The organism is Streptomyces caeruleatus (assembly GCF_001514235.1).
GTDB lineage: Bacteria > Actinomycetota > Actinomycetes > Streptomycetales > Streptomycetaceae > Streptomyces > Streptomyces caeruleatus.
In genome coordinates, this window is sequence record NZ_KQ948933.1 from 350,674 (window position 1) to 407,043 (window position 56,370).

The window sequence follows — 56,370 nt, forward strand, 5'->3', positions numbered from 1 at the left end:
ACGACATCATCCACGCCGCCCCGGAGGCGGCCTGGGCCCGCGATCTGGCCCCGCTGGTCAACGAGCTCCAGGACGTCGGCGCCGAGAAGGGCCGGGTGGAGGTCGTGCCCGCCCGTTCCCACCGCGAGGCCGCCGCCCTCGCCCCGTACGTCAATCTGGCCCGTGGCTGGAACCGCCAGGCCGATATGAAGCGCAACGAGCTCTTCTACGACGACACTCTCAACTCCGCGAACTATCGCGAGTGGCTCAAGCGCTGGGCCGTGCACTTCGTGGTCCTGCCCAAGGACGAGCCGGATCCCTCGGCGGCGGAGCGGGAGCGGGAGCTGGTGCAGCGCGGCCTGCCGTATCTGAAGCAGGTGTGGGGCGACGCCAACTGGCAGCTGTTCCAGGTGACCGCCCCGACGCCGCTCGCCGAGCCGAACGCGGTCGTCGAGCGGGCCGAGCAGGGCGAGATGACGATGAGGGTGAGCAAGCCGGGGCGCGTCCTCATCCGTATCCCGTACTCGCCCTGGCTGGGCCTCGTCGACGCCGACGGCAAGAAGCTCGACCCGCCGCAGGAGACGGAGGCGTCCGAGAGCCGCACCGACGGCCTGCCGAAGTCGTACGCCAACGTCCACGGCTGTCTGATGGAGACGAAGGAGGACGCGGAGGGCGACAAGTGGACGACGCTGGTCGCTCCGCGGGCGGGCGAGTACCGGCTGGCGGCGCCGTACAACTTCTCGCGGGGGACCCCCTGCCCAGAGGAGTGGCGCTGACAGATCCCGTCAGCGCAGCTGGTCCACGTACCTGTCCGTCCCCGGGATCGTGGGGACGAATGGTGCCACCAGTTCCACTCGCCCCAGGCCCGCCTCCTCCACCGCCGCGTCCAGGCCCGTGAAGTGGCCCTCCCAGCACTCCCTCGGATCGCTCTCCAGGAACCACAGCAGCGTCAGCCGGGTGTCCACGCCCTCGACCTGCTTGACGTACGACATGCGGTCGAGCGGGAGGGGGGTGGGCCGGAAGATCGTCACCATCGCCGTCGGGGAGCCCGCGAGGCGCTTCGGGAGGTGGCGGGTGCGCAGCCATTCCAGCAGGTCGGCGCGGTGTTCGGGGGAGTGTGCGTCGATGACCTGGACCACCAGGCCCGCGTAGGGGTGGTCCAGGGCGTGGAAGTCGCGGGGGCCTGCCGCGCCGTCGCGGTACACGGTGGCCTCGTGGTTTTGGAACGCCGTGAAGACATGGGTGCGGTCCTGGTAGACGCGGGCGTCGCGGTTGAGGCGGCGGTTGATGGCGACCGTCCAGCGCATGTGGTCGGCGTAGCGGCCGGCGGTGATCCAGTACGTCGAGATGTAGCAGCCGGCGGTGACGGGCTGGGCTATCGCCGACTTCTCCGGGTAGCGCAGGAGCTGGAGGTCACGGGGGGCCACCCAGCGCCTCCCGGCGTACATCCAGGGCATGGCCATCGCGCCGGCGTAGTAGTGGTCGTCCTCGTACCAGCGGTTGTAGGCGTACTCGTGGCCCGGGTGCGGTTCGACCATGGTGATCAGGGCGTGGCCCGGGTGGACCCCGTACGGGCCGACGGCGGCCAGTTCGGCGTACGTCTCGCTGCGGGTGTCCTCGCTCATGCGGTTCCCCTTTCCTGCGGTCACCCATACTCTGACGGGCCGTCAGATAGTGCGTCCAGAGTCGGGAGGCAGCGGAATGGCACTGCTCGCGGGCAAGACCGTCGTCGTGTCGGGGGTGGGCGCCGGGCTGGGTCACCAGGTCGCCGCCGCGGTGGTGCGCGACGGGGGGAACGCGGTCCTCGGGGCGCGCACGGAGGCCAACCTCGCCAAGTGCGCGGCCGAGATCGATCCGGACGGGGCGCACACGGCGTACCGGGCGACGGACATCACCGAAGAGACGCGGTGCGAGGCGCTGGCGGCGCTCGCGCGGGAGCGGTTCGGGGGGATCGACGGGGTGGTCCATGTGGCGGCCTGGGACTCCTGCTTCGGCGGTCTTGAGGACGCGGACTTCACGACCTGGCAGTCGGTGATCGACGTGAACCTGCTGGGATCGCTGCGGATGACGCGGGCCTGTCTGCCGGCCCTGAAGGAGCGCGGCGGCTCGGTCGTGTTCATCGGGACGCAGTCCTCGGTGGCCGCGCCCTCACAGGTACGGCAGGCCGCGTACGCGGCGTCGAAGGGGGCGCTGACGAGCGCGATGTACTCGCTGGCACGGGAGCTGGGCCCGCACCGGATCCGGGTGAACACCGTGCTGCCGGGCTGGATGTGGGGGCCTCCGGTGCGGGCGTTCGTCCAGTTCACGGCGCAGACGGAGGGGGTGCCCGAGGCCGACGTGCGGAAGCGGCTGACGGAACGGATGGCACTGCCCGATCTCGCCACGGACGGGGACGTTGCGGACGCGGTGGTGTTCCTGGCGTCGGACAGGGCACGTTCTCTCACGGGACAGTCGTTGCTGGTCAACGCCGGGGAGCTGATGCGATGAGTTCACATAGGTGAACCCAGGCCCTCATCTCGAACATTTTTACCTTCCCTTGACCTTACGCTCGCTTGTCGTGTTCACGCGACAGCGCCCAGGATGAGCGCCGGGCTGAACCCTGGGAGGGCGCACATGAACGGTCTCGACTGGGCCGTGCTCATCGGCTACTTCGGCGTGATGGTGGCGATCGGCGTCTGGTCGCACAAACGGGTGGACAACGTCAGCGACTTCTTCACCGCGGGCGGCAAGATGCCGTGGTGGCTGTCCGGCATCTCGCATCACATGTCCGGATACAGCGCGGTGATGTTCACGGGCTACGCGGGCATCGCCTACACCTACGGCGTCACGTCGTTCGTGACGTGGTCCTTCCCCATCGCGCTCGGCATCGCCATCGGGTCGAAGCTGTTCGCGCCGCGCATCAACCGGCTGCGCTCACGCCTGCACGTCGCCTCCCCGCTGGAGTACCTGAAGAGCCGCTACGACCTGAAGACCCAGCAGGCGCTGGCCTGGTCCGGCATGCTGCTGAAGATCGTGGACGTGGGCGCCAAGTGGGCGGCCATCGCCACGCTGCTGTCCGTGTTCACCGGGGTCTCCCTCAACCAGGGCATCCTCATCACCGGTGGCATCACCGCCGTCTACTGCACCATCGGCGGACTGTGGGCCGACGCGCTGACCGAACTCGGCCAGTTCGTCATCCAGTTGCTGGCCGGCGTGGCGATGTTCATCGCGGTCATCATGAAGCTGAACGACAAGGGCATCGGCTTCCTCGACGCCTGGGACCGGCCCGAGCTCCAGGGCCACGGTGAACCGCTGGTCGGCCCGTACGGGACGGTCTTCCTCCTCGCCTTCCTCTTCATCAAGCTCTTCGAGTACAACGGCGGCATGCTCAACCAGGCCCAGCGGTACATGGCCACGGCCACCCCGTACGAGGCCGAGCGCTCGGCGCGGCTGTCGGCGATCCTGTGGCTGGTCTGGCCGGTGGTCCTCTTCTTCCCCATGTGGATGTCGCCGCTGCTGGTCGAGTCACAGAAGACGGACGGCTCGGACTCGTACGGCCTGATGACCGAACAGCTGCTGCCGCACGGCCTGTTGGGCCTCGTCATCGTCGGCTTCTTCTCGCACACCATGGCCATGTGCTCCTCCGACGCCAACGCCATCGCCGCCGTCTTCACCCGGGACTGCGCGCCGGTGATCTGGCGCCGGGCGCGGACCTGGACCGAGGGACAGGGGCTGCGGGTCGCGCGGATCACGACGGTCGTCTTCCTCGGCCTGTCCATGGCGGCGGCGACCCAGGTCAACTCCCCCACCTTCAAGGACATCATCACCGTGGTGATCAAGTGGGTCGCCGGTCTGATGGGCCCGATGGCGATCCCGATGATGCTCGGCCTGCTCCGGCCGTTCCGCCGCTCCGGCCCGACCGCCGCGCTCACCAGCTGGTCGATGGGCCTGCTCGCCTTCTGGCTGGTCAACTACCCGATCAGCTGGCAGATCGAGGGCGGGGTGCCGCTCCAGTACCAGGTCTCCATCCCGCTGGCGGTCTCACTGGTCCTGTACATCCTCATCGGCTTCGTGAAGCCGGAGGACACCCCGGAGCGGCTCGCGATCGTCGAGAAGATCAACACCGACGGGGACGGGGCCGCGGCGGCCGCGGTGCCGGCGCCGGCGGGGCCGGTGGAGGACGCGGTGGGGACGCGCGGGAAGGACTGAGCCCACGGCCGCCTTTCGGCAACGGGCGGTCCCCGGCTGTCAGTCGACGGCGGCCTGCGGGGTCAGCTTCTCCTTCCAGAGCTCCTTGTCGTCCTTGTCGTAGGCCGTCACCTCCAGGTCCCGGAACCGGAAACTGCTGTCGGGAAAACGCACCAGGTATCCGGTTCCGGACCTCGTCGCCACGGTGGGCCTGCCGTACGAAGCGCCGGTCTTCTTCGCCATGAAGTAGTAGACCTTCCCGGCCTTCGTACGGCAGAAGGCGTACCGGTCCTTCACGTTGCCCCTGCTGTAGGCCGCGACGAGTCGGGCGCCCGGTGCCGTGCCCTTCGGCAGCAGCGCGGCCAGCTCCTTCGGGCAGGGGCCGCTCGCGGAGACCGTCGGGGACGGGGCCGAGGAGTCCTTCGAGGAGCCGGCGCCCGTCAGGAACGACGTCACGGCCGACCAGTTGAGGATCAGCAGGACGACGAGGGTGACGACGGTGGCCGCGATGAACAGGATGCAGCCGCAGCCCGCCGCGATCTCGCCGCGGGTCGGTTTTCTGGGCGTCGGCCTCGCGAAGTCCGGCGTGGCCGACGGGCGCGGGGTGGTACCGGTCAGCGGCCTCCCGCGTACCGTCGTCGTCGCCTCGGGTGTCCAGCCCATGCAGCAGATGTCGCAGGTGAGGTGACCGACGACCCGGTGACCACAGGTGGGGCACACCCATCCCAGCCCCGCGATGGGGGAGCGCGCTCCGACCAGGTCGATACCGGTGCGGGGCGGCGGCTTCCTGGCGGGGGGCGTCTTCTTGGCCGGGGCGGTCTTCTTGGCCGGGGCGGTCTTCTTCGCCGGGGCGGTCTTCTTCGCCGTGGGCGTCGTCTTGGCGGGCGCCTTCTTGGCATGGGGCGTCCTCGCGGGCGACCGCTTCGGGGGCGTCTTCCTGGGCGGCGGCGTCTTCTTGGGCGGTGTCTTCCTCGGTTCGCCGCTCGTCGGCCCGGAGGCTGCCTTGGGGGCCGTCGCCGCGCGCCGGGGTGTCTCACAGACGTCGCACACCCGCACCGTGGCGTCGTTGAAGGTGTCGCAGTCCGAGCACTGCCACGTCGGCCCGGTCATGATGACTCCCTCGGGTCACGTGTCCGCGGCGGTCAGGCGGGCCATGACCGAGCGGAGCAGTACGCGGGTCGCCGGTGAGACGGGGGCGGTGAGCCAGTCCCGGTCGGCCTCCTCCCGCTCGGCGGTGGACGGTTCGAGGTCCCACCAGGAGGCGGAGAGGTCCTGGACGCCGTACTCACGGCAGGTCTCCAGCCGGATACGCCGGCCCGCCGCGCTGCCGCTGCCCTCGCGCGGCCGCTTCGGTTCGAGGAACCGCTTGAGGAAGTACTCCCTGCCGTCCTTCTCGGCGAAGGCCCACACGCATTTCCCGCCGTCGGCGTTGGTCGGGTCGCTGACGACCCGGTACCCGCCGATCACATCGCCCCGCTTCACTCCCGTACCCCCGGCATGAGCTGCTCGTATGTGTGTCGGTAGGACTCCCACGTCCGGTCCTGCCAGTCGCGCACCGCGTCGGGCCCGTCGGCCGTCGGAACGTCCCGGTACCCGCCGCGTACGACGCTGTCGTGGCGCCCGGCGAAGGCGCCGCGCAGGTGCGCGAAGTCGTCGAAGCCCAGCGCGACCAGGGAGAGCGACGCGTCGTCCGCCGTGACCGGCTGGATCGCCCGGCGCATCAGCTCGGCCCACTGGCCCGCGCTCCGGGCCCGGCCGAGCGTGTCGAGGAGGAGGCACTCGAACTGGGCCGGGGTGTGGACATAGCCGAAGAACCCGTCGGTCGCCGAAAGCAGCACGCACGGTTCGCTGAACTCGCCCTGCTGGACGGAGAGTTCGAAGTCGCGGTCGGCGCAGATCACGTTCGTCATCGGCGGGTCCTGGCGCAGCTGGACGAGCGTGTCGTCCTCGTGGGTGTCGTCCCGGGTGAGGGCGTGCAGACCGCTGTCGGGAAGCAGGGCGTACGACCGCGAGTCACCGGCCCAGAGGGCCTGCCAGCGGACGCGTTCATCGCCGGCCCGGTAGCGGAGCGCGGCCAGGGTGGTGGGCAGCAGCCGGCGCATCGACCCGGTGACCTTGCTCCGGACCCCGTGGGGCGCGGCGTCCAGCACGGTCCGCAGGCAGTACTTCAACTGCTCGGGGCTGTCCGGCACTTCGCCGTCGACGACTCCCTGGAACCAGCACTCCGCCGCCAACCGCGCGCTCCGCGCCCCGACCCAGGCGCCGGTGTGCGTCGCCCCGTCGGGCGCGTGCCATGCGGGGGCGGCGCCGGACCCGCCCGCGCCGTCGAACACGGCCAACAGGCCGTTCCCGGTGGGCCGGTGATGGACCGCGAGCGGCTCGGCGTCCTCTCCGTGGCCGGGGCGGCGTTCCGTCCAGACGGTGAGGGCCTGGAGGCGGGTGTGGGTGGCGGACCAGGTGAGGTGGTCGGGGTGAGGGGGTGGAGAAGCGGACTGGGAGGGGCGGGAGTCCGGGGTGCGGGTGGGCTTCGGGGGGATGGTCATGGGCCGGTCACCGGTCCTTCGCCGCTACGGCGCTCCTCCCCCGTTCGCGTCTCTGCCGTCGTCGTCCCCCGCACCCTGCTGGCGCGGCGCGTCGGGGCGGGGGACGGAGGCGGCAGTGGCTCCTCCTTGCGGGCCAGCACCTCGCCTCGCAGTACCTCGGCCCCGCCCGGCGTCGACCGCGGCCCCGTCACCACCCGAGGCACCCCGCGCACACGGCTGGGACCAGAGGCTTCCAACAGGCCCGGTAGCGCGCGCAGTTCGGCACAGGCGCCGTACAGCCGGACGGCCGGGGCGCCCGTGACCCGCCGCAGCGCGGCGTTCAGCGCCTCCTCCGCTTCCCGGAGCTGTTCGCTGCCGTAGCGGCGGGACAGGTCGCGCAGTCGGGCGTGGAGCGGGTCGTACCAGGCGGCGCTCATGTCCCGGATGCCCCGGGCCACGATCTCGGCGGGGTCGGTGACCCGGCACATCAGCCGCAGGTGGCAGTGGAACGCGTCGGGCGCGTCCCGGCCGGGCAGCCGTAGGCCGAGTGCCAGTCGGTGCTCGGTGGTGTCCACCAGATACATCCCCCCGGGCGCCAGTACCAGCGCCCTTCCCGGTGGCGGCGTCCGCGGCGGGCGGACCCGTGGCAGGGGCTGGGCGTCGACCACGGGGTCGTACGTCAGCGAGTGCGTCACCCGTCATGGGTACCAGCGGGCGCTCGGGACCCCTCCCGAGCGCTCACCGGCGTCGTCAGCGGCTCCTCTCGGCGAGCAGTTCGAGCAGGGCGTGCGCGGTGTTGGCGTCGGAGTCCAGGTCGGGGATCTCGGCGGCGTCGGACGCCCACCTCGCGCCCCCGAACGGCGGGGGCGCCACGCAAGAAGGCCCCGGTGTCGGGCTCACCCCCGCGGGTACCGAGCCAGCCATGCCGGTGAGGCGCCCGCCGGGCCGTGCAGGGCCGGGCCCTGGGTCATCTCCATGGCGAAGTCGTCGGCGAGTTCGAGGATGGTGGGGCGGCCTTCCAGTTCGGCCAGCCAAGCCGGGGGCAGGGCGGTCTCGCCGTGCAGGGCGCCGAGGAGGCCGCCGGTGAGGGAGGCCGCGGCGGCGGAGGGGCCGTCGTGGTTCACGGCGAGGCACAGCCCGTGCCGGACGTCCTCGCCGACCAGGGCGCAGTACACGGCGGCCGCGAGCAGCCCGTCCGCCGAGCCGTCGGCCGCGAGCTCCTCGACCCGCGCCGGTGTCGGCATGCCCTGCCGTACAGCACCCAGGGCGTGCTGCAACGCGTCCGACACGGGTTCGTGCCCGGGCCGCAGGGCGAGCAGCGCGAGCGCCCGCTGGACGGCCCCGTCGAGGCTCTCCCCGCAGGCAAGACCATGCACGACGACGGCGTACGCGCCCGCCGACAGGTAGGCGATCGGGTGGCCGTGGGTCTGCGTCGCACACTCCACGGCGAGCTGCATGACGAGCTGCGGCTCCCAGCCGACGAGCAGTCCGAAGGGCGCGGAACGGGCGACGGCCTCCGGCCCGAGCTCGGCCGCGTTCTTGGGGGACTCCAGCGTGCCCATGGTCTCGTCGCCGAGGCCGATGAGAAGGGCGCGGGTCGGGTCGCGGCGGGCGTACAGCCACTCCTCGCGCGCCAGCCACCCGTCGTCCTTACGGCGCTCGTCGGGTCCCCAGTCCCGCTGGGTGGCGGCCCACCGCAGATAGGCCCGGTGCAGGTCGGTCGGCGGATGCCAGGCCCCCGTATCCCGTCTGACCTGGGCTCTTATCAATCCGTCGACGGAGAACAGGCTCAGCTGCGTGAGATGGGTCACGGCACCGCGCCGCCCGTACCCGAACCCCAGGTCGACGAGGCCCTCCGCGCCGTACTGCTCCTGGATCTCCTCAAGGCCGAGCCCGTCGACCGGCGCCCCGAGGGCGTCCCCGACGGCCACGCCGAGCAGGGTGCCCCGCACCCGGCTGCGGAAGTCCTGCTGCTCGGTACGGCCCCAGACGGCGCCGAGTGTCGCACCCACCAAGACCTCCCCGTGACAGCGTCCTCGCACGACCGTTCGTCACTGTAATCGACCGGAGACGGTCAGTTCAGGGGGTGGATCGGTATGCGAGGTGTGACCGAAGTGGGCGCGAGTGGTCAGATTTCACCGGTACCGGTCCGACGTAGCCCGGCCTCCGCCTCCGCGACCTCCCTGATCGCCAGGATCTCGGTGATGGCCTCCCGCGGGTCCTGCTCCCCCGCGTCCACGATCCGCTCAAGCTCCCACAGCCGGGCGGCCCGGCCCGGGTGCCGTTCGACCGCCACGAACATGGCCCAGGTGTGCACGAAGGCCCGGAGCGGGGCCGGGCTCCGCGTCTGCCGGGCGTTGCTCTTGGCATCGAGGAGGTGTTGAGTCAGGGCCGGGATCCGGCTGGCGCGATGCGCGCCACGGCCGCCCGCAAGGCTTCCGGGGTGAGCTCGGGCATGGGGATCAACACGCTCACGCCTCGGCGCGTACCAGCAGTGTGCCGATGTGGCCGGCTGTGGGGGCATCGATCACCTCTGCCTCAGCTGTGCGAAAGCCCGCGTTCAGGAGCAGGCTCTTCCACCGTCGCGGCGTGTAGCTGTAGCGGTACGTGTACATCGGCTTCCCGGCGAAGCCACCCTTGTACATGCCCTGCGGACCGTACGCGCCGGGAATGGCCGGCGGTTGCGAGAAGGCGAACACACCCCCGGGGCTCAGCCGTTCACGGACCAGAGGCAGGAGCTGAAGCGGGTCGGCGAACCAAGCCGCACCGAAGATCGAGTAGATGGCGTCGTACGTCTCGTCGGTGGCCCGCAGATAGGAGATCGCCTCGCCCTGGTGGAAGACGGCGCCGGTTGAGGCCCACTTCTCGCTGATCTTCCGCACCATGACCGGCGACAGGTCGAGGCCATGGGCCCTGATGCCGCGCCCCGCGAGATGGGCGACCGCGCGCCCGGTGCCGCAGCCGATCTCGAACACCTTGGCGGGGGTTTCGCCGAGCACCTCGGGGCCGGGGCCGTGCCCGGCGTACTGGGTCCAGCAGAACACGGGCTCGGCGTCGTCCTTGAAGGCGGACTCGGCGTAGGCGTTCCAGACATCGGTCTCGATGCCGAGATCGTGGCGTACGGACAAGACGTATTCCTCTGCGTACACGAACGGGAACCCCGTCCCCCGGACAGCCGCCGGAGGGGGACGGGGCGACTTTAACGGTCGGTCAGTGGCTGTCAGGGACCTTCTCGTCACACGGGCCGCAGTCGGACGCGTCGACCTCCCACAGCTCCCTGTCGATCTCGAAGCCGTTGCTGCGGATGATCTCGGCGGTCCGCATGACGATGCCATCGCGACGGCGCTTCACGAGCGGAGCGTGGTGTTTGTAGCGGCCGCCGTTGTACATGTCGCAGAGCGCGAAGTAGACGGGCGTGTCGAGGATGATCTGGTGGATGCCGATGTCGACGGTGTATCCGGGTCCCATGTCGACGCCGGGGTTCTCCATAGCGGTGATCAGGTACGCGATGCCCTGGTCGAGGATGCGCTCCGCGAGGCTGCGGACGGCGACACTGTCGCGCAGCAGGAGCCGCACCTCTCGCTCCCAGATGTCCATGCCCTTGTCCGGGACCAGGAGCGGGTCGCGCTCCTGAAGCGCGTTGAGGATGGCCCTCGTGTCGCGGATCCTGACCGACGCCTCTACAGCGGTTGCCATCTTGGCCTTCCCTTCGAGGAGTTGAAGGTGAGCGGTGGGTGGACCATGAACGGGACGTTAGGAGCACCGAGTTCGCAGGCGCCATGCCGATTTCCCGGCTTTTCTCGTAGGCTCCCTCAGATTGCTGCTGTTTTCTTCCGAACCCTGCCTCGCTCCCTGGAACGGGACCAGGAATCTGGCCATGCTGATGAGATCAACGACCCCGGAAAGGACGCCACCCATGGCTCGCCAGCTGCGCTTCACCGGCACGGACAGCAAGGTCGACGGCTGCCCCGCCCTGCACATGGACGTCAGGACGGGCGAGGTCATCGTCCAGGGCACGCCTCTGACCGATCCCGAGGACATCGCACAGTTACGGCACTTCGGTGAGGCCGAGGCCGCAGTCGTCGTACCTCGCGAACTGCTGGTGAACTGGGGACCGAAGGAGATGGACCGAGTGCCGGACCTGATCGGCCGAGACGCCTTCCGGCGACTCTTCGAGACCTTCGAGCACACCGCTTGGCGCCTGGAGACACGACGCGGATACGCATCCGACCGTCAGGACCCCGACTACAAGGCGTTCCTGGCCACCGGGTCCTCGACCTGGGACCCCGAGGAGCCGTGGTTCACGAACATCCGCCGCCAGACCGCCGAAGGAAAGAAGGTCGGGCGCGTCCGCGTCGCCGACGATCCGCCCACCACGGAGCAGTTGTTCCTGCTCGACTACGCCCGGCACAACGCGTCCGTCGGAGAGGACATCCGCTACCTGCGGCGGGAGGAAGCGGTCCGGGCCGGTCTTCCCGCGGAGGACTTCTGGATCTTCGACTCCCGCCTCGTCGCCCTGCTGCGCTTCGACGACGACGACAACCTGCTCAGCATCGAACTGATCACGGAGCCCGCGCAGGTCGTGCGTTACGCCATCGCGCGTGACGCGGCCATGCACCACGCCGTTCCGTACGGGCAGTTCGCCGCGCGGGTTACCGCGACCGAGTAGCGTGCGTGACCGGTGAGCACTGACTATCAGCAGGCGCGGGAAGCTCTCGGGGCGCGGCTTCGCGAGCTGCGCTTCTCATGTCCTGATGGTCGGCTCACCGGTCAGCAGCTGGCGCAGCGGCTGGGGTGGCCGAGTTCCAAGGTCAGCAAGCTGGAGCACGGAAAGCAGACCGCCACCCCCGAGGATCTCCGTGCCTGGGCCGACGCCACCGGCCGGCCGGACGTCTATCCCGAACTGGCCTCCCGTCTCGCGGGATTCGAGTCCCACATCAGGTCGTGGCGACGAGCCCTGGCGAACGGTTTCAAGGCCGTCCACGAGAGCCTGAGCAAGGAGATCGAGCACTCCTCGGAGATCTGGGTGTGGGAGGAGGCCGTGGTCGCCGGTCTGTTGCAGACGCCTGAGTACGCACGTCACGTCATCACGCGGTACTCGGAACTCCTGGGAGCGACCGGCGATGTCGAGGACGCCGTACGCGCCAGGGTGCAACGCCAGGAATGGCTGTACCGGCCCGGACGCAAGGTCCACGTCCTCATGTGGGAGGCCGCGCTGCGTTCCCGGATCTGCCCTCCCTCAGCGCTCGCCGCCCAACTCGACCGGCTGACCGGCATGATCGGTATGGACACGGTCGAGCTCGGCATCATCCCGTTCACCGCCGCGGTGAAGATCGTGCCCGCCAACGGCTTCTGGATCCTCGATGACCGCCTTGTCGTGGCCGAGGACTGGCACGCCGAGCTGTGGCTGGACGACGCGGACAACCTCGCCCTCTACACGAAGGTCTGGCGGACCCTCCGGGAGTCCGCCGTGTTCGGCGCGGATGCCCACGCCGTGCTGAATGACGCCCGGCGTGGGCTGAGGTAACGCCGGGGGTCATGCGGTGCCGAACTCCTCCTGCCGGACGGCGGTGACGAACGACGACCACGCCGACGGTACGAAGGTGAGCGCCGGGCCGTCCGAGACCTTGCTGTCGCGGACGGGGACGACGCCTGTGGGGGCGTGAGACGGGGCCCACTCGACGCAGCCGCCGCCCTCACCGTTGCTGTAGCTCGACTTGACCCACCCCGCGCGGGAGAGGTTGGGAGTGGTGCTCATGTCGGTAGTTCCTCCATGACGGATCGGATGAACGCCGCCGAGTCACGCGGCGACAGGGCAGACGCCCTGAGCAGATCGTAGGCCCGCCGACGGTGCCGGACGGTCTCCGGATCCTCCAGCAATGTCCCGTCCGAGAAACCCTCATCCCAGGCGACCTGGGTCCCGTCTTCGAGGGTGAACAGTGCCAGTGAACCCCCGGCCAGGGCATGTCCCCCGTGCTCGAATGGGAGAACCTGCAAGGTGCTCGTGGGAGTCAGCGTCAGGTCGAGGAGATGGGCCAGTTGGTCCCGCATGACAGCCGGTCCGCCGTAAGACCGCCGCAGCACCGCCTCATCAAGGATCACCGAGAGATCCGGCGCAGGATCCGCCCGCAACAGGGCCTGCCGACTCAGACGGGCCTGCCACAGCTCCTCGTTCTTCTCCGGGCGCCGCCTCGGATCGTAGGTCTGGAACAGCGCATGGGCATAGTCCTTGGTCTGCATCAGCCCTGTCACGAGCTGGCAGGAAAACTCGTCGATGATCCGGGCCCGCGCCTCAAGCTCCATCCGGCGCCGGAACTGGTCAGGATGGCTCTCCCTACTCGCGAGCTTGTACAGCTCCTCAAAGATCCCGTCCGTCCCGAACGCCGCGTCCAGCGTGCCCGGAAGCGACGGCGGCGGCATCACCTCGGCCGTCTCGATGCGGGACAGGTGGCTTCGGCTGATGTTCACGACGTCTGAGAGCCCCTCAAGGCTCATCCCCGCCCGTTCCCTGAACGCGCGCATCTTCGCGCCGAACAGGTGGCGGGCGCTTCGGTCAGGGGTCAGTTCGCGGGGGCGTGCGGCCATGGGACAACTCCCGTCTCCCCAGACGCGGCTGGGGACATCAATGACTGTTGGTCACCGTCATGCAGGGCGATGCTTTGAACACCCAAAGTAATCGCCCCTGGTGTGGGGTTACCGGCGAACGGAGAAGAACGCATGTCCACGGAGAAGGTCAGGGCCGCCGAGCGGGCACGCGACGAGTTGCGCGACGCGCTCGGCGCGGCCGGGGTGCAACTGCCCTCCCTGGGGCTCGATGCCGCTTCGTGCGCCGGCGCCGAGCCCGCCCCGCTGATCAACCTGGGGCGCTGCAACGTCGAGACGGCCCGCGCGCTCGCCACCGCGCTTCGACAGGCCTGAACGACAGGACCCCGGCGAGTCGGCCAGGACTCCCGGGGCGCGGCCACCACTGAAAGCCAAGGAACAGCAAGGAAACAGCGATGACGTTAGCCATTATCCCTGTCCGTACCCGTGTCCACGCCTTTCTGCGACGAGTGCTGGGCATGCTGAAGCCCGGTACCGGCAGGCGCCGGGCCTGTGAGCGACCCACCGCACCGGCCCCGGGGCAAGGGCCCGAGGAGCCCGGCACGTCCGCCTGCGGGCTGCCCCCGCACCGATCGCCGTACGGTCTGCACGAGTGGCTCGCCGGCGAGGACTCGGCGCTGGTCCGGCCGTACCTGATCATGTACGAGCGAGAGCGGGCGCCGCGGAGTCGGCGGCACGTCATGGGCACGGAAGAGGTGCCGGTATGAGGGAGCCGGCGTTGCCTCCCGCGTATCTGTCGGCCGAGTGCGCGCTCGCGCAGCGGCAGGAGTACCGGGACATGCACGCTGCGTGTCGCCGAACCAGGGATGTGCCTCTGCCTCACCACAACGGCCTGTTCCTGGCGCGCCGTTGCCCGTGCTCCTGCCACCGGCCGGTCACCGGAGGTGAACGGTGTAGGCCGGAACCCCGCCCGAGCCGGGCACCTCCCGTATGACCATCGAGACCTATCGGATCCGCGCGGACGGCACACGCGTCGGCACGGCCCTGCGGCGCACCGTCCAAGCCGTCCCGGACCCGGAACGGGTCGTCGACTCCCTCAGCTGGCCCCCGTGCCGCTGCCCGCGCTGTCGGACCGGGTAGAGGCCGCGTCACTCACCGGCCTGGGCAAGTTCCTCGTCCGAAGTGGCCCCGGCGTCGTCGCCGAGGTGCCGGCGGACGGCCGCCCGCTGGCGGAGCGCCCAGGTGTACGACGGCCTCCGCTCCAGGACTTGGTCCAGTTCGGCGAGGGCCTCCTCATGCCGGCCGAGGTTGGCCAGCGAGGCGCCCCGGCTCGCGCGGGCGGAGTCGTAGCCGGGCTCCAGGACGAGCGCGTGGTCGTAGTCGGCGAGGGCCTCGGTGTCACGGCCGACGCCGCGCAGGGCGTCACCGCGCTCACAGCGGACCCAGGCCCAGTCGGGGTCGGCGGCCACGGCCCGGTCGAGGTCGGCCAGTTGGCGGTCGGGGTCGCCGAGGCCACGGTGTACGCGGGCCCGGCGGACCAGCGCCCAGGGGTAGTCCGGCTTGAGCTCCACCGCCCGGTCGAGGTCGGCGAGCGCCTCGTCGAGCTGCTGGCGGCTGAGGCGGGTGGCGCCTCGGGATGCCGCGGCGAAGGCGTCGGCCGGGTTCAGGGCGAGCGCCCGGTCCAGGTCGCGGATCGCCTCGTCGTGGCGTTCCAGGACGCGGTGGTACTCCCCGCGCAGGGCGAGACCGCGGGCGTCGTCCGGGGTCAGTTCGAGGGCCCGGTCCAGGTCGGCGACGGCGGCGTTCTGGTCACCCGCGAGGTCGTGGGCCAGGGCGCGGGTGCGGTAGGCGCGGGCCGCGACGGCGGGGTCCAGGGTGACGCTCCAGCCGGGGTCGGCAGGCGTGGCCTGGCGCGCGTCCCCCTGTACCGGCGCCCCCGGCCTCACGGCGGCCGTCCACGACGGCGGCGGCACGGGGGTCGGATACGGCGTCGGCGTCGGATACGGCTCCGTCGCCGTCGGTGTCGGTGTCGGCTCCGGTGCCGGTGCCGGAGCCGGTGCCGACCGAGCCCTCTCCCTTGACCGATCGCCGGATGTCCTCAGCCACTCGAATCGCACCCGGGCGAGGTCCCCGTTGACGACCGGCCCGTTGTAGACCGGCCCGGCGTACACCGCGAACCCCGCGCGCCGCAACAGCAGTTCCAGGATGGCGGACGTCCCGCCGGTAGCGAGCGCCTCCGCCAGCTGCCGTCCCCAGTCGGCCGCCGTCCGCGTCTCCGCGTCCCGTCCCGCCTCGACCAGGACCCGCACCCACCGGCCCGCGACGGACTCCCCCTGTTCGCAGGCGTCGACGACATCGCTCAGCACGCTCGACAGCGCCGAGGAATCCCCCGCGCACAGCAGGTGGTACAGCTCCGCCAGCCGGAGTTCCCGCCACCCCTCGTCCGCCCACAGCTCCGTGCCGCCCCGGCCCGTCTCCGCCTCGGTGCGCCACCGACCGAACACCGCGGCCAGCGCCTTCTGCCGGGCGGCCCAGCTCCTGGGCGCCTCGCTGCGCTGCAACCGCAGCATGGGCGCCCGTACGACATCGTGGTACCGCAGCCGGCCGCCGCGCTCGGCGACGAACGGCAGGCTCCGCAACCACGCGTACAGCGCGTCGAGTTCGCCCGGTCCGGCGTCCGGACGGTCCGCGACCGCCCGGAACACGTCCGCGTCCAGCCCTCGTGGCAGCGCACACGCCAGCGCGACCGACCGCCGTACCGGATCCGCCTCCCACTTCAGGAACCGGTCCACGGCCGTGGCGCTGGGGTCACCCACGTCGGCGGGGTCCGCGGGGCGGCTCTCCGCGAGCGTCGACACGAGCACCGGCAGCCCGGCGGTGAGGCGCAGCACTTCCCGGACCACCGGCTCGGCCACCACTCCCCGGCCCGCGAGCAGGTCCCGCGCCTCCGGCTCGGTGAACGGCCCCAGCGGCAGGTCCGTCATGAAGTCGCCGAAGCCGCCCCAGCGGGCGGTGTCGAAGGGGAGCTGCCCCGCCGTCACCACGACGGTCGTGGCGGGCACCGCCCCGTACCGGTCCGTGGTCATCACGCTGTGCAGCCAGCCGTCGAGGAAGCGGCCGGTCATCTCGTACGTGTCGAAGAACAGGACGATCCACGGTGCGGCGGACGCGGCCTGGGCGAGTTCGTCGAGCAGCACCGGGGTGAGCACGCTCTCGGGGGCGAGGACCAGCCGTGCGTCCTCGTGGCTGCGGAACCGTGCGCCGAGGTCGGCCCGCAAACGGTCGGTGACCTGCGCGAGCCGGCCGCTGTCCAGGGCTCCCGCGAAGGCTCCGACGCCCGGCACCAGCCCCAGGGCCACCAGCCCGGCCCGCACCGCCACCGTACTGCTCGCCGAGGGCCCGTCGGGCTCGGCGGGCTGCTCGGCGGCCACGGCCAGCTCCGCCTCGTGCCGCCGCTCCCGGTAGGTGGCCAGCAGCCGGTCCAGGTCCTTGAAGCGCCTGCCCTGCGTGGCGAACTGCCGGCTGATCACCTCCATCGCCTCCGGCAAGCTCCCCGCGCTGTCGTCGACATACGCAATCAACGCCCCGTGTTCCCGGGCTACTTGGCCCAGCTCCCGCAGCAGGAAGCTCTTGCCGACGCCCGCGTTGCCGTGCACGTGGAAGAGGAAGCGGTGCCGTTCGTCCTCGGGTGGAGTGTCGAAGTTGGCGCGGAACGCGGCCCGTTCGGCGCCCCGGCCGATGAATCCGGCTCGTTGCCGCTGGGCGATGAGCTGTTGCATCGACGGCCGCGTCTGCGCCACGCGTGGGTCCTCTCGGTCGGCTCCTGCACCGTCATTCTGGCTCAATGCCTATGGAACGGACCCGAACCCCGGGGAAGATGACCATCATGTCAACCACACCCCCACGCAGCGCACTCCGTCTCGCCGCCACCCTCCTCACCGCGACGGCCGCCCTTTACGTCGCCCTCGTCGCCTTCGGAAACATCACCGACTTCGGTACCAACCAGCAGTTCGTACGGCACGTCCTGGCCATGGACACCACGTTCAAGGACGAGGACCTGATGTGGAGAGCCATCACCAGCAAGGGGCTTCAGGACGCGGCGTACGTCGCGATCATCGTCTGGGAGGCCGTCGCCGCACTCGTGCTGATATACGGCACGTGGCTGTGGGCCCGGCGCGACGACGTCCGTGCGCGCCGCTTCTCCACCTACGGCCTGCTGATGCTGATGCTGCTCTTCGGCGCCGGGTTCATCGCCATCGGCGGTGAGTGGTTCTCCATGTGGCAGTCCGGGGACTGGAACGGACTGGACGCCGCGACCCGGGTGTTCCTGTTCAGCGGCGTCGTGCTGATCGTCAACCACCTGCCGACGAAGGAGAGCTGACACCGCTTCAGTGGCGCAGGGCCCACTTCTGGATCGACTCCAGGGGCCCTGCCGAGAAGCGCCGCAGCCAGAGGGTGGAGCCCGCCATCAGGATCGCGCAGACCGTGACCCACAGCCCGACCACCCACCAGGGACCCGTGTCACCGAGCCGCTCCGCCAGGCCCAGCCCGATGCCGTACGAGACGAGCACGCACAGCGCGTTCTGCAGGACGTAGCCGGACAGGGCCGTACGGCCCACCGACGTCAGGCCCGTCATGAGCGGGCCCGGCCGCCGTACCCGGTCCACCAGGGCACCGATCAGGCCGATGTACCCGACGGCCAGCAGCGGGGCGGCACCGTAGCGGGCCAGCAGGAAGAAGTCCGGGCCGGCCAGGGTCGCCGCCGCGTTGAGGGGCAGGCCGAGGCCCAGGCCCCACGCCAGCAGGCGGGAGCGCAGCCGGCGGCCCGTCTCGTCCGCGCCGAACGCGCCCGCCCGGAACAGCCGTACGCCCAGCAGGAAGAGGAAGAGCAGAAGGCAGAAGGTCAGGACCGGTTCCATGCGGAGCGCAATCGCGTTCTCCAGGCGGAAGGCGATCTGGTCCAGGTAGCTGCCGTGCGCGTACAGGTCGACGACCTCCCCGGAGACACCGCCGCCGTCACCGCCGCCGTCATCGCCGCCGGCCGTCGCCAGGGCCGCGGTCAGCAGGGCCATGAACGTGAGATGGATGCCCGCCGCCCACCACATCACCCGCCGCTGGGCGCGTTCCGAGCGGGTCAGGAGCCAGGCCACGAGGAGCGCGGTGACGGCGTATCCCATCAGTACGTCCCAGGCGAAGACCAGCACGAAGTGCACCGTGCCCTCGGCGAACAGGAACAGCGCCCGCCACCGGTAGCGCCCCGGCCACGGCTGCCCCCGTCGCGCCGCCGAGGCGTACTGGATGGCGAGACCGACGCCGAACAGGATCGTCAGCAGCGACAGGAACTTGCCGTTCGCCAGCACGCTGAAGACGGCTTCGACGGCTCCCGTGTCCGTACCGGCCTCCAGGGCGCCCCACTCCGCGCCCGGCCCGGTGAAGATCCATACGTTCGTCATGAGCGTGCCCAGGATGGCCGCACCGCGCAGTACGTCGAGGAGGGGGAGCCGTCGTCCGGTGGGCGGGGTCTCCTGGGTGGTCCGCGGGGCTCGCTCGTCCGTGTGCTGCGTCATGTACTCATCGTCACGGCGGCCACGGCCCGAATCGTCATGAGCGAAGTCGATCCTGGGGTACATCGAAAGATGCAGCGCGGACCTACTTGACCACGACCACCGCCGTGCCCGTCTCCCCGAACGTCCACAGCGCCTCGCCGTCGGCCGCGCGGGTGCGGACCCCGCCGGTCTGCTTGCCCTCGGCGGGCGGGGGCGAGGAGCCGTCGACGGCGTTGGAGAAGGCGATGGAGACACCGGACTTCGCGGCGAAGTAGATGATGTTCTCGATCTGCACGCCGTCCGAGCCCGTCGTGGCCATGGCGCGCGACGACACCGCGTAGGTGCCGGGGTCCGGGCTCACCGTGCCCGGCCAGACGGTGAAGGTACGGCGGGCCGCGTCGCTCGCGTCGACCAGCCACACCCGCTTCTGGCCGAGGGAGTACACGACCCGGCGCCCCGTGCCCGAGCCGTCCGGCACGGCGGTGGACTCGGCGGACTTCGAGGGGGCGGGGCTCGCGCCCGGCGACGCCGACGCGCTCGGGCGGGCCGCCGCCGTGGCCGTCGGATGCGGCCCCTTGTCGGCCTGTACGGCGAGGACGGTGACGGCGGCTATCGCTCCCACCGTCAGACCGGTCACCCAGACCTTGGGAGCAGGCACGGCACGCATCTCCTCAGCTGCACAAGCTACGGGAACCCCTCCAGCGGGGGTCGGATCATCGTACCGACCCCCGCGGGGCGGACTTTCTCAGTCCAGCACCGGCAGCAGCTCCGGCAGATGCCCGTCCGAGGCCGCCGCCGCCCGCTGCCGTTCCTCCGGGACCTCGCCGTACAGGGTCGTGCGGGGCTTCGCGGGACGCCCGGCCGCCTCGGCGACGGCCACCAGGTCGCGTACCGACTTGTAGGAGCCGTACGACGAACCCGCCATCCGCGAGATCGTCTCCTCCATCAGCGTGCCGCCCAGATCGTTGGCGCCGGAGCGGAGCATCTCCGCCGCGCCCTCGGTGCCCAGTTTGACCCAGCTGGTCTGGATGTTGGGGATGTACGGGTGCAGGAGGAGGCGGGCCATGGCCGTCACCGCACGGTTGTCGCGAGTCGTGGGGCCGGGGCGGGCGATGCCGGCCAGGTAGACCGGGGCGTTGGTGTGGATGAAGGGGAGGGTGACGAACTCCGTGAAACCGCCGGTGCGTTGCTGGATGCCGGCGAGCGTGCGCAGATGGCCGAGCCAGTGGCGGGGCTGGTCGACATGGCCGTACATCATCGTCGAGGACGAGCGGATGCCGAGCTCGTGGGCGGTCGTCACCACCTCGATCCACGTCGCCGTCGGCAGTTTGCCCTTGGTCAGGACCCAGCGGACCTCGTCGTCGAGGATCTCGGCGGCGGTGCCGGGGATGGAGTCCAGGCCGGCCTCCTTCGCGGCGCTCAGCCACTCCCTGATCGACATGCCGGTGCGGGTGGCGCCGTTGACGACCTCCATCGGGGAGAACGCGTGCACGTGCATGCCGGGCACGCGCTCCTTCACCGCCTTCGCGATGTCGAAGTACGCCGTCCCGGGCAGGTCCGGGTGGATGCCGCCCTGCATGCAGACCTCCACCGCGCCCACCTCCCAGGCCTGTTGGGCGCGGTCGGCGACCTGGTCCAGGGAGAGGGTGTAGGCGTCGGCGTCGGTGCGGCGCTGAGCGAAGGCGCAGAAGCGGCAGCCGGTGTAGCAGACGTTGGTGAAGTTGACGTTCCGCGTGACGATGTACGTGACGTCGTCACCCACCACCGACTTGCGCACGTCGTCGGCGATGCGCGTGAGCGCGTCCAGCGCCGGGCCGTCCGCGTGCAGCAGGGCCAGCGCCTCGGCGTCGGTCAGCCGGGTCGGGTCGTCGGCCGCGACCCGCAGCGCCTGGCGGACGTCGGTGTCGATGCGCTCCGGCGCCATCCCGGGCGCCGCGGCCTCGCGCAGGGCGCCCCAGTCGCCGTACACCACGTCGAAGTCGTCGCGCCGGTCGGACGTACGGCCCTCGGTGTCGATGGTGGTGTGCAGATCCGTACGGCCGGACGCGACGAAGGCCTCCTCCGGCTCCTGCCACGGGTGCCCCTCGACGACCGCGTCCGGACGCGCGAGGCCCGTCTCCGGGTCGGCGAGCGCCCGTACGTGCGGAAGCAGCCGGGGGTCCAGCCAGGGTTCGCCGCGCTGCACGAACTCCGGGTACACGCACAGCCGTTCACGCAGCTCGAAACCGGCCGCCGCCGAGCGCTCGGCGAGCTCCTCGATCTGCGGCCAGGGGCGTTCGGGGTTGACGTGGTCGATGGTCAGCGGGGAGACGCCGCCCCAGTCGTCTATGCCGGCCCGGATCAGCCGCTCGTACTCGGAGTCCACGAGGTTGGGCGGCGCCTGGAGACAGGCGCTCGGGCCCATGATGTGCCGGGCGACGGCCACCGTGGCGACCAGCTCGTCGAGTTCCGCGTCCGGCATGCCGCGCATCGCGGTGTCCGGCTTGGCGCGGAAGTTCTGGATGATCAGTTCCTGGATACCGTGGTAGGCCCGGGAGACCTTGCGGAGCGCGAAGAGGGACTCGGCCCGCTCCTCGTACGTCTCGCCGATGCCGATGAGGATCCCGGAGGTGAAGGGCACGGAGGAACGGCCCGCGTCCTCCAGCACCCGCAGCCGTACGGCGGGTTCCTTGTCCGGGGAGCCGTGGTGGGGGCCGCCGGGCTCGGACCACAGGCGGGTCGCGGTCGTCTCCAGCATCATGCCCATGGACGGCGCGACCGGCTTCAGCCGCTGGAAGTCGGTCCAGGTCATGACCCCGGGGTTGAGGTGGGGCAGCAGGCCCGTCTCCTCCAGGATGCGGATGGAGATGGCGCGGACGTAGGCGATGGTGTCGTCGTATCCGTGCGCGTCGAGCCACTCCCGTGCCTCGGGCCAGCGGTCCTCGGGCTTGTCGCCGAGGGTGATGAGGGCTTCCTTGCAGCCGAGGGCCGCGCCCTTGCGGGCGATGTCGAGGACCTCGTCCGGCGACATGAACATCCCGTGGCCGGCGCGGCGCAGCTTTCCGGGGACGGTGACGAAGGTGCAGTAGTGGCACTTGTCACGGCACAGCCGGGTGAGGGGGATGAAGACGCTCTTCGAGTACGTGATGACGCCGGGACGCTCCGCTTGTTCGAGGCCGGCGTCCCGTACGCGGCCGGCGGACGCGACGAGGTCGTCCAGGGCCTCGCCGCGGGCCTGGAGCAGTACGGCGGCCTCGGAGACGTCGAGGGCGACGCCGTCCCGGGCGCGTTTGAGGGCGCGACGCATGGAGTTCTCGGTTGGGCCGGTTCCGGGAGTCGCAGCAGTGGTCATTCCCTGAGCATACGTTCGAGGTTTGCGAGGTCGGGGGTGGTTCGGGGTGGTGCTGTGCATTGCCGGCTGCGGGTGCGTTGTGGCTGGTCGCGCAGTTCCCCGCGCCCCTGAGGGTTGGCTGGACCTGGCCTCGGTCTACAAGTACTCGGCGTAGTCGTCCAGGACTCGCAGCACCTCCGTCTCCTCCGCCGGCGGCAACTGCACCACGACCTCCTCGATGCCCAACTCGGCGTAGTGCGCGAGCTTGCCGGCGCTCGGGTACACGGCGTACGGGACCACCTGCTGGGACCCCGGATCGCGGCCGGCGTCCGCCCAAGCGGCCCTCAGCACAGGCAGGGTTTCGGACAATCCGCGGCCGCCGATCGGCATCCACCCGTCCGCGTACTCGCTGATGTGCGCGAAGAGCTTGGGACCGGCTGCCCCGCCGATGAGCGTGCGGGGGCCGTTGACCTTCGGGCCGCGCGGCTTCTGCACCGGCTTGGGGAAGGCGTAGCTGGCCCGGACCGCCCCGAACTCCCCCTCGTACCCGACGGGTTCGTCGGCCCACAGTGCCCGCATCAGGCCCATCCGGTCCCGGACCAGCTCCCGCCGGGTCCGCCAGTCCACCCCGTGGTCGGCGGCCTCCTCCACGTTCCAGCCGAAGCCGAGGCCGAGGGTGAAGCGGCCGCCGGAGAGGTGGTCGAGGGTGGCGATCTGCTTGGCCAGGTCGATCGGGTCGTGCTGGGCGACGAGCGTGATGCCCGTGCCGAGTCCGAGCCGCTCGGTCACCGCCGCCGCCTGGCCGAGGGTGACGAAGGGGTCGAGGGTGCGGCCGTACTCGGGTGGCAGGTCGCCGCCGACCGGGTACGGGGTGGTCCGCTCGACGGGGATGTGGGTGTGCTCGGGCAGGTACAGCCCGGCGAACCCGCGCTGCTCCAGCTCACGGGCGAGCCGGATCGGGGTGATGGTCTCGTCGGTGAGGAAGATCGTGACGGAGATGCGCATGACTGCATCTGTACCGCGCGACTGCACGGATGTCCATACCGACCGGTCGGCACAGTTTTCACCTCTACCGATCGGAAGTTTTCACCTCTACCGGTCGGAACAGATCCACCTCTGTCGGTCGGAACAGATCCGCCTCATCCACCTCTGTCGGTCGGCTGCCGATTGTCTGCTGATTCCCTTCCCTTGCACGGCAGTTCACGGCTGAATACGAGAGTTGCACGCACCACCACTGCACCACCCACGCCCTGTCACTCACGACGACCTGGGGAGCAGCAGCATGTGCGAGGACAATCACGCGGGCCCCGTGGGCCCCGCGGACCACACGGGCGGCCACGCCGGGCTGGGAAGACGCGCGCTGTTCGTGACGGGCGCGGCCGCCGCGCTTACGTTGGGAAGCGTGACCTTCGCCAGCGGCGCCGACGACACCCAGGACGCGGAGACCCGCACGGTGCGGGGCACCCTGCCGCCCGGGTCCCCCGACTTCGTGTACCTGCCGGTCGAAGTACCGGCCGGCGTACGGGAGATCAAGGTCTCCTACACCTACGAGAAGCCGTCCGTCCCGGCCGGCACCCCGGGCAACGCCCTCGACATCGGCATCTTCGACTGGCGCGGCACCGACCTCGGCGGCCGTGGCTTCCGGGGCTGGTCGGGCGGGGCGCGCACGGAGTTCTTCATCCGGGCGGACGAGGCGACGCCGGGGTACGTTCCGGGCCCGGTCCGCGAGGGCACGTGGCACATCGCGCTGGGCCCCTACACGGTGGCGCCGCAGGGGCTGCCGTACGAGGTCACCGTCACGCTGACGTACGGCGAGCCCGGCGGGGTCGTCGAGCCGGCGTACCCGCCGGACCGGGCGAAGGGCCGGGGCCGGGCCTGGTACCGGGGCGACTGCCATCTGCACTCCTGGTTCTCCGACGGCCGCCGTACGCCGGCCGAGATCGCGGCGCTGGCGCGGGCGGCGGGGCTGGACTTCATCAACAGCTCGGAGCACAACACGCACTCGGCGCACGCGCACTGGGCGGACCTGGCCGGCGACGACCTCCTGATCATGCTGGGCGAGGAGGTCACGACACGGAACGGTCATGTGGTGGCACTCGGCACCGACCCCGGCACCTTCGTCGACTGGCGCTACCGGGCCCGGGACAACCGCTTCGGCCGGTTCGCCCGGCAGATCCGCAAGGCCGGCGGTCTCGTCGTGCCCGCCCACCCGCACGCCACCTGCGTCGGCTGCAACTGGAAGTTCGGCTTCGGCGAGGCGGACGCGGTCGAGGTGTGGAACGGGCCGTACACCCCGGACGACGAGGTGACCCTGGCCGACTGGGACAGCATGCTGGTGGCCTCGGTGCGGGAGGGCCGTGACTGGATCCCCGCCATGGGCAACAGCGACGCCCACCGCGACCCGGACCCGGTCGGCAGCCCCCAGACGGTGGTCCTGGCCGACGACCTGACGCGCGAGGCGATCCAGGAGGGCATCAAGGCGGGCCGGTCGTACGTCGCCGAGTCGAAGAACGTCTCCCTGACCTTCGGCGTGTCCGGCGCGAAGGGCCAGCACGCCGGCATCGGCGAACGCCTGAGGGTCGACCGGAACACCCCGGTGACGGTCCGCCTGGAGGCCTCGGGCGCCCCCCGCTGCACGGTCCGCTTCGTCACCGACCAGGGCGTCCTGTTCACCAGCCCGCCGCTGCCCGTGGCCGGCTCGGGTGTCGTGGAGTGGCGTACGACACCCTCGTACGCGGCCTACGTCCGGGCGGAGCTGCGGCACGAGGCGGCGGTGGGGCCACTGCCGGGGGCGTTGGCGGCGTTCACGAACCCGATCTTCCTGGGGCGTCAGACCGACCGGCCCTAGGCCCCCGGCGACTGCAGATCCGCCACCACCGCCGCGTGGTCCGACGGCCATACCCCGTCGACCGGGCCGTCCCCGGCGCGCCGTACCGCTCGGACGGTGCCGATGCCGTCGGGGCCGGCCGGGGCGCCCACGTGGATGTAGTCGATGCGGGTGGCGGGGCCGGGGCCGGGGTGAACGTACGGGTTGGCGTGGTCCCAGGTGGCGGACGGGGCGGACGGGTCGGCGTACTCCCACGCGTCGAGGAAGACCTGGCCGGGTACGGCGGGCGCGGTGCGGGTGCCGCTGAAGGCACGGATCTCGTCCGAGTCGGGCCGGGCGTTGAAGTCGCCGGTGACGACGGGCGGGAAGTCGGTGCCGGTGCGGTGGGCGGCGACGAACTCGGCGAGGGCGGTGACCTGTCGGCACCGTACCGTCGAGGCATGGGTCGCGGACGTCAAGTGGGCGGTGAAGAACGGAACTTGACCGCCCGGCGCGTCCAGGCGGGCGTAGAGGGCGAGCCGGCCGTCGTCGAGGTCCTCGGGGGCCGGCAGCCGCAGCACGTCCCGCTCCAGGACCGGCCAGCGGCTGAGCACGGCGTTGCCGATGTCGGCCCCGGGGTCCCCGATCCGCCGCCGCCAGCGCTCGGGGGCGGGCGAGGGCGCCCAGGTCCAGTGCAGGCCGAGTTCGTCGGCCAGCCACGCGGCGAGGTTCTCGCCGCCCGCGGCCCACACCTCCTGGAGGCCGACGACATCGGGACGCAGGTCCCGCAGGACGGCGAGGACGGCCTTCTGCCGCTCGGCCCAGGGGCCGAACCGCCACCACAGGTTCCAGGTCACCACGCGCATGGGCACCGTCTCTCGCAGAGGGAACCGTTCGGGGTTCCGCCATCGTTCGATCCCCCGTGAGAGACATTGAAGAGCATCACCGCCACCACAAGACGGGAGACCCGACAAACCATGCCCCGCAGCCCCGAGACCAAGTACTGCGTCGTCACCGCGTTCCAGCGCCGCCTCAACGCCGTCATGCGTCGCCTGCCGGCCCACACCCTGCTGGAGACGACGGGCCGCGTCTCCGGCCTGCCCCGCCGCACCCCGGTCGGCGGACGCCGGGTCGGTGACTCGTTCTGGCTGGTCTCCGAGTTCGGCGAACGCTCCCAGTACGTCCGCAACATCATGGCGGACCCGCGGGTGCGGGTCCGGCTGCGGGGCCGCTGGCACACCGGCACCGCCCATCTCCTGCCCGACGACGACACCACGGCCCGACTGCGCGCCCTGCCCCGGCTCAACAGCGCCGCGGTCCGGGTGGTCGGGGTGGGGCAGCTGACGGTGCGGGTGGATCTGGACGGGTGAGCAGTGTCGGGCGGGGGGGGCGGGCTGGGCTCAATTTCGTGCGGCGTGCGGCTTCTTGACATGGCATCACCTCTTTACTGCAATGAACACCCGACACCGCCGCACCACACACGGGGGCCGCATGTCCGTACGGATCGACGATGATCCGGCTGCCTGACCCGGAACGCTCCCGCGCCCTCCTCTTCGGTACCGCCACCTACGCGTCCGACGAGCTGCCCGACCTGCCGGCCGTGGTCGACAACCTGGAGGACCTGCGGGGCGCCCTGACCTCACCGCTGGGCTCCTTCGCCGCCGAGCACTGTCACGTGCTCCTCGATCCGCCCGGCCTGATCCCGCTCTTCGACGCGTTGGACCACCAGGCCGCCGAGGCCAGGGACACCCTGCTGATCTACTTCGCGGGGCACGCCCTGCGCAAGACGCTCGGCGGCGGCCTGCACCTCGCCCTTCCGCACACGCGGTCGGCCAACCAGGCGGTCAGCGGCTTCGACTACGACCGGCTGCGCGAGATCGTCACCTCGTCCCCGGCGACGAACAAGATCGTGATCGTGGACGGCTGCTTCAGCGGGCGCGCCGACCAGGGCGTGAGCGGCATCGCGCAGGAGCTGGCCATCGAGGGCTGCTGCCTGCTGACCTCGGCCGATGCAGGCCGGCAGGCCCTGGGCCCGTCAGGCACGCGGAACACGACGTTCACCGGCGCCCTCCTGGGCCTGCTGCGGCACGGCGTACCGGCGGCCGGACCGCTGCTCTCCGTCGGTGCCCTCGGCGACGAACTGCGCCGCGGCGCCCGGCGTCAGGGCACACCGCTGCCGGGTCAGCAGTTCCACGGCACGGCCATGCACATCGCGCTCGCCCGCAACCCCGCCGCGCCCGCCACCGGCGTCGCCCCTCCCCCGCCTGCACCGCCCACGCCCCCGCTCCCGCCCCCGCCCCCGCCCCCGCTGATGGCCGAGCACGCGTACGTGTCCCGGGCGCTCGTCCTCGCGGGCACCGCGCACGTCACCAGGCAGGACCTCGCGCAGACGATCCGCGGGAACTGGCAGACCGCCGCCGACCTGTTCTTCCGGGACATGGGCACCACCTCGCACCCCAGCGAGGGCTGGACCGAACTCCGCTCCTGGCTACGGCAGTTCAACGACCCCCGGACCGATGACGTCGAAGGCCGGATCATCCTCGTCGACCGCCGGCTGAACGATCCCGCCCTCCCCCACGACCACAAACTGCTGCACCTGCTGCGCTGGCTCGACCCGGACGGCCCGGTCGTCTACCGCGGCCGTCCGGTCACCTACCGCGCGCTGGCCCGCGTCTGCCTGCGCCCGTACGTCGGCGGCGACAGCGGCGACAGCGATGACGAGGAGCTCCTGGAGGAACTGTCCGGGCCGCACCAGCTGCTCGACGCCCTGTCCGGGTTCGCCACGCTCAACCGGCTGGAGGGCGTGCGGCGCGCGTGGGAGCAGGCGCTGGCGGCCTGGCGGGCGACCGAGACCGCTTCCTGGCCGGCCGAGGTGCGGAACTGGGCCGCCGAGGTGGGGCCCGGGGCGCTGCTGGCCGCTCTGCTGCCACCGGAGGATCTGGCCGAGGTACGGCCCCCGCTGCCGACCGAGGGCCCGCCGGTTCCGTCGACCGGCTGGTACGACCGGCTTCTCGTGGCCGCCGGCGGACGGGAGACCCTGCTCGGCCGGCTGGCGGAGGTCGAGTGGTCCGACCGGGCCCGGCAGGAGGGACGCGCCTGGGCCGGGCGGGAGGAGCAGCGGCTCCGGGCCGAGGAGGAGCAACGCGCGCGGCGGGAGGAAGCGGCCCGCAGGGAGCAGGAGCGGCGGTTCCGGAAGAGGCGGGAGCACGAGGAGCGGCGGCTGGCCGAGGAACCGCGGTTGCGGGAGGAGCGGCGGCTCGCCGAGGAGGAACGGCAGCGGCGGGCCCGGCGGGCGCAGGAGGAGGAGCAGGAGCGGCAGCGCAGGCTGAGGGAGTGGCGGGCTGCGGAGGCGGTCCGGTTGCGTCCGGCCGCGCGGGCCGGGGCCGTGCTCCGCGCGTTCGCGCTCGGCGCCGTGTGGGCGTTCTTCCCCGTCGTGGCCGTCTGGCTCAGCTGGTGGTTCTCCAGCTACGAGTTCGACGCGGCGCAGGTCCTTTCCTGGCTGGTCTGCGTGGTGAGCGCGGCAGCGCTGTACCGGCTGGTCCCGTGCGCCTATCGGCTCGGCGCCGCCTTCCGGCCCAGGCCGCTCGCACCCGCCACCTGGCTGCCGCCGGCGCGCACGGCCCTGGGGACCGGTGCGGTACTGCTGGTCTACGGCCTGATCGGCGGGGACTCGTCGTCACGGGCGAGCAGGATCAAGGCGGACTCCGACCTCCTCCGGGAGGTGGGCCTGGGCAAGTTCCTCACCTATGTGGGGCAGAACGGCACCAGGGACTCCTTCGGCGACATGCTGGTCGGACTGCTGGCGCTGGCTGCCGCGGCCGGCTGTGTCTGGATCGGCCTACAGGCCGGCCGCATCACAGCCCGCCGCTGGGAGGAGAAGTTCGCCCGAGCCCAGGAGGAGGCACACGGACCCGCCCGACATGAGTGAGCCGGATCCGGGCCTGTCCGACATCAGTGAGCCGGGTCCGGGCCCGCCCGACATCAGTGCGCCGCGTCCGGACCCGCCCCCACCAGTGCGCCGCGTCCGGACCCGCCCCCCACCGGTGGGAGCCTGCCCCCCCCCGGCACTCACCCCGGCCACACGATCGCCTGGACCTCGCTGTACGCGTGCAGCGCGTACGACCCGACGTCCCGGCCGACCCCGCTCTTCTTGAACCCTCCGAACGGCGCCTCCATGTTGCGCCCGACGGTGTTGATCCCGACCCCGCCGGCCCGCAACCGTCGCGCGACCCGGAAGGCGCGGGCCACGTCACCGGACCAGACGTAGTCGATCAGGCCGTAGTCGGTGTCGTTGGCGAGGGCGATGCCCTCTTCCTCGTCGTCGAAGGGGATGACGCAGACGACCGGCCCGAAGATCTCCTCCCGGGCGACGCGCATGTCGTTGGTGCAGTCGGCGAGGAGGGTGGGCGCGACGTAGAACCCCTTCCCGTACGGCGGACGTTCGCCCCCGGCCACCACCACGGCACCTTCCTTCCGGCCCGTCTCCACGTACGACTCCACCCGGTCCCGGTGCTCCGCCGAGATCACCGGCCCGACGACCGTGCCCGCCGCACGCGGATCCCCGACCGTCAACCGCCCGGCGTACGCCGCCAGTTGCTCGACGAGCCGGTCGTACACGCCCCGCTGGGCCAGCACCCGCGTGGGGGCCGTGCAGATCTGCCCGCTGTAGAAGGAGAACGTCGTCCCGATCCCGGCCACCGCCGACCCGACGTCCGCGTCGTCGAAGACGACCGCCGCGCCCTTCCCGCCGAGCTCCATCAGCTGGCGTCGCATGTCCCGCCCGCACACCTCGGCGATGCGCTGCCCGACCGCGGTGGACCCGGTGAAGCTCACCATGTCGACGTCCGGGGAGGACACGGCCGCCTCGCCGATCTCGACCGCGCGGCCGGAGACGACGTTCACGACACCCGCCGGCACGCCCGCGGCCTCCAGCGCCTCCGCCATCCGGTAGACGGACAGGGGATCCTGCGGGGCCGGCTTCACGACGACCGTGTTGCCCATGGCCAGCGCGGGGGCGATCTTGCCGGCCGGGTTGGCCCACGGGTTGTTGTACGAGGTGACGCAGGTGACGACCCCGACGGGCTGACGGACGGCCAGCGCGCCCATCACGCCCGCCTTCCCCATCGGCCCGGCCTCGTTGATCTGCGGCGCGACGGCCCACTCGGCGGGCTCCACGCGCGCGTACCGCCGGAACCGGGCGGCACCCACCCCCACCTGCATGGCCCGCGCCGTGCCGGTCGTCGCCCCGGTCTCGGCCTGGGCGAGTTCGGCGTACGACGCGAAACGCTCGCCGATGATCCGCGCCGTACGCCCCAGTACGGCCGCCCGTTCCTCCGGCGTCGTACGCGACCACGGCCCGAAGGCCTCGCGGGCCGCGGCGCAGGCCGCGTGCACCTGATCGCGCGAAGCCTCCGGAGCCCATCCGACGGTCTCCTCGGTGGCCGGGTCGACGACGCCGTAGTAGCCGCCCTCCGGCTCCACCCACGAGCCTCCGACGAACAGCCGCTGCCGCCCCGCCCCTTCGAGGCTCACCTGGTGGCCACCGTCCTGGTGTCCCGCCCGGACCGCAGCACCCGCCCGGGCACGGCCCCGCTCACCACGTCGTCCCGGATCGCCTCGACCCCGTTGACCCACACGGCCCGTACGCCGATCGCCTTGGAGTCCAGCCGTGGGCTGTCGCCCGGCAGGTCGTGCACCAGGGTGGCCGTGCCGGCGTCGATCCGCTCCGGGTCGAACAGCACCAGGTCGGCATGGAAGCCCTCCGCCACCCTCCCCCGCTCCCGCAGCCCGAACAGCCGCGCCGGATCGTCGGTCAGCATCTTCACGGCCTGCTCGAGACCGACCAGCTTCCGCCCGCGCAGACAGTCGCCGAGGAACCGGGTCGTGTACGGCGCCCCGCACATCCGGTCCAGATGCGCCCCGGCGTCGGACCCGCCGAGCAGCACGTCCTCGTGCTGCCAGGTCTCGGCGCGCAGGGTCCAGGAGGCGGGGTCGTTGTCGGTGGGCATGGGCCACAGGACGGTGCGCAGGTCGTCGGCGGCGCAGATCTCCACCAGACACGCGAAGGGCTCCAGACCCCGCTCGCGCGCGATGTCCTGCACGACCCGCCCGCTCAGCCCACGGTTCGCCTCGCTGTACGTGTCCCCGATGACGTACCGCCCGAAGTTCGTCAGCCGCCGGAAGACGCCCGCCTCCTTGGCGGTGGCGTGCCGGAGCAGTTCGGTCTGTACGTCCGGCTCACGCAGCCTGGCGATCCGCTCGGGCACGGGCAGCCCGAGGACCGGCCCCCACCCGGGGATGAGGTTCAGGGCGCAGAAGGTGCCCAGGGACATGTTCATCGGGGTGAGGATCGGCATGGTGAGGGCCACCACCCGCCCGCCCGCCTTCCGGGCCTGCTCACTCGCGAGCAGCTGCCGCGGCACGCGCTCCGGAACGGCGGCGTCGATGGTCAGGACGTTCCAGTTGAGCGGTCGTCCGGCGGCGGCGCTCATCTCCACGAACAGGTCGATCTCGGCGTCGCTGAACTGGTCCAGACACCCCGCGACGATCGCCTCGATCTGCGTCCCCTCGTGCTCCCCGACCGCCCGCGACATCGCCAGCAGCTCCTCCGGCCGCGCGTGCCGGGAGGCCACCGGCCTGCCGTCCCCGTCGGAGTGGCTCGACGACTGGGTGGTGGAGAACCCCCAGGCGCCAGCATCCATGGCATCGTGCAACAGCCGTACGATCTCGCCCAGCTGCTCCGCACTCGGCTGCCCGCCGACCGCGTCCGGCCCCATGACATACCGCCGCAGCGCGCAATGCCCCACCATGAACCCCGCGTTGACCGCGATCCGCCCTTCGAGCGCGTCCAGGTACTCCCCGAACGAACTCCAATTCCAAGGCGCTCCTTCCTCCAGCGACACCAACGACATCCCCTCGACCTTGGACATCATCCGCCGCGTGTAGTCGGCGTCCTCGGGACGGTCGGGACGCAGCGGCGCGAGCGTGAACCCACAGTTCCCGGCGGCGACGGTGGTCACGCCGTGGTTGAGGGAGGGGGTGGCGTACGGGTCCCAGAAGAGCTGGGCGTCGTAGTGGGTGTGGGGGTCGACGAAGCCGGGGGCGAGGACGAGCCCGGCGGCGTCCTCGGTGGTGCGGGCTTGTTCGGTGACGGTGCCGATGACGGCGACACGCCCGTCGCGTATCCCCACGTCGGCGGTGTACGCAGGCGCACCGGTCCCGTCAACGACGGTCGCCCGGTTGATGACGTGATCGAGCATGGGCCTTGCCTCCTTCGAGTCCGGCGAGGTCTGCCTACCCAGGGGCGCGGGGAACTGCGCGACCAGCCACAACGAACCCGCACCCGCCAACGACGCTCAGACACCCCTCCGGAACCGCGAAGTCCGATGAACAGGATCCGTATCGATCTTCGGAATCACGTGCTCCCCGATCAACCGAATCGTCTGCAACGTCTCCTCCTTCGGCACCCCCACCGGCAACCCGAAGCTCAACTGATCCGCCCCGGCCTGCTCCCACCGCTTGCACTGCGTGAGCACCTCGTCCGGATCCCCGCAGATCAACAACTCCTCCTCGATGAGAAGCTCCACGAACTCCGCCGTGTACTCCGGCAGCGTCTCCGGCCACACCGGGAACCCCTCGGGACGAGGAAACGTGTCGTGGTACCGGAACACCAGCGACGGCAGATAGTGCAACTCCCCCCGCACCGCGATCTCGATCGCCTCGGCATGCGTCGGCGCGCAGATCGCCGTCGTCGTCACCATCACGTTGTCGTTGACGAAGTCACCGATCGGCTCGGCGTTCACGACCGCCGTCTTGTACTGCTCCAGCACCCACTCCATGTCGGAGACCTTCTGCACGCTGAACCCGAGCACCCCGAGCCCCTTCTTCGCGGCCATCGCGTACGACGGCGGCGACCCGGCGGCGTACCACATCGCGGGGTGCGACTTCCCGTACGGCTTGGGCAGCACCTTGCGCGGCGGCAGCGACCAGTGCTTGCCCTGGAAGCCCGCGTACTCGTCCTGGAGCCACATCTTGGGGAACTCGGCGATGGTCTCTTCCCAGATCTCCTTGGTGAAGTTCATATCGGTCACGCCCGGTATGAACCCGAGGATCTCGTGCGAGCCCGCACCGCGCCCCGACCCGAACTCGAAGCGGTTGCCGGTGAGATGGTCGAGCATCGCGACCTTCTCGGCGACCTTGACCGGGTGGTTGACCTGGGCGAGCGGGTTGAAGATCCCGGAGCCCAGATGGATCCGTTCCGTCGCGTGCGCGAGATAGCCCAGGTACACGTCGTTGGCGGAGAGGTGTGAGTACTCCTCCAGGAAGTGGTGCTCCGACGCCCAGGCGTACTTGAAGCCCGACTTGTCCGCCTGGATGACGTACTCGGTCTCCTCCATCAGCGCCTTGTGCTCGGCGAGCGGGTCGGTCTCGGCGCGCTTGCCCACGTATCCCTGTACAAAGAGCCCGAATTCCAAGGAGGTTCACCGTCCCCAGTAGTGTCTGACGCTGCGTCAGATCGGTGGGTGTGCCGCCGACTGTGGCACCGGGCGGAAGGATGGTCAATAGTTGACGGGCAGTCAGATGGCGGCGTGACGGCAGTCAGATGACCGAGACGCCCGCCAGCCAGCCCCCGTCGATCACGAACGGCTGCCCGGTGATGTACGAGGAGTCCTCCGAGGTCAGGAACAGTGCGAGGCGTGCCACCTCCTGCGGCCTCCCGATCCGGCCGAGCGGCACGAGCTTGCGGTAGAGCCCGTCCAGCGCCCTCGACGTCTCCTCGGCGTCCGCGTCCGGGTCCAGCAGCGAGGGGTTGGACATCGCGGTGTCGATGGCGCCGGGGCACATGGCGTTGACCCGGATGCCGCGGGGCGCCAGCTCCAGCGCGGCGACCCGGGTGAGGCCGAGGATGGCGTGCTTGGTGGCGGAGTACGCCCCGACGGCCGCCATGCCGGTCACCGCGGTGTACGAGGCCGTGTTGACGATCGTGCCGCCGTCGGCCATCTCCGGCGCGACGGTCTTGACGCCGAGGAAGCAGCCGACCTGGTTGACCCGTACGACCTGCATGAACTCATCGAGGGGGGTGTCGACGAGGGAGTTGAAGCGCAGGATGCCGGCGTTGTTGACCAGCCCGTCGACATGGCCGTAGGCCTGGCGCGCGGCGGCGACGGCGGCCTGCCAGTCGGCCTCCAGGCCCACGTCGAGGTGGACGTAGAGCGCCCCGATCTCCTCGGCGAGGGCCTTGCCCTGGTCGTCGAGCACATCGGCGACGACGACGCCCGCCCCCTCCGCTGCGAACAGCCGCGCCTCCTGCTCCCCCTGTCCGCGCGCCGCCCCCGTGACGATGACGACCCGTCCGTCGAGCTTGCCCATTACGGCCCCCTTCGAGAGGTGGAACGGTGGACCCCGCAGCGTGAACCCCGCAGCGTGAACTCCGCATCGTAGCGCCATACCTGACGAAGCGTCAGATGCAAGTCCTGAGGGTTGCTGAGGCGAATCTCACGTGACTCACAAGTAGGGATGTTTGACCCTGTCGGCGCGCGTCAAGGGAATCCAAAATCCTTGCCATGTCCAAGCGGAGACTGAAGAACAAGAAGATCAGGATCGTGGCGGTCGGATCGGCCGTCGTGACCGGCGGGGCCTTGGCCGCCGTACTCCTGCCGTCGGCGAACGCCGCCGAGGAGAAGACGCCCGACCAGATCATGGATCTGTGCAAGCGGGCCAAGGTGGTCAACGGGAAGGAACAGGACCTCTTCGATTTCGGCGGGCATCCGATCGCCGGGCCGTCTTTCGGGTCCGACAACTGCGATTTCGTGGAGACCGAGTTCGAGACGTTCAACGGGCCGACCGAGAAATCCTCCATCGACTTCCCGAACTGTGAACCGAACGCCACCGGACCGGCGAAGGTGTCGATCACCTGGTCGGCCACGGCGGCGCAGGGCCAGGGCAAGTACACCGTGACCCAACAGGGCGGCGGCGGAGGCCTCTTCGGATTTCTGAGCGGGTCGTGGCTCAAGCACAAGGGCACCCTCGACATGACGCTGAAGTCGGAGACCGCGGGCGACACGGAACAGCGGGACGTGCCGGTCGGCAAGGTGCTGCACATGGAGTTCACGCCGAAGATGCAGCGGATGACCGGCGAGTGGCGGGTGCGGATCGACGCCGACCCGGGCGACTTCGCCACGAACCCCTCCCCCGAGCAGAACTTCGTGGCGCCGGACGTCGTCGAGGGCCCCGTCATCCTGCCGGGCGCGGCCGGTGCCCCCGGTGTCGTGGACGGCACCTCCAAGGCCGTACTGACCGACTGCTGACCAGCCCCGACCCCCTCGAAAGCCCGACCCCCCACAGGAGATCCCATGACCCGCGCCAACCGCGCCAGAAGCCACCGCAGCAAGAAGAAGCGCCTCACCCTCGCCCTGGCCCCGGTGGTAGCCCTCGCGGTGGCCGTCCCGCTGATGAACTCGGCCGGTGCCGCGACCCCCTCCGAAGTCAGCGCCGACTGCGCCGCGGACTCGGACAAGCTGGAGAACTGCGAGTTCGTCGACGTCCAGGTCAAGCGGGACAACCTCGGACCCAACCAGCGTGTCTCCGCGGTCACCGACAACTGCGGATCGACGGGCACGGCCTCGAAGACCTTCAACGTGAGCGCCTCGGTCACCCGGACCATCCAGCTGGAGGACGGATTCACCGCCGCCGCCGACACGAAACTCGGCAATTCCTTCTTCGAGATCGGCGTGAAGTTCAACACGTCGGAAATCAACATCACGCGTGACGACAAGACGACGACGCTGGCGTTCAGCCGGACGGACACCGTGCAGGGGGACAGCCTCGGCTTCTTCATGTGGTCGGCCAAGCGCACCGATGTGAGCGGATTCCTGCGGGCCACGTACAAGGAGGAGCAGAACGGCCAGAAGGTCTTCTTCTCGCCGGGCGAGGGCTCCACGGGCGTCCATGTCTTCTATCCGCAGATCCTGAAGAACGGAACTCCCGACGGCCGCCTCTGGCTGCGCAATGTGAAGTGCGGAACTCCCGAAGCGTCCGGAATTCAGAATTCGACGCGTGCCCTGAGGGCGGAACCGGGATTCGGCGCGGGCGGTGAGAACGTCACCGACGTCGAGATCCCGCTGGCGGAGGTTCCGGCGCCGTAGTCCGCGGTCGCCGGTCCGGTGCCGGTTTGGTTGCTGGTCCGGTTGCCGGTCCGGTTGCCGGTTCTCAGGCGCGAAGCACGGGCGCGGCTCCCAGCCACCGCAGGACCGCGTCCGTGCTGCCGCGTGCGTCGAGCTTGGCGTAGATGTTGCTGAGGTTGTTGCGGACGGTCTTCTCGCTCAGCCGTAATCGCAGCCCGATCTCCTGCGCGCCCAAGCCGGTCGACAGCAGCTCCATGATCTGCCGTTCACGCGGCGAGAGCGCCTCCCGCAGCCGCTCCAGCGCCTCCCCGCCGGCGGGCAGCCGCCGCACCCCTTCCCGCAGGGCGGCGCAGGCCGCCGGGGAGAGGTAGGTGTGGCCGACGGTGGCGCCCACGACGGCCGAGGAGAGCATGCAGGTGCAGTAGTCGCCCTCGACCAGATAGCCCGCCCCGCCCCGGAACACCTCGACGATGGCCTCGACGTCCCGGCACGGGCTGATCACGATCGCGGGGATGTCGGTGGCGGGCAGTTCCCGTACGGCCACGGCAGGGTCCGCGCGGTAGAGGATCACGACGTCCGCCGCCACGCCCAGGGGCACCACCCGCCCGACGTACGCGTCGTCCGGAGCCGGCCAGTCGGGATGCGGCCAGGCACCCTCGGGGCAGGCGAGGGCGACGGTGAGTTTCCGGGAAGCGCGCACGTCATTGTGTCCTTCCGCCGAGGCCGTACGGGCGTACGTCTACGTCAGTACGTCCATACATACGGCGCTCGGCGTGGACATGTTCAAGCTTTCAAGGAGCGGGGGCGCTCCGCTGGTGTGCCGGGTTACGGGCGCTACAGAGCCGGCGCTGTCCGCTCGCCGAATGCCTCCATCTGGTCGGTGAGTTCAGCGCGGCTCCTGGCGCGGAAGCGCAGCTGGATCTGGTGCACGCCCATGGCCCGGTAGGCGCGGAGCGACTCGGCCAGTTCCTCGGGGCCGCCCGACAGGGTCCGGCGCCCTACGTCCCAGTCGGGCTTGCCCACGTACAGAGGCTCGGCTATGGCGCCCACGGTGAACGGGCCCTCGATGCCGGACTCCTCCCGCAGTCGCCGTATCCGGGCGATCTGCGCGGGCAGCCGGTCCCGTGGGTCGCCCTGGGGCAGCCACCCGTCCCCCTTGAGCGCGGCCCTGCGCACGGCGGCCGGGGAGGATCCGCCGACCCAGAGGGGGACGTGTTCCTGGGCGGGGCGCGGGAGCTGGCCGAGGCCCTCGAAGTCGTAGAGCTTGCCGTGGTGTTCGGGGAACTCGTCGGGGCCGAGGGCGGCGCGCAGGGCGTCGATGGACTCGTCCAGTACGGGTCCGCGGCGGTCGAAGTCGACGCCCAGGGCCTCGAACTCCTCCGGCACGTGTCCGGCGCCGACGCCGAGGATCAGGCGGCCGCCGCTGAGGTGGTCGAGGGTGGCGTACTGCTTGGCCGTGAGGAGAGGGTGGCGCAGGCCCACGACGGCGACGTGGCTGAGCAGCCGGACGCGTTCGGTCGCGGCCGCGAGGTAGGCGAGGGTGGCGACCGGGTCGTACCAGACCGTGCTCATCGCGGGTGCGAGCCGGCGCGGGATGGCGACGTGGTCGCAGCTCGCGATGTACGCGAAGCCCGCGCGGTCGGCGGCGCGGGCGACGGCGAGCAGGTCGTCGGGGCCGGCGGCGGCTTCCCAGGGTTCGGCGTAGAGCGTGCTCTGGGACTGGACGGGAAGCTGGATGCCGTACGACAGGGCTGGCATGGTGCCCCCTTCGTTGGCGGTCGAGGTCCGGCAGGTGGACTGACGCGGACTACATAGTCTTAGCTGACGGGTCGTCAGGCAACCCAAGCGTCGCCATTGACATCTACTGAAGTGACCCTCAAGCGGATCATCGCGCTTACAGGGTGGAAACAGGGATGAATGGGGTGAAGGTGGACGCGGATCAGCGGCCCTCCATATCCGACGTCGCCGTGCCCGACGTCGCCATGTCCGTCGTCGTGATCGTCTACAACGACGCGGCCAGGCTGCCCACCGCCGTGCGCTCGGTGCTGGAGCAGACCCTGCGGGGCGTCGAGGTCGTGATCGTCGACGACCACAGCACGGACGGCTCGTACGAGGTGGCGCGCCGCCTCGCCGCCGAGCACCCCGACCGGGTGCGGGCGTACCGCCTCCCCGAGAACAGCGGCGGCTGCGGCGCGCCCCGCAACCACGGCATCCTGAAGGCCCGCGGCGACTACGTCCTCTTCCTCGACAGCGACGACGTCCTGGAGCGCAACGCCTGCCGCAACTTCCTGGAGGCGGCCGAGACCACCGGCGCCGACCTGGTCTCCGGCATGTGCGTGCGCGTCCACGTCGACTCGCGCCACCGCAAGGAGGTCAAGTGGTACCCGTGGCTGTACGCCCGCACCCGCACCCTCGACTCGATCGCCGAGCTGCCTGACCTGCTGGTCTTCGACACCCTGTCGACCAACAAGTGCTACCGGCGGCAGTTCCTGGTCGACAGCGGCCTGGACTTCCCCGTCGGCATCCACTACGAGGACCTGCTGTTCTCCGCGCAGGCCTACACCGCGGCCCGCCGCATCACGCTCATACCGAACCGGGTCTACGACTGGAACGTGGCCGAGAAGGCCGGCGCCAAGTCGATCAGCAACCGGCGGGCCGAGATCGCCAACTTCGCGCACCGCATGGAGATGCACCGCCGGGTCGACCGGCTGCTCGCCGACCAGGGCCTGACCGAGCTGAAGTTCCGCAAGGACGTCAAGTTCCTCAAGCACGACCTGGTGCTGCACCTGCGCGACCTGCCGTCGCGGGACGCCTCCTACCGGCAGGAGTTCGCCGCCCTCGCCCTCCCCTACCTGGCGTCGATCGACCCGGCCGCGTACGACGAGGTCGAACCGATCCACGCGGTCTGCGCCTATCTGCTGCGGACGAGCGACTGGGGCAACCTGCTGCCCGCCGTGGACACGCTCACCAACCGCGACAAGGTCTCCGCGCCGCTCGCCGAGCGCGACGGCCGGGTCTACTGGTGCGCCGAGCACATCGACGAGGACCCTCTCGCCCGCCGGATCCTGGACGTCACCGAGCTCGGCTATCACTCCCGGCCGGTCGGGAAGCTGTTCCTGCGCAACGAGCTGACCGAGTACCGGCAGGCGGAGGGAGGCGGCGGTGTCGTCCGGCTCGCGGGCCGGGTCACCAACCCGCTCGGCGTCATCCCGCCCGCCGCCCGGCTGACCGCCCAGCTGGAGTTCTACGCCCGCCGGCAGGGCGTGCGCTTCCAGACCTTCCGCTTCCCGGTGCCGACGCTGCGGCACGAGGGGTCGTACGTGTCCTGGGAGGCCGCGGCGGACCTGTCGAAGGGGCTGCGCCCGCTCGGTGTCGTGGACGCCGTCTGGGACGTACGCCTCCACCTCGACGTCGACTCAGAGCGCACGACGACCCGGCTCACCGCCGCCGGCCCCAGCCTGGCGACCGGCCAGGTGCCCGTGCGCCCCCGCCTCACCCGGCTGATCGCCGACCGGATCGAGCCCCAGGTCTCCGCGCGCGGCCACCTCGCCTTCCGCCTCGTCCCCGACAAGAAGGCCAACGTCCTCGTCACCCGCGGCCTGCAGGGCACCCCGGGCCGCCTCGCCAAGGCCGGCTACCGCAAGGCGAAGACCCTGCGCAAGAAGGTGACCTCCGGCGACACCAAGCTCCGCCTCTACCACGACGTCTTCCTGCGGATGCCGGTGCACAGGCGCCTGGTCGTCTTCGAGAGCCATCTGGGCCGGCAGTACAGCGACAGCCCCCGGGCGATCTACGAGGAGATGCGCCGGCAGGGGATCGACTTCGAGGCCGTGTGGTCGTACACGGGCAAGCCGCAGGGCTTCCCCTCCGACGCCACGCTGGTGCGCCGCTGGTCACTGCCGTACCTCAGGGCGCTGGCCCGCGCCGAGTTCTGGATCGACAACCAGAGCTACCCGCTGAAGCTGACCAAGCGGCCCGGGACGACGTACATCCAGACCTGGCACGGCTCCGCGCTCAAGCGGATGGGCTTCGACGAACCCGGCTGGAAGCTCAAATCCCGCGCCGAGCAGGCGGAGCAGCAGCGCTCCCTGGACCGCTTCGACCACTTCCTCATCCGCTCCGAGCACGATGTGCGCACCCTCGCCAAGGCCTTCCGGCTGCGGGAGAAGACGCTGCTGCGGGTGGGCTACCCGCGCAACGACGCGCTGGCGCAGGCCCGGGAGTCGGCCGAACGCCCGCTGTTGGCCGCCGAGTTGGGGATCCCTGCCGACAAGAAGGTGCTGCTGTACGCGCCCACCTTCCGGCAGCAGGGCGGGCGCCGTTTCGCGCTGCCCTTCGACGTGGAGCGGTTCGCGGAGGAGTTCGGCGACGAGTACGTCCTGCTCGTCCGCGCGCACTACCTCAACCACGTCGTGCTCCCGCCGTCCGTACGGGGCCGCGTCATCGACGTGTCGGACCACCACGACGTGACGCCTCTCCTCGCGCTGGCCGACGCGCTGATGACGGACTACTCGTCGGTGATGTTCGACTACGCGCTGCTGGACCGCCCGATGCTCTTCTTCCCGTACGACTACGAGGAGTACGTGCACGAGGGCCGCGGCACCTATTTCGACCTGCTGGAACGGGCCCCGGGTCCGGTCGTCCGCACGGAGGAGGAGCTGCGTTCCCTGCTGGCCGCCTCGTCGCTGGAGGAGCAGACGCTGAAGTACGCGGCGGCTCGGGAGCGGTTCGTGGCCGACTTCGGCGAGCACGACAAGGGCACCGCCGCGCGGCGCGTCGTCGAGGAGTTCTTCACCGACTGGAGGAAGGCACAGTGACCGTAGGCACGAGGGAGCGGGACGTCTTCCTGGTCTCCAACAGCGTGGACGAGATGGGCGGCGTGACCAGCTGGTCCCATCAGATGGCCCGGCTCTTCACCGAGCGCGGCCACCGCGTCCACGTCATCGGCGTCACGACCCCCGAGGACCCGCACGACCTCGGCGAACTCCCGTACCCCACGACCCGGCTGTACGACGGCCAGCCGCCCGCCCCCGGCCGGGCGCGGGACGCGAGCATGCGGGCGAAGGCCGCCGTGCTGACGGACCTCTTCCGGGCCGCGCGGCCCGGCGGGGTCGTGATCGTGACCCAGGTGTGGGCGATGGAGTGGGTGAAGCTCGCCGACACCAGCGGTCTGACGGTCGTCGGGATGAGCCACGAGTCCTTCGAGACCTCGAAGCGGTCCTCGCGCTTCCAGCGGGTCCTCAGGCACTACCGGGACGTCGACCGCATGCTGGTCCTCACCCGCGAGGACGCCGACCTGTGGATCGGCGCGGGCCTCGACAACGCCTCGTTCCTGCCGAACGCCGTGCCCTGGCTGCCTCAGGTGCCCTCGCCGCGCACCGAGAAGGCCGTGATCAGCATCGGCCGGCTCAGTGACGAGAAGGGCGTCGACATGCTCCTCGACACCTGGGCGGAGGTGGCGCCCCGCCACCCCGGCTGGGTGCTGAAGATCTACGGCTCCGGCGAGGACGAGGAGATCCTCAGGAAGCACTGCACCGCCCTGGGCCTCGACGACTCGGTGCGGTGGATGGGCCGCACGAGCGATGTGCCGGGCGCGCTGCGGAGCGGCTCGGTGTTCGCGCTGTCCTCCCGGGGCGAGGGCTTCCCGCTCGCCCTCATGGAGGCCATGGCCATGGGCGTCCCCTGCGCCGCCTTCGACTGTGCCCCCGGCGTCCACGAGATCATCCAGGACGGCGAGGACGGCCTCCTCGCCCGGCCCGGCAACACCGGCGAACTCGCCCGCAGGCTCGACCTGTTGATGTCCGACGCGGCGCTGCGGGACCGGATGGGCGACGCGGCGCGGGAGAACATCCGCAGGTACGGGGCGGACGAGATCGCGGGGCGGTGGGAAGCGCTGTTCAGCTTCCTGGAGAGGTAGGGGCAGGGGCAGCGGCAGGGACCGCAGCGGCGGCGGTCCAGCCCGCCCATGCCGACGCGATCATGTCCGCGACGCCGTACCGGGCCTTCCAGCCCAGCTCGGTGGCGGCGCGGTCCGCGGCGGCGACGACGCGGGCCGGGTCGCCGGGGCGGCGGTCGGTGACCACCGGGGCGGTGTCGTGGCCGGTGACCTCGTTGATGTGGTCGATCAGCTCGCGCACCGAGACCCCTTCCCCGCGCCCGATGTTGAGGGTGAGGTCCGTGCCCGGTGCCTCGCGCAGCCGCCGTGCGGTCGCCACATGCGCCTCCGCCAGGTCGACGACGTGGATGTAGTCGCGGACGCACGTCCCGTCGGGGGTCGGGTAGTCGGCGCCGAAGATCCGGGGCGCGGCGCCTTCGGTGAGCTTCTCGAAGACCATGGGGACGACGTTGAATACGCCGGTGTCGGCGAGTTCGGGGCCGGCCGCGCCTGCCACGTTGAAGTACCGCAGGGAGGCCGTGGACAGGCCCGCCGCCCGGCCCGTGGCCCGTACCAGCCACTCGCCCGCGAGCTTGGTCTCGCCGTACGGGCTCATCGGTGCGCAGGGCGTCTCCTCGGTGACGAGGTGCACGTCCGGCATGCCGTAGACGGCGGCCGAGGACGAGAAGACGAAGGAGGAGACCCCGGTTCCGGTGACGGCGGCCAGCAGCGTACGCAGACCCTCGACGTTCTCCCGGTAGTAGTGCAGCGGCAGTTCGACGGACTCGCCGACCTGCTTCTTGGCGGCGAGGTGGACGACGCCCTCGACGCCGTGTTCCCGGATCACCCGTGTCAGTCGCGGCTCGTCGAGGGTGGACCCCACCTCCAACGGCACGTCCTCGGGCACCCGTTCGGCGAACCCGGTGGACAGGTCGTCGTAGACGACCACCCGTTCGCCCGCGTCGAGCATCGCGCGCACCACATGCGCCCCGATGTAGCCGGCTCCACCGGTGATCAGCCAGGTCATGTACAGCCTTTCGTGGGATCGGGTATCAGCGGAAGAAGCGCTTGAGGCGACGCCGTACGACGTCCGTCACGCCGCTCAGGCCGGGCGCGAGCCGCACCGCGAGCGACCCCGAGTGGGTGGCGTACGGCTGCACCAGCAGCACGGCGTACCGCAGGCTCGGCAGGGCGCGCCGGCTGAGCAGTCCGGCGCCGGCGAGCGCGTGGGCGGTGGTCTCCCGGTGGGAGCCGTCCTTGAAGCGCAGCCGGAGCCGGAGGTCCCAGGTGCCGCCGCCCAGGACCGCCAGGTCGACGGGGAACTCGGCCGACCAGGTCTCACGGTCCGGGTCGGCCGCGAGGAACGCCCGCTGGGAGAACGCCGGCCGACCGGTGTCCCGCTCCACGAACTCCGCCTCCACGCTCTCCGGCCCGGCGGCCGCCATCTGCCCGTACATCTCGTGCAGGCGCAGCCGGAGCACCGTCCCCCGCGCGCGGGGCCGCAGTTCGGCGTCGACGGCGGCGGGCAGCCGGTGCGCGGGGCGCAGGAGGAGGTGGTCCAGCTCGGCCTGGGGCAGGTCGGCGGACCAGACCGGGGAACCGTCCTCGGCCTGCGCGTACGGCGGGTTCAGCCGTGCCGGGCGGGCCGCGACCTCCCGCAGCCGGTCCAGGTCGCGCGGCTCCTCGGCGGCGAGGACCACCCGGGCGACGATGCGGCCGGGCGTGGGGGCCGCCGTGAGGTCGCCCTCGTCGAAGGAGGCCAGGTACGCGCGCGTGAGGGTCCACCACTCGCGCCGGTAGTCGGCGCCGCGCAGGTGCAGCTCGCGCGCGTACATCCGCAGCGAGTGGTCGAGGAAGCGGGCGCGCGTCGCCCGCGCCAGCCGCTTCTCGCCGGCGGCCAGCAGGATGTCGTACGACATCCGGTCGGCCTCGATCCGGGCCCGCCAGTTGGCGATGTTGGCGCGGTCGAGGGAGATGGACAGCCGGGCCGCGGACCGGCGCACGTGCCAGAGGTACACGGGCTCCGGGACCAGCGCGATGCTCGGTCCGGCGGCCAGCAGGCGGGCGGTGAAGACGAAGTCCTCGTAGGGGAAGCGGCCTTCGGGGAAGCTGATGCGGTGGGCGCGCAGGAAGTCGGCGCGGTAGAGCTTGTTGACGCTGAGCGTGTCGCGCACCAGACGTACCTGCCGGGCGGGGTGGGCCACCAGCGTGCGCGCGGTGTACAGCTCGTGCTGCCAGGGGGTCTCGCGCCCGGACGGCAGCTCCTTGCGCAGGCACAGCCCGGCGGCGACCGGCGCGTCGTGCCGCACGGCCGCCTCCAGCAGCGCGTCGACGGCGCCCAGCGGCAGTACGTCGTCGCTGTCCAGGAACATCACATAGGGCGAGGTCGCCGCGTTCAGCCCGTCGTTGCGCGGGGTGCCGCAGCCGCCGCTGTTGACCGGGCGGCGGATCACCCTCAGGCGCGGTTCCCCGGCGGCCAGCCCCTCCAGCAGGGCCACGCTGCCGTCCGACGAACAGTCGTCGACCGCGATCACCTCGCGTACGGCCGGCCCCTGCGCGAGCGCCGAACGCACCGCGTCCGCCACATGGGCGGCGTCGTCGTACCCGATGACGACGACGGTGACCTGCGCGTGCTGGAGAGCCATGGTTGCCCCGACCGAAGAGTGATATGTACGGAATGGTCATGTACGAGGTGCTTCGAGCCTCGGTGGGGAAGATGGCGTGTACGCGGTCGGGGTTCCGTTCAAGACTGGATGTTTACGATCAACGGCCGCCTCCCGGCCCCCACAGCCCGTCCGGCGTCAGCCCCAGCAGCTCGATCGCGTTCCCCCGCACGATCCGTTCCACGACGTCCGGCTCCAGGTGCCCCATCTGCGCCTCGCCGACCTCGCGGGACTTCGGCCAGGTGGAGTCGGAGTGGGGGTAGTCGGTCTCGTAGAGGACGTTCCCGAGGCCGATCGAGTCGAGGTTCCTGAGCCCGAAGGCGTCGTCGAAGAAGCAGCCGTAGACGTGGTCGGCGAAGAGCTCGGACGGCGGGCGGTGCACCTTGTCGGCGACCCCGCCCCAGCCCCGGTTCTCCTCCCACACCACGTCGGCGCGTTCCAGGATGTACGGGATCCAGCCGATCTGGCCCTCGGCGTACATGACCTTGAGGTTCGGGAAGCGCTCGAACTTGCCGCTCATCAGCCAGTCGACCATCGAGAAGCAGCAGTTGGCGAAGGTGATGGTGGAGCCGACGGCGGGCGGGGCGTCGGCGGAGGTGGAGGGCATCCGGCTGCTGGATCCGATGTGCATGGCGACGACCGTGCCGGTCTCGTCGCAGGCGGCGAGGAAGGGGTCCCAGTCGTCGGTGTGGACGGACGGCAGCCCCAGGTGCGGGGGTATCTCGGAGAAGGCGACGGCCCGCACGCCCCGGGCGGCGTTGCGCCGGACCTCGGCGGCGGCCAGCTCGGCGTCCCAGAGCGGGATGAGGGTGAGGGGGATGAGCCGCCCTCGGGCGTCCGGCCCGCACCACTCCTCCACCATCCAGTCGTTGTAGGCCTGGACGCACAGCAGGCCCAGCTCGTGGTCGGCGGCCTCGGTGAAGGTCTGGCCGCAGAAGCGGGGGAAGGTCGGGAAGCAGAGCGCGGACTGGACGTGGTTGACGTCCATGTCGGCGAGGCGGGCGGGGACGTCGTACGAGCCCGGGCGCATCTGCTCGTAGGTGATGACCTCCAGCTTGATCTCGTCCCTGCTGTAGCCGACGGCCGTGTCGAGGCGGGTGATCGGCCGGTGCAGGTCCTCGTACACCCACCAGTCGCCGATGGGACCGTCCTCGCCGGGCCGGCCCATGACGGGCTTGAAGCGGCCGCCGAGGAAGGTCATTTCCTTCAGGGGCGCCCGGACGATGCGCGGTCCGGTGTCGAGGTACTTCTTCGGAAGCCGGTCCTGCCAGACGGTGGGCGGCTCGACCGTGTGGTCGTCGACGGAGATGATCAGCGGAAACGCGGTCTCGGTGTCCATGTCCGCCACGGTAGCGCCGATCTGACGGCCCGTCAGCTACGCGGCGGCGGCCACGCTGTGCGGAGACCGCGTGAGGACCTTGTGATATCCCGCGCGCCTGCCTGTGATCAGCCCCTCCGCAGCTGACGCATCGAACGGAACAAGGCAGACTGGCGGGGATGGAAACGGGTCCAGGCCCTGTCGTTTGGATCAGCTCGGCTGTGAGGATCGGTTTCTCTCGGCCGACCCGAGCGGGGTCTGGTGCGTGCAGCTGCAAGGCGGAGGAGGGCGTCGACGCGGAGCGTCGGCAACCGACGACAACGCGGCAGATGCGCGTGCCAGGGCCCGCGACGCCGTGATGATCCAAACGAGAGGGCCTAGGGGGGACGGATGGACGGGGTACCGCGCGTGCCGGAGCAGAGGGGGCACGGCTTCTCGGCGGCAGCGGCGGAGCCGGCGGCGGCGCTGCGCTTCGGCGTGCTCGGTCCGGTACGCGCGTGGCGCGGCGAGGAGCAGCTCCCCACCGGCTCCCCCCAGCAGCGCGCCCTGCTCGCGGCCCTGCTGCTGCGCGAGGGCCGCACGGCGACCGCGGCGGAGCTGATCGACGCCCTGTGGGGCGAGGAGCCGCCCTCGCAGGCGCTGGCGGCCGTGCGGACGTACGCCTCGCGGCTGCGGAAGGTGCTGGACCCCGGGGTCCTGGTCAGCGAGTCCGGCGGCTATGCCGTACGGGGTCTGGACGACGGCGCGCTGGACCTGGCCGTCGCCCAGGAGCTCGCGGCGGAGGCGGAGAAGGCGAAGAACGCCGGGGATCTGTGCCATGCGTGCGAGGTGCTCAAAAAGGCGCTGTCGCTGTGGACCGGCGAGGTGCTGGCGGGCGTCCCGGGCCCGTACGCGGAGGCCCAGCGGGTCCGGCTGGAGGAGTGGCGGCTGCAGTTGCAGGAGTCGCGCCTCGACATGGACCTGGAGCTGGGCTGCCACGCGGAGGCGGTCTCGGAGCTGACGGCGCTCACCGCGGCGCACCCCCTGCGGGAGCGGCTGCGGGAGCTGCTGATGCTCGCGCTGTACCGCAGCGGCCGGCAGGCGGAGGCGCTGGCGGTGTACGCGGACACGCGGCGCCTGCTGGCGGACGAGCTGGGGGTGGACCCGCGCCCGGGCCTGAAGGAGCTGCAGCAGCGGATCCTCCAGGCCGACCCCGGCCTCGCGCAGCCGTCGGCCCCGGTCGCCGAACCGGCGGTCGTGCCGGTACGGCCCGCCCAGCTCCCGGCGACCGTGCCCGACTTCACGGGCCGTTCCGCCTTCGTCTCCGAGCTCAGCGGGGTCCTGGCCACGGCCGAGGGCCGGGTGATGGCGGTGTCCGCGCTGGCCGGCATCGGCGGCGTCGGCAAGACGACCCTCGCCGTGCACGTCGCGCACCAGGCGCGCGCGGCCTTCCCCGACGGGCAGCTCTACGTCGACCTCCAGGGCGCGGGCCCGCGGGCGGCCGAGCCGGAGACGGTGCTGGGCTCGTTCCTGCGCGCCCTCGGCACGGCCGACTCGGCGATCCCGGACTCTCTGGAGGAGCGGGCGGCGCTGTACCGCTCGGTGCTGGACGGCCGCCGGGTCCTGGTGCTGCTGGACAACGCCAAGGACGCGGCGCAGGTACGTCCGCTGCTGCCCGGCATGGAGGGCTGCGCGGCGCTGGTGACGTCCCGGGTGCGGATGGTGGACCTCGCCGGCGCGCATCTGGTCGACCTGGACGTGATGTCCCCGGACGAGGCGCTGTCGCTGTTCACGAAGATCGTGGGCGAGGAGCGGGTGGCCTCCGAGCGGGAGGCTGCGCTGGACGTGGTCGCGGCGTGCGGCTTCCTGCCGCTGGCGATCCGTATCGCGGCGTCCCGGCTGGCGGCGCGCCGCACCTGGACCGTGTCCGTCCTCGCCGCCAAGCTGGGCGACGAGCGGCGCCGGCTCGACGAGCTGCAGGCCGGCGACCTGGCCGTCAAGGCGACCTTCGAGCTCGGCTACGGCGCCCTGGAGCCCGCGCAGGCCCGGGCGTTCCGGCTGCTGGGCCTGGCCGACGGCCCGGACATCTCACTGGCCGCCGCTGCCGCCGTACTGGATCTGCCGCCGGAGGACACGGAGGACCTGCTGGAGTCCCTCGTCGACACCTCGCTGCTGGAGTCGGCGGCGCCGGGACGCTACCGGTACCACGACCTGGTCCGGCTCTACGCGCGTGCGTGCGCGGAGCGGGACGAGCAGCCGCCGGGTGAGCGCGTTGCGGCGATGTCGCGGCTGCTGGACTTCTACCTGGCCACGGCGGCGGCCGTGTACGCGATCGAGCGGCCCGGGGACCGGCTGGTGGACCACCTGGCGGAGACCACCCATCCGGGGCTGACGTTCGCGGACCGCAAGGGCGCGCGGGACTGGCTGTACACCGAGGCGAACTGCCTGCTCTCCTTCGCCCGCCAGTGCGCCGAGCGCCCGGGGGCCCTGCGGCGCGCCGTCGACCTGCTGTGGGCCGCCGTCGACCTCTCGGAGTCGGGCGCCAACTCCAAGGAGTACGAAGCCACGGCGAGGACCCTGCTGGAAGCCGCCCGGCGGGTCGGCGTGGAGCAGGTCGAGGCCCGCGCGCTCATGACGCTGGCGCACGCGCTCCTCGACAGCGGCCGGTTCGACCTGGCCGACGAGGCGGCCGAGCAGGTCATCAGCCTCGCCCACCGGGCCGACGACCTGCTGCCCGCCTGCTGGGCCCACAACGCCCGCGGGGCCATCGCGCTGTACCAGGGACGCAACGCGGACAGCGAAGATCATCTGACCCACGCCATAAGGCACTTCCGGGCGCTGGACGACCGCCCGGGCGAGGCCGCCATCCTGTGCAACCTCTCCCGGGCCCACCTGGCGACGGGACGCACACAGAGCGCCGTGTCCCTCGCCCGGCAGGGCATGGAGATCTACGACGCCATGGGCAACTCCATGCGCGGCGCGAACGGCCGCTACGCCCTGGGCATGGCGCTCACGCAGAGCGGACAGCTCGGGCCCGCGGCCGGCCAGCTCCAGGACGCCCTGGAGGTCTTCCGCGACAGCCGCCAGCGGCTGTGGGAGGGGATGACCCTGTTCCGCCTGGCGGAGGTCGACATCGCCGCCCGGCGCTACGCCCAGGCGGCGGCGAACGCCGAGATGGCCCTGACCGTGCTGCGCGGCATCGGCGGGGAATGGCGGCGCGGCAACGTCCTCACCGTGCTCGGCACCGCCCTGTCCGCCGTCGGCCACACGGGCCGCGCCCGGGTCTGCTGGGAGGAAGCCGTCTCCATCTACGACGAGTTGGGGGCGCCGGAGGCCGAGGCCGTGCGGACACTGCTGGCTCCCTCGCGGGCCGCCTGAGAGGGCTGGGCCCTGGCGTTCATCGTTCGTTTATCGCCGTCATACATCCTCTGAGGCAGTCGATCCGTCGCGTCGGGGGGCAGACGGGTCGGGGAAAAGGGCCACACACCCGGGGGATTAAGGTGAACGGCCCAAAGGCCCGTCCGGCCATCCTCGGGGGAGTGACTGGACGGGCCTTGTCAACCTACGGACGTACAAGACTCAGTGGAGTGCAACGATCATGAGTGACGAGCAGGTCGTCAAGCCGGAGGACATCCACGTCACCGCGGAGCCCGTCGACGCCGCGGCCGCCGACAAGAAGGCGACGGACGGGGGCGCCACCACCCAGGGGGACATCCACGTCACCGATGAGCCGCTGGAGACGAAGGACATCCACGTGACGTCGGAGCCCTTCAAGCCGGCGAAGTAAGCCTCATCGCACGGGGAACGGCCGCGGCGGCGCGGAGGGGAGGCCGCCGCGGCCGACGTGTGTGATCACCCGCCCCGCAGCTCCCCCTTGACCACCTTCCCGCTGGCGTTGCGCGGCAGTTCGCCCACGAACTCCACCACCCGCGGCACCTTGTAGTTCGCCATCTCCCGGCGCGCCCAGGCGATCAGGTCGTCCCCGGTCAGCACCGCCCCGGGCCGGCGCACCACGTACGCCTTGCCGACCTCTCCCAGCCGCGCGTCGGCGACGCCGATCACCGCGACGTCCGCGACGCCGGGATGCAGGCCGAGCGTCTGCTCGATCTCCGCCGGGTAGGCGTTGAAGCCGCCGACGACGAACATGTCCTTGATGCGGTCGGTGATCCGGAGGTGGCCGTCCCGGTCCAGCACCCCGACGTCCCCCGTCCGCAGCCACCCGTCCTCCGTCAGGACCTCCGCCGTGGCCGCCGCGTCCTCGTAGTAGCCGCGCATCACGTTGAAGCCGCGGACCAGGACCTCGCCGGGCTCGCCGGGCGGGGCCTCGACGCGGACCTCCGTGCCCGGTATCGCCCGGCCGGACGTCGACGCGATCACCGACGGGTCGTCGCCGCGCCGGCACATCGTGACGATGCCGCTGGCCTCCGAGAGGCCGTACGCCGTCAGGACCGTCTCCACGCCCAGTTCCCCGCGCAGGCGTTCCACCAGCCTGAGCGGCACCACCGCGGCGCCGGTCACCACCAGCCGCAGCGCGGACAGGTCGTGGGCGTCGCGTGCCGGGTGGTCCAGGAGGGACTGGTGCAGGGTCGGCGGGCCCGGCAGCACCGACACCCGTTCCGCCGCGATGTTCGCCAGGGCCGTACCGACGTTGAAGACGGGCTGCGGGATCATCGTCGCGCCCCGCATCAGACAGGCGATCACGCCGGCCTTGTAGCCGAAGGTGTGGAAGAAGGGGTTCACGATCAGATAGCGGTCGCCCTGCCGCAGTCCGGCCAGGTCGCTCCACACCTCGTAGGCGCGGAGCGTCTGCGTGTGCGTGATCACCGCGCCCTTCGGGCGGCCCGTCGTACCGGACGTGTAGACGATGTCCGACGGCCAGGAGCCCTCCACCGCCCCCGCGCGCGCCCGCACCTGAGCCTCGCCCACCCCGTCGCCGCTCGCCAGGAAGTCCTTCCAGGTGCGGTAGTCCGCCGGGGCGTCGTCGGACAGCACGACGACCTGCTCCAGCTGCGGCAGCCCCGGCCCCCGGACGACCGCCCTGCGCAACGACGCCACGTACGAGGTGCCCAGGAAGGTGCCGGTCACGAAGAGCAGCCGGGCCCCGCTGCGGCGCAGCACGTCCGCGGCCTCCGTGCCCTTGAAGCGGGTGTTCAGCGGCACCAGCACGGCCCCCGCCGACACCGCGCCGAGGGCCGCGACGATCCAGTCGAGCGTGTTCGGGGCCCAGATGGCGACCCGGTCGCCCGGCTCGATCCCGTTCGCGACGCAGGCCGCCGCCGAGCGTTCGACGCGGGCGCCGAGTTCGCCGTAGGAGATCCGGGTCCGGCCCTCCACCACCGCCTCGGTGTCCGGGTACCGCTCGGCCGCCCGGCGGACCAGCTCCGGGATGCTCTGCCATTCCACGATCGGCCTCCCCGAACCCAGGACGCATGAGCTGACTACCCGTCAGATTAGCGGTAGCCTGACGCCCTGTCAGCAGCCCGTCCGCGACGCGGAGGTGTGCACATGGCCGGACTCAAGGACGCGACCGCCATAGTCGGCATAGGTCAGACGCCGTTCGCCAGACACCTCCCCGAGGACGAGAAGACCCTCGCCTGCCGTGCCGTGCTCGCCGCCCTGGACGACGCCGGGATAGCCCCGGGCGAGGTCGACGCCCTCGCCAGCTACACCATGGAGGAGACGGACGAGGTCGAGCTGGCTAAGGCGGTCGGCTTCGGCGACCTGACCTTCTTCAGCAAGGTCGGTTACGGCGGCGGCGGTTCCTGCGCCACGGTCGCGCATCTCGCCGCCGCCATCGCCACCGGGCAGGCCACGGTCGGCGTAGCCTGGCGCTCCCGCAAACGCGGCAGCGGACCCCGGCCCTGGCGCGACACCACGGCCCAACTCCCCACCCCCGCCCAGTGGACCCGGCCCTACGGCCTGCTGCGCCCTGTCGACGAGATCGCGATGCTCGCCCGCCGCTACCTGCACGAGTACGGCGCGACCCGCGACCACCTCTTCAACGTCGCCCTCGCCTGCCGCAACCGGGCCAACCAGAACCCCGCGGCGGTGATGTACGAACGCCCCCTGACCCGCGAGATGTACATGACCTCCCGCTGGATCAGCGAGCCCCTCTGCCTCTTCGACAACTGCCTGGAGACCGACGGCGCCCTGGCCTGCGTCGTCGTCAGCCGCGAACGCGCCCGCGACTGCCGCCACACCCCCGTCTACGTCCACTCCGCCGCCCAGGGCCTGCCCGCCCAGCACCACGGCATGGTCAACTACTGGAACGACGACCCGCTCACCGGCCCCGCCTGGACCGCCGCCCGGCACCTGTGGAAACACTCCGACCTCACGCCACAGGATGTGGACGTCGCCCAGATCTACGACGCGTTCACGGCCCTCATCCCGCTCTCGCTGGAGGGATACGGATTCTGCGGGCGGGGCGAGGGAGGCGCGTTCACCGAGCAAGGCGCCCTGGAGATCGGCGGGCGGCTGCCCCTCAACACCGGGGGCGGCGGCCTCAGCGAGGCCTACGTGCACGGCTTCAACCTCATCAACGAGGGCGTCAAGCAGCTCCGCGGCACGAGTACCGCCCAGGTCCCCGGCGCCGCCACCTGTCTCGTCACCGCCGGCGAAGGCGTCCCCACCTCCGCGCTGCTCCTGAGGAGTTGATGCAAGGATGCTCACCCCCGTCACCGACCCCGACGGCGCCCCCTTCTGGCAGTACGCCGCCCAGGGCGAACTCCGCGTCCAGACCTGCGCCGACTGCGCCGAACCCCGCTTCCCGCCCCGCCCCTGCTGCCCGCACTGCCAGTCCTTCGCGAGCGAGTGGCGCCAGGTCGGCGGGCACGGCCGTATCTGGTCGTACGTGGTCCCTCACCCACCCCTGCTGCCCGACTACGCGGAGCAGGCGCCGTACAACGTCATCGTCGTCGAACTCACCGACGCCCCGCGCATCCGTCTCGTCGGCAACCTCGTCACCGGCCCGGACGCGCCTCTCGGCTCCCTTCCTGCCGACCGGATCCGCATCGGCGCGAAAGTCCAGGCCGTCTTCAGCGGCACCGGGCTGCCGCAGTGGGTCCTGGAGCGCCCATGAGCCTCGGCCTCAGCACCGACAAGGACACCGGCGTCGCCGTCGTCACCCTCGACCGGCCCGACCGGCACAACGCCATCGACCTGGAGACACGGGACGAACTGGTCGCGGTATGGCGCGAGTTGCGCTTCGACGACACCGTACGGGCCGTCGTCCTCACCGGCGCCGGCGAGCGGGCGTTCTGCACGGGGCTGGACCGGGAGGCCGTCGTCCCGCAGCCGAACTCGCCGTACATGACGGACGATCCGCTGCTGCTGGTCGGGCCGAAGTCCAACGACCTGTGGAAGCCGGTCGTCGCCGCCGTGCGGGGCATGGCCTGCGGTGGGGCCTTCTACCTGCTCGGGGAGGCGGACTTCGTCGTCGCCGATCCGACCGCCACCTTCTTCGACCCGCACACCACCTACGGGATGGTCAGCGCGTACGAGTCGATGCTGATGGCGCTGCGGATGCCGCACGGGGAGGCCGCGCGCATCGCGCTCATGGGGAGCGCGGAGAGGCTGTCGGCGCGGCGGGCCCATGAGATCGGACTCGTCTCCGAACTCACCGAGCCCGGCGGGGCGTTGGAAGCCGCGGTCGACTGTGCCGCCGTCATCGCCAGGTATCCGGAGCAGGGCGTGCAGGGGACCGTGCGGGCGCTGTGGGCGGCCAGGGAGGCCGCGCTCGCCCACGCCTTCGCGCAGGCGCCGCACCTGATCGCGCTCGGGAATCTGCCGGGCGGGCGGCAGGCGGAGCTGTTCGCCGCCCGCCGCCCGGGGTTCAGGACTCGTTGAGGCGCCGCGCGTTGCTCAGCTCGCACTTGGCGCCGCTGTTGTACGTGAAGCCGTCCGCGGCGGCGGGCACCTCGGCCAGCATGGTGAGGGTGTCGGAGGAGCCCGCGGGGACGGCCTGGATCAGGTAGTTACCGGTGTGGAACTGCTTGCCGTCCTTGTCCTTGAAAGTGACCGTGAACGTGTAGGTGTACTGCGTGGTCGCGCTGCTGTTGGTGGCGCGGACGGTGGCGGCCATCTTGTTCCCGTCGGGCTTGCACGAGTCGATCTTCACGTCCTCGGCGGCCGCTTCGCCGGCCGGGGCCTCGCTGGCCTCGGCACCTGCGCCGGTGCCAGAGCCGTAGTCGTCGTCATCGTCGTCGTAGTGGGTGCTGCCGCCCGACGTGTCACCCGACGTACCGCCCGTACTGCTCGACGAACTGCTGGAGCTGGACGAGCTGTTGTCGCAGCTGCCGCCGTGGGAGCGCTTGGCCCCCGTCAGCGCGATCATCACGCCGGCTACAACGGCGACAGCGCGGACATGGCGAAGCTTCATTTCGTGCGACCCCCGATTGTGGTTCATCACCGATGACTTGATCGTGAGCACGTCACGTTAGCAGCGCCAAGTGCAGGACCCGTGAAGAGACGGGGGAGCGCCCCGCAGGGGCGCGGGGAACTGCGCGACCAGCCACAACGGAGCCGCACCCGAACACGCACCCAACCCGGCACGCCCCACCCGCACTACCCAGCGGAGCGCGCCGTCCCCGTGCCCTTCTCCGCGTCCAGCGCGTACACGCACCGGTCCTTGCTGCACGCGTACACGACCCCGTCCCGCACCACCGGCGACCCGGTGATCTCCCCGCCCGTGGCGAGCTTCCAGCGCAGGCGGCCGTCGTCGGCCTTCAGGGTGTAGAGCAGATGGTCGGTCGAGCCGAAGTGGATCCGGCCCTCCGCCACGGCCGGCGCCCCCACGATGTCGCCGCCCGCCTGGAAGCGCCACTTCGGCGTCCCGGTGACCGCGTCCAGCGTGTACAGGCCCTTGCCGCTGCCGACGTGGACATGACCGGCAGCCACCAGGACCGGCTCGATCGAGGAACGCGACTCCGTGGCGATACGCCAGCGGTCGCGGCCGTCGGTGGCGTCCAGGGCGTAGACCGTGCCGAGGTAGTCGGCGAGGTACACACCGCCGCCGGTCACGGCCGGACCCGGCACGAAGGTCGGCGGGCACAGGAAGACCGCCGGGGCCTCGAAGTGCCAGCGCACGAGGCCGCTCACCACGTCCAGCGCGAGCACCCGCGTCCCGGCCGAGACGTACACATAGCCGTCGTGCGCCTGCGCCACCCGCACCGGCACCCCGCCGCAGGAGGCGGCGTCGCCGATCGGGTACGACCAGCGCTCCTCGCCCGTCCGGGCGTCCAGGGCCTTCAGCCGGGCGTCCTGCCAGACGTACACGGTGCCGTCGTACAGCGCCGGCCCGGCCTCCGGGGACTCGAAGTCGGACTGCGCCCCGGTGAGCTCCCACAGCTTCTGCCCGTTCGAGGCCTCCCAGGCCTGGACGCCGCCGCCGCGCGTGCCGGTGACGACCGTGCCCCGCTCGGCCTTCAGGGAGTACACCCAGGCGTCCGTCTGCAGGCGCCACAGGTCCGCGCCCTCTCGGCAGTCCAGGGCGAACAGGGTCGGGCCGTCGGAGGCGTGGATACGGCCGTCCGCGACCGCCATCGACCAGGCGACGTCCCGGGTCTTGAAGCGGCGGCGGCCGGTGGCCACGTCCAGGGCGTGCACCTCGAAGGAGGTGACGTAGACGAGGTCGTCGGCGACGGACGGCGTGCCCCAGACGTCGTTCGACATGCGGAAACGCCAGGGCCGCCAGCCGGCCGCCGGCTCCGGGGGCGTGGGCGGCAGCGCGGGTACGGCGGGGCCCACGGCGGGGTCGGTGCCGTTGACGCCGGGGCGGGGTTTGGACCAGGAGGCGACGAGGCCCGCCCCGGGCGGGGGTGCCTGCATGGCGGCGGCGCGGGCGTCGGCGACGCGGGGGCCGGGGCCGATGGGGACGGCGGCGCCGGCCAGCCGGACCGGGCCGGTGTCGGGGGCGCCGACGGGGACGGGCGAGGGCTGCGGGCCCGGGACGACCGGGTCGTGCGAGGGCGGGGGCGGCAGGGGCGCGGGGGCGGCGCGGCCGCCGCCGCTGCGGCCGGAGGCCGGCGCGGGCTTCACCGCCGGGCGGCCGCCTCTGCGGGACTCGATCAGGCCGACCGCCCGCTCGGGCAGCCACGCCGACGCCGTACCGCTGTCGTCGGTGCCGGAGCCGAAGAGGTGGGGGGCGAGTTGGGCCTGGAGGTCGGCCGGGTTGGGGCGGCCCGTGGCCTCCATCTGCATACAGGACTCGATGAGCGGGCGCAGCTCGTCCGGGAGGCCTTCGAGGTCCGGGCCCTCGCGCAGCAGCATGAAGACGGTCTCGACCGGGTTGGCGCCGTGGAACGGGGGGTGTCCGGTGGCGGCGAAGACCAGCATCGAGCCGAGCGAGAAGACATCGCTCGCGCCGGTCACGCTGCGGGAGTCCTTCGCCTGCTCCGGCGACATGTAGGCGGGCGTACCGACCGCGACGTTGGTCATCGTCAAACGGGTGTTCGAAACGCCGGACGCGATACCGAAGTCGATGACGCGGGGGCCGTCCTCGACCACGAGCACGTTGGACGGCTTCAGGTCGCGGTGGACGAG

Annotated in this window: 50 protein-coding genes (2 of these 50 cut by a window edge); 20 read left to right on the forward strand and 30 right to left on the reverse strand. The window is 71.4% G+C overall.

Going from position 1 to position 56,370, the window contains the following annotated elements:
* A protein-coding gene (locus AQJ67_RS29490; protein ID WP_062722336.1) for a hypothetical protein crosses the window boundary here: on the forward strand, window positions 1-755 show its final stretch. Its footprint begins 1,102 nt before the window's first position; only the last 755 of its 1,857 coding nucleotides appear in the window; the start codon falls outside the window, past its left edge; its stop codon occupies window positions 753-755.
* A gap of 9 nt (window positions 756-764) precedes the next feature.
* On the opposite strand, the gene AQJ67_RS29495 is transcribed toward AQJ67_RS29490, so the two are convergent.
* The gene (locus AQJ67_RS29495; RefSeq protein ID WP_062722337.1) at window positions 765-1,604 is read right to left on the reverse strand and encodes a hypothetical protein; all 840 of its coding nucleotides are present in this window, start codon (window positions 1,602-1,604) and stop codon (window positions 765-767) included.
* A gap of 76 nt (window positions 1,605-1,680) precedes the next feature.
* Here AQJ67_RS29495 and AQJ67_RS29500 point away from each other — a divergent pair, with 76 nt between their 5' ends.
* Both AQJ67_RS29500 and AQJ67_RS29505 read left to right on the forward strand, forming a co-directional pair.
* Complete coding sequence (locus AQJ67_RS29500; RefSeq protein WP_062722338.1) at window positions 1,681-2,466, forward strand: SDR family oxidoreductase; 786 nt, start codon at window positions 1,681-1,683, stop codon at window positions 2,464-2,466.
* Between the two features lie 126 nt (window positions 2,467-2,592).
* Window positions 2,593-4,167 (forward strand): sodium:solute symporter family protein, encoded by a 1,575-nt coding sequence (locus AQJ67_RS29505; protein ID WP_062722339.1) that lies wholly within the window; start codon window positions 2,593-2,595, stop codon window positions 4,165-4,167.
* 39 nt (window positions 4,168-4,206) lie between these two features.
* On the opposite strand, the gene AQJ67_RS48700 is transcribed toward AQJ67_RS29505, so the two are convergent.
* The 9 genes from AQJ67_RS48700 to AQJ67_RS29545 all read right to left on the reverse strand — a co-directional run bounded on the left by AQJ67_RS48700 (window position 4,207) and on the right by AQJ67_RS29545 (window position 10,364).
* A complete protein-coding gene (locus AQJ67_RS48700; RefSeq protein WP_062722340.1) occupies window positions 4,207-5,256 on the reverse strand; it encodes a zinc finger Ran-binding domain-containing protein in 1,050 nt (349 codons plus the stop codon).
* Between the two features lie 15 nt (window positions 5,257-5,271).
* The gene (locus AQJ67_RS48705; RefSeq protein ID WP_062722341.1) at window positions 5,272-5,628 is read right to left on the reverse strand and encodes a hypothetical protein; all 357 of its coding nucleotides are present in this window, start codon (window positions 5,626-5,628) and stop codon (window positions 5,272-5,274) included.
* Window positions 5,625-6,689 (reverse strand): serine/threonine protein phosphatase, encoded by a 1,065-nt coding sequence (locus tag AQJ67_RS29520; protein WP_208615065.1) that lies wholly within the window; start codon window positions 6,687-6,689, stop codon window positions 5,625-5,627. The genes AQJ67_RS48705 and AQJ67_RS29520 overlap by 4 nt, the downstream gene beginning before the upstream one ends.
* Window positions 6,686-7,363 (reverse strand): hypothetical protein, encoded by a 678-nt coding sequence (locus tag AQJ67_RS29525; protein WP_159058849.1) that lies wholly within the window; start codon window positions 7,361-7,363, stop codon window positions 6,686-6,688. Before AQJ67_RS29525 ends, AQJ67_RS29520 begins: the two co-directional genes overlap by 4 nt.
* Before the next feature lie 55 nt (window positions 7,364-7,418).
* Complete coding sequence (locus AQJ67_RS50250; RefSeq protein ID WP_279616909.1) at window positions 7,419-7,541, reverse strand: hypothetical protein; 123 nt, start codon at window positions 7,539-7,541, stop codon at window positions 7,419-7,421.
* Window positions 7,542-7,564: 23 nt separating this feature from the next.
* A complete protein-coding gene (locus AQJ67_RS29530; protein ID WP_062722343.1) occupies window positions 7,565-8,680 on the reverse strand; it encodes an ADP-ribosylglycohydrolase family protein in 1,116 nt (371 codons plus the stop codon).
* Window positions 8,681-8,796: 116 nt separating this feature from the next.
* The gene (locus tag AQJ67_RS50480) at window positions 8,797-8,970 is read right to left on the reverse strand and encodes a hypothetical protein (RefSeq protein WP_341846174.1); all 174 of its coding nucleotides are present in this window, start codon (window positions 8,968-8,970) and stop codon (window positions 8,797-8,799) included.
* A 169-nt stretch (window positions 8,971-9,139) separates the two neighbouring features.
* Window positions 9,140-9,796 carry a class I SAM-dependent DNA methyltransferase gene (locus AQJ67_RS29540; RefSeq protein ID WP_062722344.1) on the reverse strand — a complete coding sequence of 219 codons (657 nt, stop codon included), beginning with the start codon at window positions 9,794-9,796 and terminating at the stop codon, window positions 9,140-9,142.
* Between the two features lie 82 nt (window positions 9,797-9,878).
* Window positions 9,879-10,364 carry a hypothetical protein gene (locus tag AQJ67_RS29545; protein WP_062722345.1) on the reverse strand — a complete coding sequence of 162 codons (486 nt, stop codon included), beginning with the start codon at window positions 10,362-10,364 and terminating at the stop codon, window positions 9,879-9,881.
* Window positions 10,365-10,584: 220 nt separating this feature from the next.
* On the opposite strand from AQJ67_RS29545, the gene AQJ67_RS29550 reads away from it, so the two are divergent.
* Together AQJ67_RS29550 and AQJ67_RS29555 are read left to right on the forward strand one after the other, a co-directional pair.
* Complete coding sequence (locus AQJ67_RS29550) at window positions 10,585-11,337, forward strand: DUF6879 family protein (RefSeq protein ID WP_062722346.1); 753 nt, start codon at window positions 10,585-10,587, stop codon at window positions 11,335-11,337.
* Window positions 11,338-11,349: 12 nt separating this feature from the next.
* Window positions 11,350-12,195 (forward strand): helix-turn-helix domain-containing protein, encoded by an 846-nt coding sequence (locus tag AQJ67_RS29555; protein WP_062722347.1) that lies wholly within the window; start codon window positions 11,350-11,352, stop codon window positions 12,193-12,195.
* A gap of 9 nt (window positions 12,196-12,204) precedes the next feature.
* Here the strand turns inward: AQJ67_RS29555 and AQJ67_RS29560 are convergent, their stop codons facing one another.
* Complete coding sequence (locus tag AQJ67_RS29560) at window positions 12,205-12,426, reverse strand: DUF397 domain-containing protein (RefSeq protein ID WP_062722348.1); 222 nt, start codon at window positions 12,424-12,426, stop codon at window positions 12,205-12,207.
* Complete coding sequence (locus AQJ67_RS29565) at window positions 12,423-13,253, reverse strand: helix-turn-helix domain-containing protein (protein ID WP_062722349.1); 831 nt, start codon at window positions 13,251-13,253, stop codon at window positions 12,423-12,425. The genes AQJ67_RS29560 and AQJ67_RS29565 overlap by 4 nt, the downstream gene beginning before the upstream one ends.
* 132 nt (window positions 13,254-13,385) lie before the next feature.
* On the opposite strand from AQJ67_RS29565, the gene AQJ67_RS29570 reads away from it, so the two are divergent.
* Both AQJ67_RS29570 and AQJ67_RS29575 read left to right on the forward strand, forming a co-directional pair.
* Complete coding sequence (locus tag AQJ67_RS29570) at window positions 13,386-13,586, forward strand: hypothetical protein (protein WP_062722350.1); 201 nt, start codon at window positions 13,386-13,388, stop codon at window positions 13,584-13,586.
* A gap of 80 nt (window positions 13,587-13,666) precedes the next feature.
* Window positions 13,667-13,978, forward strand: a complete 312-nt coding sequence (locus AQJ67_RS29575; RefSeq protein WP_159058850.1) for a hypothetical protein — start codon at window positions 13,667-13,669, stop codon at window positions 13,976-13,978.
* 381 nt (window positions 13,979-14,359) lie between these two features.
* On the opposite strand, the gene AQJ67_RS29580 is transcribed toward AQJ67_RS29575, so the two are convergent.
* Window positions 14,360-16,990 (reverse strand): tetratricopeptide repeat protein, encoded by a 2,631-nt coding sequence (locus tag AQJ67_RS29580; protein ID WP_244190634.1) that lies wholly within the window; start codon window positions 16,988-16,990, stop codon window positions 14,360-14,362.
* Between the two features lie 107 nt (window positions 16,991-17,097).
* Between AQJ67_RS29580 and AQJ67_RS29585 the strand changes: the two genes are divergently transcribed.
* Window positions 17,098-17,592, forward strand: a complete 495-nt coding sequence (locus tag AQJ67_RS29585; protein WP_062722472.1) for a DUF2165 domain-containing protein — start codon at window positions 17,098-17,100, stop codon at window positions 17,590-17,592.
* 7 nt (window positions 17,593-17,599) lie between these two features.
* Here AQJ67_RS29585 and AQJ67_RS29590 read toward each other — a convergent pair whose 3' ends face one another.
* The 4 genes from AQJ67_RS29590 to AQJ67_RS29605 form a co-directional block, all read right to left on the reverse strand.
* Window positions 17,600-18,778, reverse strand: a complete 1,179-nt coding sequence (locus tag AQJ67_RS29590) for a DUF418 domain-containing protein (protein WP_062722352.1) — start codon at window positions 18,776-18,778, stop codon at window positions 17,600-17,602.
* Between the two features lie 82 nt (window positions 18,779-18,860).
* Window positions 18,861-19,424, reverse strand: a complete 564-nt coding sequence (locus AQJ67_RS29595) for a hypothetical protein (RefSeq protein WP_062722353.1) — start codon at window positions 19,422-19,424, stop codon at window positions 18,861-18,863.
* Between the two features lie 78 nt (window positions 19,425-19,502).
* Entirely contained in the window at window positions 19,503-22,088 is a 2,586-nt protein-coding gene (locus AQJ67_RS29600) for a bifunctional FO biosynthesis protein CofGH (protein WP_062722354.1), read from the reverse strand.
* A 135-nt stretch (window positions 22,089-22,223) separates the two neighbouring features.
* The gene (locus tag AQJ67_RS29605) at window positions 22,224-23,072 is read right to left on the reverse strand and encodes an LLM class F420-dependent oxidoreductase (RefSeq protein WP_062722355.1); all 849 of its coding nucleotides are present in this window, start codon (window positions 23,070-23,072) and stop codon (window positions 22,224-22,226) included.
* Between the two features lie 277 nt (window positions 23,073-23,349).
* Here AQJ67_RS29605 and AQJ67_RS29610 point away from each other — a divergent pair, with 277 nt between their 5' ends.
* Complete coding sequence (locus tag AQJ67_RS29610; protein ID WP_062722356.1) at window positions 23,350-24,915, forward strand: CehA/McbA family metallohydrolase; 1,566 nt, start codon at window positions 23,350-23,352, stop codon at window positions 24,913-24,915.
* Here AQJ67_RS29610 and AQJ67_RS29615 read toward each other — a convergent pair.
* Window positions 24,912-25,739 (reverse strand): endonuclease/exonuclease/phosphatase family protein, encoded by an 828-nt coding sequence (locus tag AQJ67_RS29615; protein ID WP_062722357.1) that lies wholly within the window; start codon window positions 25,737-25,739, stop codon window positions 24,912-24,914. The genes AQJ67_RS29610 and AQJ67_RS29615 overlap by 4 nt on opposite strands.
* Window positions 25,740-25,850: 111 nt before the next feature.
* On the opposite strand from AQJ67_RS29615, the gene AQJ67_RS29620 reads away from it, so the two are divergent.
* Both AQJ67_RS29620 and AQJ67_RS47845 read left to right on the forward strand, forming a co-directional pair.
* Window positions 25,851-26,243 carry a nitroreductase/quinone reductase family protein gene (locus AQJ67_RS29620; protein WP_062722358.1) on the forward strand — a complete coding sequence of 131 codons (393 nt, stop codon included), beginning with the start codon at window positions 25,851-25,853 and terminating at the stop codon, window positions 26,241-26,243.
* 140 nt (window positions 26,244-26,383) lie between these two features.
* A complete protein-coding gene (locus AQJ67_RS47845) occupies window positions 26,384-28,801 on the forward strand; it encodes a caspase, EACC1-associated type (protein ID WP_062722359.1) in 2,418 nt (805 codons plus the stop codon).
* A 140-nt stretch (window positions 28,802-28,941) separates the two neighbouring features.
* Here AQJ67_RS47845 and AQJ67_RS29630 read toward each other — a convergent pair whose 3' ends face one another.
* The 4 genes from AQJ67_RS29630 to AQJ67_RS29645 all read right to left on the reverse strand — a co-directional run bounded on the left by AQJ67_RS29630 (window position 28,942) and on the right by AQJ67_RS29645 (window position 34,242).
* Entirely contained in the window at window positions 28,942-30,405 is a 1,464-nt protein-coding gene (locus tag AQJ67_RS29630; protein ID WP_062722360.1) for an aldehyde dehydrogenase family protein, read from the reverse strand.
* A complete protein-coding gene (locus AQJ67_RS29635; RefSeq protein ID WP_062722361.1) occupies window positions 30,402-32,132 on the reverse strand; it encodes an N-acyl-D-amino-acid deacylase family protein in 1,731 nt (576 codons plus the stop codon). Before AQJ67_RS29635 ends, AQJ67_RS29630 begins: the two co-directional genes overlap by 4 nt.
* Before the next feature lie 96 nt (window positions 32,133-32,228).
* Window positions 32,229-33,347, reverse strand: a complete 1,119-nt coding sequence (locus AQJ67_RS29640; protein ID WP_079056251.1) for an LLM class flavin-dependent oxidoreductase — start codon at window positions 33,345-33,347, stop codon at window positions 32,229-32,231.
* A gap of 124 nt (window positions 33,348-33,471) precedes the next feature.
* On the reverse strand, window positions 33,472-34,242 hold the full coding sequence (locus AQJ67_RS29645; RefSeq protein WP_062722363.1) for an SDR family NAD(P)-dependent oxidoreductase: 771 nt from the start codon (window positions 34,240-34,242) through the stop codon (window positions 33,472-33,474).
* A gap of 194 nt (window positions 34,243-34,436) precedes the next feature.
* Between AQJ67_RS29645 and AQJ67_RS29650 the strand changes: the two genes are divergently transcribed.
* Both AQJ67_RS29650 and AQJ67_RS29655 read left to right on the forward strand, forming a co-directional pair.
* Window positions 34,437-35,180, forward strand: a complete 744-nt coding sequence (locus AQJ67_RS29650) for a hypothetical protein (RefSeq protein ID WP_208615066.1) — start codon at window positions 34,437-34,439, stop codon at window positions 35,178-35,180.
* A gap of 45 nt (window positions 35,181-35,225) precedes the next feature.
* Window positions 35,226-36,017 (forward strand): hypothetical protein, encoded by a 792-nt coding sequence (locus tag AQJ67_RS29655; protein ID WP_062722364.1) that lies wholly within the window; start codon window positions 35,226-35,228, stop codon window positions 36,015-36,017.
* 64 nt (window positions 36,018-36,081) lie between these two features.
* Here AQJ67_RS29655 and AQJ67_RS29660 read toward each other — a convergent pair whose 3' ends face one another.
* Entirely contained in the window at window positions 36,082-36,696 is a 615-nt protein-coding gene (locus AQJ67_RS29660; protein WP_062722365.1) for a helix-turn-helix transcriptional regulator, read from the reverse strand.
* Window positions 36,697-36,830: 134 nt separating this feature from the next.
* A complete protein-coding gene (locus tag AQJ67_RS29665; RefSeq protein WP_062722366.1) occupies window positions 36,831-37,754 on the reverse strand; it encodes a TIGR03619 family F420-dependent LLM class oxidoreductase in 924 nt (307 codons plus the stop codon).
* A gap of 155 nt (window positions 37,755-37,909) precedes the next feature.
* Here AQJ67_RS29665 and AQJ67_RS29670 point away from each other — a divergent pair, with 155 nt between their 5' ends.
* On the forward strand, window positions 37,910-40,813 hold the full coding sequence (locus AQJ67_RS29670) for a bifunctional glycosyltransferase/CDP-glycerol:glycerophosphate glycerophosphotransferase (RefSeq protein ID WP_062722367.1): 2,904 nt from the start codon (window positions 37,910-37,912) through the stop codon (window positions 40,811-40,813).
* A 53-nt stretch (window positions 40,814-40,866) separates the two neighbouring features.
* Window positions 40,867-41,913, forward strand: a complete 1,047-nt coding sequence (locus AQJ67_RS29675; protein WP_079056261.1) for a glycosyltransferase — start codon at window positions 40,867-40,869, stop codon at window positions 41,911-41,913.
* Here the strand turns inward: AQJ67_RS29675 and galE are convergent.
* From galE to AQJ67_RS29690, 3 genes are all read right to left on the reverse strand, one after another.
* Entirely contained in the window at window positions 41,894-42,898 is a 1,005-nt protein-coding gene (gene galE / locus AQJ67_RS29680; protein ID WP_062722369.1) for a UDP-glucose 4-epimerase GalE, read from the reverse strand. The two genes, AQJ67_RS29675 and galE, sit on opposite strands and share 20 nt — an antisense overlap.
* Window positions 42,899-42,923: 25 nt before the next feature.
* On the reverse strand, window positions 42,924-44,516 hold the full coding sequence (locus AQJ67_RS29685) for a glycosyltransferase family 2 protein (RefSeq protein ID WP_062722370.1): 1,593 nt from the start codon (window positions 44,514-44,516) through the stop codon (window positions 42,924-42,926).
* 118 nt (window positions 44,517-44,634) lie between these two features.
* Window positions 44,635-45,873 carry an amidohydrolase family protein gene (locus AQJ67_RS29690; RefSeq protein ID WP_208615067.1) on the reverse strand — a complete coding sequence of 413 codons (1,239 nt, stop codon included), beginning with the start codon at window positions 45,871-45,873 and terminating at the stop codon, window positions 44,635-44,637.
* Window positions 45,874-46,242: 369 nt separating this feature from the next.
* Between AQJ67_RS29690 and afsR the strand changes: the two genes are divergently transcribed.
* Window positions 46,243-49,209, forward strand: coding sequence for an SARP-family global regulator AfsR (afsR, locus tag AQJ67_RS29695; protein ID WP_062722372.1), 2,967 nt, complete (start codon window positions 46,243-46,245; stop codon window positions 49,207-49,209).
* 220 nt (window positions 49,210-49,429) lie between these two features.
* Window positions 49,430-49,618, forward strand: coding sequence for a hypothetical protein (locus AQJ67_RS29700; protein ID WP_062722373.1), 189 nt, complete (start codon window positions 49,430-49,432; stop codon window positions 49,616-49,618).
* Between the two features lie 65 nt (window positions 49,619-49,683).
* Here AQJ67_RS29700 and AQJ67_RS29705 read toward each other — a convergent pair whose 3' ends face one another.
* The gene (locus AQJ67_RS29705) at window positions 49,684-51,234 is read right to left on the reverse strand and encodes a FadD3 family acyl-CoA ligase (protein WP_062722374.1); all 1,551 of its coding nucleotides are present in this window, start codon (window positions 51,232-51,234) and stop codon (window positions 49,684-49,686) included.
* Window positions 51,235-51,336: 102 nt separating this feature from the next.
* Here AQJ67_RS29705 and AQJ67_RS29710 point away from each other — a divergent pair, with 102 nt between their 5' ends.
* Genes AQJ67_RS29710 through AQJ67_RS29720 form a run of 3 tightly spaced genes read left to right on the forward strand, consistent with a single transcriptional unit; the run spans window position 51,337 to window position 53,676 of the window.
* On the forward strand, window positions 51,337-52,485 hold the full coding sequence (locus AQJ67_RS29710) for a lipid-transfer protein (protein WP_062722375.1): 1,149 nt from the start codon (window positions 51,337-51,339) through the stop codon (window positions 52,483-52,485).
* Between the two features lie 7 nt (window positions 52,486-52,492).
* The gene (locus AQJ67_RS29715; RefSeq protein ID WP_062722376.1) at window positions 52,493-52,909 is read left to right on the forward strand and encodes a Zn-ribbon domain-containing OB-fold protein; all 417 of its coding nucleotides are present in this window, start codon (window positions 52,493-52,495) and stop codon (window positions 52,907-52,909) included.
* Complete coding sequence (locus AQJ67_RS29720) at window positions 52,906-53,676, forward strand: enoyl-CoA hydratase/isomerase family protein (protein ID WP_062722377.1); 771 nt, start codon at window positions 52,906-52,908, stop codon at window positions 53,674-53,676. Before AQJ67_RS29715 ends, AQJ67_RS29720 begins: the two co-directional genes overlap by 4 nt.
* On the opposite strand, the gene AQJ67_RS29725 is transcribed toward AQJ67_RS29720, so the two are convergent.
* On the reverse strand, window positions 53,663-54,208 hold the full coding sequence (locus AQJ67_RS29725) for a hypothetical protein (RefSeq protein WP_159058851.1): 546 nt from the start codon (window positions 54,206-54,208) through the stop codon (window positions 53,663-53,665). The genes AQJ67_RS29720 and AQJ67_RS29725 overlap by 14 nt on opposite strands.
* A gap of 185 nt (window positions 54,209-54,393) precedes the next feature.
* Window positions 54,394-56,370 carry the 3' portion of a protein serine/threonine kinase AfsK gene (gene afsK / locus AQJ67_RS29730; protein WP_062722379.1) on the reverse strand. Its footprint extends 399 nt past the window's final position, so 1,977 of the gene's 2,376 nt are visible here — the last part of the coding sequence; its start codon lies off the right edge, out of view; its stop codon occupies window positions 54,394-54,396.

Bases quoted from the DNA above. Each gene is read 5' to 3' on its own strand.
- AQJ67_RS29645 (WP_062722363.1), bottom strand. From the start codon at position 34,242: ATGGGCAAGCTCGACGGACGGGTCGTCATCGTCACGGGGGCGGCGCGC.
- AQJ67_RS47845 (WP_062722359.1), top strand. From the start codon at position 26,384: ATGATCCGGCTGCCTGACCCGGAACGCTCCCGCGCCCTCCTCTTCGGT.
- AQJ67_RS29570 (WP_062722350.1), top strand. From the start codon at position 13,386: ATGTCCACGGAGAAGGTCAGGGCCGCCGAGCGGGCACGCGACGAGTTG.
- AQJ67_RS29575 (WP_159058850.1), top strand. From the start codon at position 13,667: ATGACGTTAGCCATTATCCCTGTCCGTACCCGTGTCCACGCCTTTCTG.
- AQJ67_RS29670 (WP_062722367.1), top strand. From the start codon at position 37,910: ATGAATGGGGTGAAGGTGGACGCGGATCAGCGGCCCTCCATATCCGAC.
- AQJ67_RS29545 (WP_062722345.1), bottom strand. From the start codon at position 10,364: ATGGCAACCGCTGTAGAGGCGTCGGTCAGGATCCGCGACACGAGGGCC.
- AQJ67_RS29560 (WP_062722348.1), bottom strand. From the start codon at position 12,426: ATGAGCACCACTCCCAACCTCTCCCGCGCGGGGTGGGTCAAGTCGAGC.
- AQJ67_RS29725 (WP_159058851.1), bottom strand. From the start codon at position 54,208: ATGAAGCTTCGCCATGTCCGCGCTGTCGCCGTTGTAGCCGGCGTGATG.
- AQJ67_RS29580 (WP_244190634.1), bottom strand. From the start codon at position 16,990: ATGCAACAGCTCATCGCCCAGCGGCAACGAGCCGGATTCATCGGCCGG.
- AQJ67_RS50480 (WP_341846174.1), bottom strand. From the start codon at position 8,970: ATGTTCGTGGCGGTCGAACGGCACCCGGGCCGGGCCGCCCGGCTGTGG.
- AQJ67_RS29710 (WP_062722375.1), top strand. From the start codon at position 51,337: ATGGCCGGACTCAAGGACGCGACCGCCATAGTCGGCATAGGTCAGACG.
- AQJ67_RS29720 (WP_062722377.1), top strand. From the start codon at position 52,906: ATGAGCCTCGGCCTCAGCACCGACAAGGACACCGGCGTCGCCGTCGTC.
- AQJ67_RS29700 (WP_062722373.1), top strand. From the start codon at position 49,430: ATGAGTGACGAGCAGGTCGTCAAGCCGGAGGACATCCACGTCACCGCG.
- AQJ67_RS29605 (WP_062722355.1), bottom strand. From the start codon at position 23,072: ATGCGCATCTCCGTCACGATCTTCCTCACCGACGAGACCATCACCCCG.
- AQJ67_RS29610 (WP_062722356.1), top strand. From the start codon at position 23,350: ATGTGCGAGGACAATCACGCGGGCCCCGTGGGCCCCGCGGACCACACG.
- AQJ67_RS29590 (WP_062722352.1), bottom strand. From the start codon at position 18,778: ATGACGCAGCACACGGACGAGCGAGCCCCGCGGACCACCCAGGAGACC.
- AQJ67_RS29665 (WP_062722366.1), bottom strand. From the start codon at position 37,754: ATGCCAGCCCTGTCGTACGGCATCCAGCTTCCCGTCCAGTCCCAGAGC.
- AQJ67_RS48700 (WP_062722340.1), bottom strand. From the start codon at position 5,256: ATGACCGGGCCGACGTGGCAGTGCTCGGACTGCGACACCTTCAACGAC.
- AQJ67_RS29585 (WP_062722472.1), top strand. From the start codon at position 17,098: ATGTCAACCACACCCCCACGCAGCGCACTCCGTCTCGCCGCCACCCTC.
- afsR (WP_062722372.1), top strand. From the start codon at position 46,243: ATGGACGGGGTACCGCGCGTGCCGGAGCAGAGGGGGCACGGCTTCTCG.
- galE (WP_062722369.1), bottom strand. From the start codon at position 42,898: ATGACCTGGCTGATCACCGGTGGAGCCGGCTACATCGGGGCGCATGTG.
- AQJ67_RS29520 (WP_208615065.1), bottom strand. From the start codon at position 6,689: ATGACCATCCCCCCGAAGCCCACCCGCACCCCGGACTCCCGCCCCTCC.
- AQJ67_RS29595 (WP_062722353.1), bottom strand. From the start codon at position 19,424: ATGCGTGCCGTGCCTGCTCCCAAGGTCTGGGTGACCGGTCTGACGGTG.
- AQJ67_RS29655 (WP_062722364.1), top strand. From the start codon at position 35,226: ATGACCCGCGCCAACCGCGCCAGAAGCCACCGCAGCAAGAAGAAGCGC.
- AQJ67_RS29650 (WP_208615066.1), top strand. From the start codon at position 34,437: ATGTCCAAGCGGAGACTGAAGAACAAGAAGATCAGGATCGTGGCGGTC.
- AQJ67_RS29495 (WP_062722337.1), bottom strand. From the start codon at position 1,604: ATGAGCGAGGACACCCGCAGCGAGACGTACGCCGAACTGGCCGCCGTC.
- AQJ67_RS29715 (WP_062722376.1), top strand. From the start codon at position 52,493: ATGCTCACCCCCGTCACCGACCCCGACGGCGCCCCCTTCTGGCAGTAC.
- AQJ67_RS29635 (WP_062722361.1), bottom strand. From the start codon at position 32,132: ATGCTCGATCACGTCATCAACCGGGCGACCGTCGTTGACGGGACCGGT.
- AQJ67_RS29685 (WP_062722370.1), bottom strand. From the start codon at position 44,516: ATGGCTCTCCAGCACGCGCAGGTCACCGTCGTCGTCATCGGGTACGAC.
- AQJ67_RS29600 (WP_062722354.1), bottom strand. From the start codon at position 22,088: ATGACCACTGCTGCGACTCCCGGAACCGGCCCAACCGAGAACTCCATG.
- AQJ67_RS29565 (WP_062722349.1), bottom strand. From the start codon at position 13,253: ATGGCCGCACGCCCCCGCGAACTGACCCCTGACCGAAGCGCCCGCCAC.
- AQJ67_RS29505 (WP_062722339.1), top strand. From the start codon at position 2,593: ATGAACGGTCTCGACTGGGCCGTGCTCATCGGCTACTTCGGCGTGATG.
- AQJ67_RS29675 (WP_079056261.1), top strand. From the start codon at position 40,867: ATGGGCGGCGTGACCAGCTGGTCCCATCAGATGGCCCGGCTCTTCACC.
- AQJ67_RS29620 (WP_062722358.1), top strand. From the start codon at position 25,851: ATGCCCCGCAGCCCCGAGACCAAGTACTGCGTCGTCACCGCGTTCCAG.
- AQJ67_RS29615 (WP_062722357.1), bottom strand. From the start codon at position 25,739: ATGCGCGTGGTGACCTGGAACCTGTGGTGGCGGTTCGGCCCCTGGGCC.
- AQJ67_RS29690 (WP_208615067.1), bottom strand. From the start codon at position 45,873: ATGGACACCGAGACCGCGTTTCCGCTGATCATCTCCGTCGACGACCAC.
- AQJ67_RS29550 (WP_062722346.1), top strand. From the start codon at position 10,585: ATGGCTCGCCAGCTGCGCTTCACCGGCACGGACAGCAAGGTCGACGGC.
- AQJ67_RS29500 (WP_062722338.1), top strand. From the start codon at position 1,681: ATGGCACTGCTCGCGGGCAAGACCGTCGTCGTGTCGGGGGTGGGCGCC.